At 68.3% G+C, this 57,552-nt stretch carries 52 protein-coding genes, 1 pseudogene and 1 riboswitch (2 of these 54 running past the window's edge); of the genes and pseudogenes, 26 read left to right on the plus strand and 27 right to left on the minus strand.

From position 1 onward, the window contains the following. The 3 genes in view from EJK91_RS00235 to EJK91_RS00245 are tightly spaced (at most 15 nt apart) and all read right to left on the minus strand, a layout consistent with a single transcriptional unit that may run on beyond the window. Positions 1–1,510, minus strand: the 5' portion of a protein-coding gene (locus EJK91_RS00235) for a cobyrinate a,c-diamide synthase (protein ID WP_241178590.1). 845 nt of this gene lie to the left of the window's left edge; the window shows 1,510 of its 2,355 coding nt (coding positions 1–1,510); the start codon lies at positions 1,508–1,510; the stop codon falls past the left edge of the window. Between the two features lie 15 nt (positions 1,511–1,525). Next, on the minus strand, positions 1,526–2,140 hold the full coding sequence (cobO, locus tag EJK91_RS00240) for a cob(I)yrinic acid a,c-diamide adenosyltransferase (protein WP_125077946.1): 615 nt from the start codon (positions 2,138–2,140) through the stop codon (positions 1,526–1,528). After that, positions 2,140–4,134, minus strand: a complete 1,995-nt coding sequence (locus EJK91_RS00245; RefSeq protein ID WP_046300229.1) for a magnesium chelatase subunit D family protein — start codon at positions 4,132–4,134, stop codon at positions 2,140–2,142. The genes cobO and EJK91_RS00245 overlap by 1 nt, the downstream gene beginning before the upstream one ends. A gap of 28 nt (positions 4,135–4,162) precedes the next feature. After that, positions 4,163–4,311: riboswitch (cobalamin riboswitch) on the minus strand. A gap of 23 nt (positions 4,312–4,334) precedes the next feature. Here EJK91_RS00245 and EJK91_RS00250 point away from each other — a divergent pair. Both EJK91_RS00250 and EJK91_RS00255 read left to right on the plus strand, forming a co-directional pair. After that, positions 4,335–5,132 (plus strand): dienelactone hydrolase family protein, encoded by a 798-nt coding sequence (locus EJK91_RS00250; RefSeq protein ID WP_024441957.1) that lies wholly within the window; start codon positions 4,335–4,337, stop codon positions 5,130–5,132. A gap of 14 nt (positions 5,133–5,146) precedes the next feature. After that, on the plus strand, positions 5,147–6,364 hold the full coding sequence (locus tag EJK91_RS00255) for a bifunctional cobalt-precorrin-7 (C(5))-methyltransferase/cobalt-precorrin-6B (C(15))-methyltransferase (protein ID WP_024441956.1): 1,218 nt from the start codon (positions 5,147–5,149) through the stop codon (positions 6,362–6,364). On the opposite strand, the gene cobM is transcribed toward EJK91_RS00255, so the two are convergent. The 6 genes from cobM to EJK91_RS00285 form a co-directional block, all read right to left on the minus strand. After that, entirely contained in the window at positions 6,350–7,120 is a 771-nt protein-coding gene (cobM, locus tag EJK91_RS00260; RefSeq protein ID WP_125077947.1) for a precorrin-4 C(11)-methyltransferase, read from the minus strand. The genes EJK91_RS00255 and cobM overlap by 15 nt on opposite strands. Further along, on the minus strand, positions 7,108–8,628 hold the full coding sequence (cobJ, locus tag EJK91_RS00265) for a precorrin-3B C(17)-methyltransferase (protein ID WP_125077948.1): 1,521 nt from the start codon (positions 8,626–8,628) through the stop codon (positions 7,108–7,110). The genes cobM and cobJ overlap by 13 nt, the downstream gene beginning before the upstream one ends. Beyond that, positions 8,625–9,278, minus strand: a complete 654-nt coding sequence (locus EJK91_RS00270; RefSeq protein WP_196805122.1) for a precorrin-8X methylmutase — start codon at positions 9,276–9,278, stop codon at positions 8,625–8,627. The genes cobJ and EJK91_RS00270 overlap by 4 nt, the downstream gene beginning before the upstream one ends. Before the next feature lie 8 nt (positions 9,279–9,286). Then, positions 9,287–10,129, minus strand: coding sequence for a nitrite reductase (locus tag EJK91_RS00275; protein WP_125077949.1), 843 nt, complete (start codon positions 10,127–10,129; stop codon positions 9,287–9,289). 173 nt (positions 10,130–10,302) lie between these two features. Then, positions 10,303–10,962, minus strand: a complete 660-nt coding sequence (locus EJK91_RS00280; RefSeq protein WP_125077950.1) for an enoyl-CoA hydratase-related protein — start codon at positions 10,960–10,962, stop codon at positions 10,303–10,305. Beyond that, positions 10,959–11,624: a TetR/AcrR family transcriptional regulator gene (locus tag EJK91_RS00285; RefSeq protein WP_125077951.1), complete on the minus strand. Its 666-nt coding sequence runs from the start codon at positions 11,622–11,624 to the stop codon at positions 10,959–10,961. The genes EJK91_RS00280 and EJK91_RS00285 overlap by 4 nt, the downstream gene beginning before the upstream one ends. A 78-nt stretch (positions 11,625–11,702) precedes the next feature. Between EJK91_RS00285 and trpS the strand changes: the two genes are divergently transcribed. Both trpS and yhjD read left to right on the plus strand, forming a co-directional pair. Then, complete coding sequence (gene trpS, locus EJK91_RS00290) at positions 11,703–12,722, plus strand: tryptophan--tRNA ligase (protein ID WP_024441949.1); 1,020 nt, start codon at positions 11,703–11,705, stop codon at positions 12,720–12,722. Then, positions 12,719–13,624, plus strand: a complete 906-nt coding sequence (gene yhjD, locus EJK91_RS00295; RefSeq protein WP_046300235.1) for an inner membrane protein YhjD — start codon at positions 12,719–12,721, stop codon at positions 13,622–13,624. The genes trpS and yhjD overlap by 4 nt, the downstream gene beginning before the upstream one ends. 18 nt (positions 13,625–13,642) lie before the next feature. Here the strand turns inward: yhjD and EJK91_RS00300 are convergent, their stop codons facing one another. From EJK91_RS00300 to EJK91_RS00320, 5 genes are read right to left on the minus strand one after another with little or no spacing between them, the layout of a single operon-like run. Continuing rightward, a complete protein-coding gene (locus tag EJK91_RS00300) occupies positions 13,643–14,098 on the minus strand; it encodes a carboxymuconolactone decarboxylase family protein (protein WP_024441947.1) in 456 nt (151 codons plus the stop codon). A 2-nt stretch (positions 14,099–14,100) separates the two neighbouring features. Then, entirely contained in the window at positions 14,101–14,388 is a 288-nt protein-coding gene (locus EJK91_RS00305) for a GNAT family N-acetyltransferase (protein WP_024441946.1), read from the minus strand. Between the two features lie 9 nt (positions 14,389–14,397). Further along, positions 14,398–15,522 carry an N-acetylglucosamine-6-phosphate deacetylase gene (gene nagA / locus EJK91_RS00310; protein WP_125077952.1) on the minus strand — a complete coding sequence of 375 codons (1,125 nt, stop codon included), beginning with the start codon at positions 15,520–15,522 and terminating at the stop codon, positions 14,398–14,400. Beyond that, positions 15,519–16,928 (minus strand): sugar porter family MFS transporter, encoded by a 1,410-nt coding sequence (locus tag EJK91_RS00315; protein WP_369797592.1) that lies wholly within the window; start codon positions 16,926–16,928, stop codon positions 15,519–15,521. Before EJK91_RS00315 ends, nagA begins: the two co-directional genes overlap by 4 nt. Before the next feature lie 51 nt (positions 16,929–16,979). Next, positions 16,980–18,227 (minus strand): PucR family transcriptional regulator, encoded by a 1,248-nt coding sequence (locus EJK91_RS00320; protein WP_024441943.1) that lies wholly within the window; start codon positions 18,225–18,227, stop codon positions 16,980–16,982. A 119-nt stretch (positions 18,228–18,346) separates the two neighbouring features. On the opposite strand from EJK91_RS00320, the gene EJK91_RS00325 reads away from it, so the two are divergent. From EJK91_RS00325 to EJK91_RS00340, 3 genes are all read left to right on the plus strand, one after another. Continuing rightward, the gene (locus EJK91_RS00325; protein ID WP_125077953.1) at positions 18,347–19,858 is read left to right on the plus strand and encodes a flavin-containing monooxygenase; all 1,512 of its coding nucleotides are present in this window, start codon (positions 18,347–18,349) and stop codon (positions 19,856–19,858) included. A 70-nt stretch (positions 19,859–19,928) separates the two neighbouring features. Continuing rightward, positions 19,929–21,908 carry a hypothetical protein gene (locus EJK91_RS00335; protein ID WP_164517837.1) on the plus strand — a complete coding sequence of 660 codons (1,980 nt, stop codon included), beginning with the start codon at positions 19,929–19,931 and terminating at the stop codon, positions 21,906–21,908. Beyond that, positions 21,905–23,020, plus strand: coding sequence for an NDMA-dependent alcohol dehydrogenase (locus EJK91_RS00340; RefSeq protein ID WP_125077956.1), 1,116 nt, complete (start codon positions 21,905–21,907; stop codon positions 23,018–23,020). The genes EJK91_RS00335 and EJK91_RS00340 overlap by 4 nt, the downstream gene beginning before the upstream one ends. A gap of 55 nt (positions 23,021–23,075) precedes the next feature. On the opposite strand, the gene EJK91_RS00345 is transcribed toward EJK91_RS00340, so the two are convergent. After that, on the minus strand, positions 23,076–24,308 hold the full coding sequence (locus EJK91_RS00345) for a D-alanyl-D-alanine carboxypeptidase family protein (protein WP_125077957.1): 1,233 nt from the start codon (positions 24,306–24,308) through the stop codon (positions 23,076–23,078). A gap of 81 nt (positions 24,309–24,389) precedes the next feature. Continuing rightward, positions 24,390–25,382: an SMP-30/gluconolactonase/LRE family protein gene (locus tag EJK91_RS00350; protein ID WP_125077958.1), complete on the minus strand. Its 993-nt coding sequence runs from the start codon at positions 25,380–25,382 to the stop codon at positions 24,390–24,392. A gap of 52 nt (positions 25,383–25,434) precedes the next feature. On the opposite strand from EJK91_RS00350, the gene EJK91_RS00355 reads away from it, so the two are divergent. Beyond that, positions 25,435–26,364 (plus strand): sigma-70 family RNA polymerase sigma factor, encoded by a 930-nt coding sequence (locus EJK91_RS00355; protein WP_064890920.1) that lies wholly within the window; start codon positions 25,435–25,437, stop codon positions 26,362–26,364. Positions 26,365–26,377: 13 nt separating this feature from the next. Continuing rightward, the gene (locus EJK91_RS00360) at positions 26,378–26,845 is read left to right on the plus strand and encodes a PPOX class F420-dependent oxidoreductase (protein ID WP_125077959.1); all 468 of its coding nucleotides are present in this window, start codon (positions 26,378–26,380) and stop codon (positions 26,843–26,845) included. Here EJK91_RS00360 and EJK91_RS00365 read toward each other — a convergent pair. From EJK91_RS00365 to sdhC, 6 genes and pseudogenes are all read right to left on the minus strand, one after another. Continuing rightward, positions 26,833–27,459: pseudogene (locus EJK91_RS00365) on the minus strand (carboxymuconolactone decarboxylase family protein); the annotation flags it as partial. The gene EJK91_RS00360 and the pseudogene EJK91_RS00365 overlap by 13 nt on opposite strands. Before the next feature lie 4 nt (positions 27,460–27,463). Continuing rightward, positions 27,464–28,306, minus strand: coding sequence for a 3-oxo-5-alpha-steroid 4-dehydrogenase (locus tag EJK91_RS00370; RefSeq protein WP_125077961.1), 843 nt, complete (start codon positions 28,304–28,306; stop codon positions 27,464–27,466). Positions 28,307–28,406: 100 nt separating this feature from the next. Further along, positions 28,407–29,276: a succinate dehydrogenase iron-sulfur subunit gene (locus tag EJK91_RS00375; RefSeq protein ID WP_231384114.1), complete on the minus strand. Its 870-nt coding sequence runs from the start codon at positions 29,274–29,276 to the stop codon at positions 28,407–28,409. Further along, the gene (sdhA, locus tag EJK91_RS00380; RefSeq protein ID WP_024441932.1) at positions 29,276–31,030 is read right to left on the minus strand and encodes a succinate dehydrogenase flavoprotein subunit; all 1,755 of its coding nucleotides are present in this window, start codon (positions 31,028–31,030) and stop codon (positions 29,276–29,278) included. Before sdhA ends, EJK91_RS00375 begins: the two co-directional genes overlap by 1 nt. Positions 31,031–31,063: 33 nt before the next feature. Continuing rightward, a complete protein-coding gene (locus EJK91_RS00385; RefSeq protein WP_024441931.1) occupies positions 31,064–31,531 on the minus strand; it encodes a succinate dehydrogenase hydrophobic membrane anchor subunit in 468 nt (155 codons plus the stop codon). Further along, the gene (gene sdhC / locus EJK91_RS00390) at positions 31,528–31,965 is read right to left on the minus strand and encodes a succinate dehydrogenase, cytochrome b556 subunit (RefSeq protein ID WP_164517846.1); all 438 of its coding nucleotides are present in this window, start codon (positions 31,963–31,965) and stop codon (positions 31,528–31,530) included. The genes EJK91_RS00385 and sdhC overlap by 4 nt, the downstream gene beginning before the upstream one ends. A 239-nt stretch (positions 31,966–32,204) precedes the next feature. Here sdhC and EJK91_RS00395 point away from each other — a divergent pair, with 239 nt between their 5' ends. From EJK91_RS00395 to EJK91_RS00405, 3 genes are read left to right on the plus strand one after another with little or no spacing between them, the layout of a single operon-like run. Beyond that, complete coding sequence (locus EJK91_RS00395) at positions 32,205–32,612, plus strand: cytidine deaminase (protein ID WP_164517839.1); 408 nt, start codon at positions 32,205–32,207, stop codon at positions 32,610–32,612. Continuing rightward, positions 32,609–33,907, plus strand: a complete 1,299-nt coding sequence (locus EJK91_RS00400; protein WP_125077962.1) for a thymidine phosphorylase — start codon at positions 32,609–32,611, stop codon at positions 33,905–33,907. The genes EJK91_RS00395 and EJK91_RS00400 overlap by 4 nt, the downstream gene beginning before the upstream one ends. Before the next feature lie 7 nt (positions 33,908–33,914). Further along, positions 33,915–35,012 carry an adenosine deaminase gene (locus tag EJK91_RS00405; RefSeq protein WP_125077963.1) on the plus strand — a complete coding sequence of 366 codons (1,098 nt, stop codon included), beginning with the start codon at positions 33,915–33,917 and terminating at the stop codon, positions 35,010–35,012. 66 nt (positions 35,013–35,078) lie between these two features. On the opposite strand, the gene EJK91_RS22100 is transcribed toward EJK91_RS00405, so the two are convergent. Both EJK91_RS22100 and satS read right to left on the minus strand, forming a co-directional pair. Next, the gene (locus EJK91_RS22100; RefSeq protein WP_024441926.1) at positions 35,079–35,642 is read right to left on the minus strand and encodes an LGFP repeat-containing protein; all 564 of its coding nucleotides are present in this window, start codon (positions 35,640–35,642) and stop codon (positions 35,079–35,081) included. Positions 35,643–35,843: 201 nt separating this feature from the next. After that, the gene (gene satS, locus EJK91_RS00415; RefSeq protein ID WP_125077964.1) at positions 35,844–37,121 is read right to left on the minus strand and encodes a protein export chaperone SatS; all 1,278 of its coding nucleotides are present in this window, start codon (positions 37,119–37,121) and stop codon (positions 35,844–35,846) included. A gap of 190 nt (positions 37,122–37,311) precedes the next feature. On the opposite strand from satS, the gene EJK91_RS00420 reads away from it, so the two are divergent. From EJK91_RS00420 to upp, 4 genes are all read left to right on the plus strand, one after another. Next, on the plus strand, positions 37,312–38,790 hold the full coding sequence (locus tag EJK91_RS00420) for a PE-PPE domain-containing protein (RefSeq protein WP_125077965.1): 1,479 nt from the start codon (positions 37,312–37,314) through the stop codon (positions 38,788–38,790). A gap of 165 nt (positions 38,791–38,955) precedes the next feature. After that, positions 38,956–40,371 (plus strand): PE-PPE domain-containing protein, encoded by a 1,416-nt coding sequence (locus EJK91_RS00425; protein WP_241178591.1) that lies wholly within the window; start codon positions 38,956–38,958, stop codon positions 40,369–40,371. A gap of 4 nt (positions 40,372–40,375) precedes the next feature. After that, the gene (locus EJK91_RS00430) at positions 40,376–41,770 is read left to right on the plus strand and encodes a PE-PPE domain-containing protein (RefSeq protein ID WP_046302293.1); all 1,395 of its coding nucleotides are present in this window, start codon (positions 40,376–40,378) and stop codon (positions 41,768–41,770) included. Positions 41,771–41,787: 17 nt separating this feature from the next. Next, positions 41,788–42,411 (plus strand): uracil phosphoribosyltransferase, encoded by a 624-nt coding sequence (gene upp, locus EJK91_RS00435; RefSeq protein WP_125077966.1) that lies wholly within the window; start codon positions 41,788–41,790, stop codon positions 42,409–42,411. 199 nt (positions 42,412–42,610) lie between these two features. Here the strand turns inward: upp and EJK91_RS00440 are convergent, their stop codons facing one another. Further along, a complete protein-coding gene (locus EJK91_RS00440) occupies positions 42,611–44,230 on the minus strand; it encodes a phospho-sugar mutase (RefSeq protein ID WP_046302291.1) in 1,620 nt (539 codons plus the stop codon). 172 nt (positions 44,231–44,402) lie between these two features. Here EJK91_RS00440 and EJK91_RS22880 point away from each other — a divergent pair, with 172 nt between their 5' ends. Together EJK91_RS22880 and EJK91_RS00445 are read left to right on the plus strand one after the other, a co-directional pair. Further along, positions 44,403–44,528: a hypothetical protein gene (locus EJK91_RS22880; RefSeq protein ID WP_277424708.1), complete on the plus strand. Its 126-nt coding sequence runs from the start codon at positions 44,403–44,405 to the stop codon at positions 44,526–44,528. Between the two features lie 397 nt (positions 44,529–44,925). Next, complete coding sequence (locus EJK91_RS00445; protein WP_241178592.1) at positions 44,926–46,428, plus strand: glycosyltransferase family 39 protein; 1,503 nt, start codon at positions 44,926–44,928, stop codon at positions 46,426–46,428. Here EJK91_RS00445 and EJK91_RS00450 read toward each other — a convergent pair. Further along, complete coding sequence (locus EJK91_RS00450) at positions 46,422–47,228, minus strand: purine-nucleoside phosphorylase (protein WP_024441564.1); 807 nt, start codon at positions 47,226–47,228, stop codon at positions 46,422–46,424. The genes EJK91_RS00445 and EJK91_RS00450 overlap by 7 nt on opposite strands. Before the next feature lie 43 nt (positions 47,229–47,271). On the opposite strand from EJK91_RS00450, the gene EJK91_RS00455 reads away from it, so the two are divergent. Together EJK91_RS00455 and EJK91_RS00460 are read left to right on the plus strand one after the other, a co-directional pair. Beyond that, positions 47,272–48,450, plus strand: coding sequence for an amidohydrolase (locus EJK91_RS00455; RefSeq protein WP_125077967.1), 1,179 nt, complete (start codon positions 47,272–47,274; stop codon positions 48,448–48,450). Between the two features lie 182 nt (positions 48,451–48,632). After that, a complete protein-coding gene (locus EJK91_RS00460) occupies positions 48,633–49,517 on the plus strand; it encodes a DUF559 domain-containing protein (protein WP_125077968.1) in 885 nt (294 codons plus the stop codon). An 83-nt stretch (positions 49,518–49,600) separates the two neighbouring features. Here EJK91_RS00460 and EJK91_RS00465 read toward each other — a convergent pair whose 3' ends face one another. Then, a complete protein-coding gene (locus tag EJK91_RS00465) occupies positions 49,601–50,092 on the minus strand; it encodes a gamma-glutamylcyclotransferase (protein WP_125078033.1) in 492 nt (163 codons plus the stop codon). Positions 50,093–50,134: 42 nt separating this feature from the next. On the opposite strand from EJK91_RS00465, the gene EJK91_RS00470 reads away from it, so the two are divergent. From EJK91_RS00470 to EJK91_RS21585, 6 genes are all read left to right on the plus strand, one after another. Further along, positions 50,135–51,562 (plus strand): NAD(P)H-quinone dehydrogenase, encoded by a 1,428-nt coding sequence (locus EJK91_RS00470; protein ID WP_125077969.1) that lies wholly within the window; start codon positions 50,135–50,137, stop codon positions 51,560–51,562. Positions 51,563–51,624: 62 nt separating this feature from the next. After that, entirely contained in the window at positions 51,625–53,337 is a 1,713-nt protein-coding gene (locus tag EJK91_RS00475) for a glycerol-3-phosphate dehydrogenase/oxidase (protein ID WP_024441559.1), read from the plus strand. 177 nt (positions 53,338–53,514) lie between these two features. Next, entirely contained in the window at positions 53,515–54,573 is a 1,059-nt protein-coding gene (locus EJK91_RS00480; protein WP_125077970.1) for a hypothetical protein, read from the plus strand. Between the two features lie 502 nt (positions 54,574–55,075). Then, positions 55,076–55,927 (plus strand): hypothetical protein, encoded by an 852-nt coding sequence (locus tag EJK91_RS00485; protein WP_125077971.1) that lies wholly within the window; start codon positions 55,076–55,078, stop codon positions 55,925–55,927. 315 nt (positions 55,928–56,242) lie between these two features. Further along, the gene (locus EJK91_RS00490; protein WP_125077972.1) at positions 56,243–57,115 is read left to right on the plus strand and encodes a pseudouridine synthase; all 873 of its coding nucleotides are present in this window, start codon (positions 56,243–56,245) and stop codon (positions 57,113–57,115) included. 77 nt (positions 57,116–57,192) lie between these two features. Then, positions 57,193–57,552, plus strand: partial view of a hypothetical protein gene (locus tag EJK91_RS21585; protein WP_024441555.1) — the 5' portion only. The gene runs 66 nt beyond the window's last position; only the first 360 of its 426 coding nucleotides appear in the window; it begins with the start codon at positions 57,193–57,195; its stop codon lies off the right edge, out of view.

Here is a 57,552-nt window from a genome sequence, read left to right on the forward strand (position 1 = left end):
CGGCGCGGGCCGCTGAGGTCTCGGGGTAAGCCATGGCGTCGTCGAGGGAGGCATGCAGGGTGCGCTCGAGCCAGTCCGGACGTGGCCCGGCATAGACATTGACCGCGAAATCGAGCAGGCCGGGCGCGGCCTCGACATCGCCGTGATGGTGCAGATCCGGGCCGCCGAAACGGTGCACCGCGTCGGCGAACCGCTGCGCCAGCCCGGGATATCCGGCCCAATGGGTGTGCAGGTAGGACGCATGCAGGCTGCTGGCGGCAAAGCCGTCCGGGCCGTTGGGAAGCTGCCAGGCCGCGCTGACGGCGTAGTCGAAAACAGCCTGGGTGCGGTGGAATTCGTGCCCGGTCACCCGATCTCCCGCCCGTGCCAACAGATTGTCGGCCGCCGCCGTGGCTTCCCGGTAGCCCAGCGTCAGGCGCGTTGTCATCGCCGCAGCGCCCGGCAGCGCGCCTACGCCCGCGTCCTCACCCACCCGACGGCACAGGTACGCCAGCCCGCCGCACTCGGCGACCGTCGGCACTCCTGCGGTGATCGCTGAGCGCAGCGCACCCAGTAGCGCAGTGTTGGCCCCCAGCTGCCCGGCGTAGACCTCCGGAAACCCGCCGCCCAGGTAGATCCCTGCGGTACCGGCCGGCAGGCACGTGTCGGTGAGCGGGTCGAAGCTCGCCACCTCGCAACCGGCGGCGCGCAGCAGCTCGAACGTCTCGGTATAGCCGAACGTGAATGCGCGCCCCGTGGCGACAGCCACCACCGGCCGGCGCCCCGACGCCGCGCTGACTTCGGCAGCCGGGTCCCAAGCGCTGCCGTTCAACTCCGGAGCCTGGCGCGCCACCGCCAACAGCGCTTCCACATCCACGTACTGCTCCATCAGCGCCGCAAGTCGATCGGCCATGGCAGCGGACTCGGTGCGCTCGGCCGCCGGCACCAGTCCGAGATGCCGCGACGGTGTCTGCACACCCGCGTCGCGGGGCAACACTCCGAGCACCGGAATGCCGCTGGGGCGCAACGCGGCAACGACTTCCTCGGCGTGCCGTGCGCTGCCAGCCTTGTTGAGCACCACCCCGGCGATGCGCACCGCCGGATCGAAGCCGGCCAGGCCCGCCAGCACCGCCGCATGCGTGCGGGAGGCATGTGAGACGTCGACGACCAATACGACCGGCGTTGCCGTTAACGCCGCGATGTGGGCGGTGGAGGACTCACCGTCGGTGCCCAGGCGCCCGTCGAAAAGCCCCATCACGCCTTCGATCACCGCGACATTCGCGCCTGCGGCGCCGTGCAGCAGCAACGGCACGATTCGGTCGGCGCCGACCAGATACGGATCCAGGTTGCGGGCCGGCCGGCCGGTGGCCAGCGCGTGATAGCCGGGATCGATGTAGTCCGGGCCAACCTTGTGCCCGCTGACTCCCAGGCCGCGGGCGGAAAGCGCGGCCATCACGCCGACCGCCACCGTGGTCTTGCCGTGCCCGGATGCGGGTGCGGCGATGGCCAGCCGGGGCAGGGAGACGGTCACCACGCTCACCATGCCTCACCACTCAATGCCGCGCTGGCCCTTCTGGCCGGCATCCATCGGGTGCTTGATGTTGGTCATTTCGGTGACCAGGTCGGCGACTTCGATCAGCCGCGGATCGGCGCGCCGGCCGGTGATGACCACGTGCTGGTGGCCCGGGCGGTTGGCCAAGGTCTCCACCACGTCGTCGACATCCACCCAGCCCCAACCCATCGGGTAGGTGAACTCGTCGAGGATGTACAGGTCGTGGGTCTGTGCCGCCAGGCGTTCCTTGATCTGGGCCCAGCCCTCGGCGGCGTCGCCGGCGTGATCCTCGACGCCACCGGCCTTGCGGCTCCACGACCATCCCGAGCCCATCTTGTGCCACTGCACCGGGCCGCCCTCACCCGTCTCGGCGTGCAGTGCGCCCAGCCGCTCGAGCACGCTCTGTTCGCCGACCCGCCACTTCGCGGATTTCACGAACTGGAAGACCCCGATGTCGAAGCCCTGATTCCAGCCGCGCAACGCCAATCCGAATGCGGCAGTGGACTTCCCCTTGCCGTCGCCGGTGTGCACCATCAGCAGCGGCCGGTTGCGACGCTGGCGGGTGGTCAGATTGTCGTCGGGCACTGCCAACGGTTGTCCCTGCGGCATCAGGCGGCTCCCCTTCCGGTGGCATCGCGGACGACTCCGGCCAGTGCTTCGGCACTCACCTGCGGCAGCGGAACGTACTCGGCCCGCAAGTGCTCGGCCAGCGTCCGGGCCAATCCGAGCCGCATCCGGCCGTTCTCGCAATCCACCACGACCGCCGAATATCCCTGCCCGGCAATCTGGTCGGCGGCCATCAGGGAGCGCTCGACCGGGCTCGTGCCGGCGGTGGCCCGGCCATCGGTCAAGACCACCAGCAGCGGGCGGCAGGCCGGCTCACGCAGTCGTTCCCGGCGGATCACCTCGGCGGCCTGCAGCAGGCCCTCGGCCAACGGGGTGCGGCCACCGGCGGGCAATTCGTCGAGCCGGACGGCGGCGATCTCCACCGAACCGGTCGCGGGCAACGCCAATTCCGCCGTGGTGTCCCGGAACGTCACCACCGCCACCCGGTCCCGGCGACGGTAGGCGTCCAGCAGCAACGACAAGATCGCGGTCTTGACTTGGCGCATCCGTTCGATGGCGGCCATCGATCCGGAGGTGTCCACCACGAACAGCACCAGGTTGGCTTCCTGGCCCTCTCGGACGGCGCGGCGAAGATCTCTCACCTTCAGGATCATCCGGCCGCCGATTCTGCCGCGGGCACTCTGATGCGGTGCAGCGGCACGCAGCGTCTCGAACAGGTGCAGCCCGCCGGTGTCGCCGGATGTGGTGGCGCCCACCCGGCGTCCGGAACTGGTGCGGGCCCTGCTGCGCCGGCCGGCGCGTCCCTCGCCCACGCCGTCGACGGAGAAAAGCCTTGCCCGGTAAGGGGAGTCGGCGCCCACCGTCGAGGTGAAGCCCGGCTCAGAGTGCGCGGCCGGTGTAGGCCCGCACTGTTGTTCCGGCGGCGGTGAACCACCATCCGGTGGACCGTCAGGATCGGGCCCGTCGGGTCCCGGACCATCCGGGTCGGGCTGGGGACCGGAATCCTCCGGCGGCAGCAGTTCGTCGAGCTCGGTCTCGTCAAGGCCCGGGGCATCGAACGGCTTGCGCCGACGCCGATGCGGCAGGGCCAACCGGGCGGCCACCCGAAGGTCCTCGACACTGACCGCGTCGCGCCCCTGCCACGCCGCATGAGCTACCGCGGTGCGGGCACAGACGATGTCGCCGCGCAGCCCATCGACGTCGAACGCCGCGCAGATCTCGCCGATCTTGACCAATGCGTGATCGGTCAGCGCCACCTTGGGCAGCAGTTCCTGGGCCTGACGGATCCGGGCCCGCAGCCCCTCTTCTGCCGAGGCGTAGTTCGCGGCGAAACCCTGCGGGTCGGCGTCAAACGCCAGCCGCCGCCGTACCGCCTCGGCTCGCAACGCCGGTTCGCGCGGGGCAGACACCTCGACGGTCAGACCGAACCGGTCAAGCAGTTGCGGGCGCAACTCGCCCTCTTCGGGATTCATCGTCCCGACGATCACGAACCGCGCGGCGTGGGTCACCGACACTGAATCGCGTTCCACCGTCAGCCGGCCCATTGCCGCCGCGTCGAGCAGCAGGTCCACCAGGTGGTCGGCCAGCAGGTTGACCTCGTCGACGTAGAGGATGCCGCGATTGGCGCGTGCCAACAGCCCGGGGTCGAAGTCGACGGTGCCGGCGGTGAGCGCCCGTTCCAGGTGGATGGAGCCCACCACCCGGTCTTCGGTGGCGCCGACCGGCAGTTCCACCAGGCGCACCGGTCGGGTCTCGACGGTCGCGTCGCTGGGGAACGGACCGTCGGGGGAGAGCGGGTTCGCCTCAGCGGGATCGGAAGAGAACCGGTCGCCGGCCACCACATCGATGGGCGGCAGCACCTGGGCAAGCGCGCGAACCAGCGTCGACTTGGCGGTGCCCTTCTCGCCGCGGATGAGCACGCCGCCGATGCCGGGGGAGATCGCGCTCAGGACAAGCGCCAACGCCATGTCGTCGAGGCCGCCCGGGGCGTCCGGGTCGCCGCCGAGGACAGCGGGGAACGGGTACAGCTGTTGCATTGAGGCTCCGCTCGTGTGGCCAACACCTGTGTGTTGGCGACGCGAAGCCGGTATTCGGACTGACCGTGGCGCACCGAGAATGCGCCGCGGAACACCGTAGCGGGCCTGCGTCGGACTCACACCGACTTCCCTGGCGCTTCGCGCCGATACCCTAACACTCGGGGCCGCAGACGCCGACCGAGAGAAAGGGCACACGACCAGTGAGTGCACCTGTAGCAGACCTGACCGGATGGGTTGCCGAGCCGTTTACCGGCGGCGGTTTCACCCACGACGTATACCGCAAGGGGCAGGGTCCCGGCGTGGTGCTGATCCCGGAGATCCCGGGGATTCACCCCGGGGTCCTGGCGCTGGGAAATCACCTGGTGGACAACGGTTTCACCGTGGCGATTCCGTCGCTGTTCGGCGAGCCGGGCAAGGCGATCACGCCCGGCTACGCCGCGACCACGATCGCCCGGGCCTGCGTGACCCGGGAGTTCGCCGCGTTCGCCACCGACAAGCAGCGCCCGGTCACCCAGTTCTTGCGGGCGCTGGCCCGTGACCTCAACGAGAAGACTCCCGGCAAGGGTGTCGGGGTGATCGGCCAGTGCTTCACCGGAGGCTTCGCGCTGGCAGCGGCCGTCGACGACGCCGTGCTGGCGCCGGTGCTCAGCCAACCGTCCGTGCCGATTCCACTGACGCTGAAGCAGCGGCGTGACCCGGGGCTCTCGGAGGTCGAGTTGGGCGTCGTCGCCGACCGGGCAGCCAACGACGGACTGTGCGCTCTGGGCCTGCGGTTCAGCGAAGACAAGATGGCCCCCGGTGACCGCTTCACGACGCTCAAAGCACGGCTCGGGGACGCTTTCGAGGTGATCGAGATCGATTCCTCGTCCGGCAACCCGCACGGTCTGTCCCGGATGGCGCACTCGGTGCTCACCGACCAGGTCCGCGAGGTCGACGGCCACCCCGCTTACGAAGCGCGCAAGCGGGTGGTGGAATTCCTCACGCAGCGATTGACCTAGCTACCATCGCCGCTGTGCCAGCTCAGCCCAGCCCTGCCGAACGCATCGCCGTAGTGGGCATCGGCGCCGACGGCTGGACCGGGTTGGGTGACTCGGCCCGAGACATGGTGCTGGCGGCCGACGCCGTGATCGGCGCACCGCGTCAACTGGACCTGTTACCGCAGATCGAAGGTCAGCAGCGGCACCGGTGGCCGTCTCCGCTGCACGCCGGGCTGCCCGCGCTGTTCGAGGAGCTGGCGGGACTGCGGACCGTGGCGCTGGCGTCGGGTGATCCGCTGTTCAGCGGTATCGGCACCACGCTGATCGGACTGTTCGGTGCCGATCAGGTGAGGGTGCTGCCGGCGGTTTCGTCGGTCACGCTGGCCCGGGCCCGGCTGGGCTGGCCCGCGGAGTCCACCGCGGTGGTCAGCGTGGTCGGCCGTGACGTGCACGCGGTCCTGCGGGAGCTGGCGCCTGGCCGGCGGGTGCTGGTGCTGTCATCCGATGAGACCACCCCGGGGCAGCTGGCCGCCTTGCTGACCGAGCGCGGCTACGGAGCGAGCCGGATGGTGGTGCTCGGCGACCTCGGCGCAGCGGCTGAAACCAGGTTGGAGACCACCGCCGCCACCTTCACCGGTTCGTCCCCGCGGCTCAATATCGTCGCCCTGGAACTGGTCGGTCCATTGATGTCCGGCTGGGCGCCCGGTCTGCCCGATGATGCCTACCGCCATGACGGGCAGCTCACCAAACGTGACCTACGGGCCGCGGCGTTGGCGCGACTGGCCCCGGTCCCCGGGCAGCTGTTGTGGGACATCGGTGCGGGTGCCGGTTCAGTGGGCATCGAATGGATGCGTTCGCATCCGAGTTGTCGTGCCATCGCGGTCGAGGTGAACGACGTTAGGGTGCAACGTATCTCGGATAATGCTCGGAACCTCGGTGTGCCCGGGTTGCAGGTGGTCCAAGGCGCGGCACCGCAGGTGCTGGCGGACCTGCCCGGCCCGGATGCGGTGTTCATCGGCGGCGGGCTGAGCCGGGACGGGGTGCTGGCGGCCTGTCTGGCAGCGCTGGCGCCGGGCGGCCGGGTGGTCGCCCACGGGGTCACGCTGCAGGCCGAGGCGCTGCTGGCGGCGGCCTACCGCGAACATGGCGGCGAGCTGACCCGCATCCAGGTCGAGCACGCCGCACCGCTGGGCTCCTTCACCGGCTGGACACCGGGCCGGGCGATCACCCAGTGGGCGCTAGTCCGGCCCTGAGCGGTCGCGTGCCGGGTCATAGAGATGGCTCTCCCCGCCGCACGGATCGGGCAGGTCGGCTACCGCCCGGCCGACCAGGATGACCGCGGCTGACCGCAACCCGGCCTCTTCGACCGCGTCGGCGATGTCGGTGATCGTTCCGCGCAGCACCAGTTGCTCGGGCTGCGACGCGCGATAGACCACCGCGACCGGGCAGTCGGCGCCGTACTCGGGCGCCAGTTCGGCCATCAGCGCTCGGACGCGGGTGATCGCCAGATGCAACACCAGCGTCGCTTGCGTGGCGGCGAAGGCGGAGAGCGTTTCGCGTTGCGGCATGGCGGTGGAGGCGACTTGCGTACGGGTCAACACCACCGACTGCGTCACCAGAGGCACCGTGAGCTCTCTGCCGAGCACCGCTGCGGCCGCCGCGTACGCCGGCACTCCGGGCGTCACCTCCCACGGCACTCTGGCGGCATCGAGACGGCGAGTCTGCTCGAAGACCGCGCTGTACAGCGACGGATCCCCGGACACCAGTCGCACCACCGCGCGACCCGCCCGATGCGCGGTGACCAGTCGGTCGGTGATGGCATCCAGATCCAGATCGGCGGTATCGACAAGGTCGGCCGCCTGCGAGCAGTGCGCGAGTACCTGCGGGTCCAGATAGCTGCCGGGGTAGAGCACCACGTCGGCGTCGGCCAGCAGCCGTGCCGCCCGCACCGTCAGCAGATCTGCCGCGCCCGGGCCGGCCCCGACGAACTGGACCGCTAACGCACCCATCGCGGCGTCCATACCCGCCCCGCCGTCACCCGCGTCGACGAGGCCCCCACTAGGACAAGACATTTCATATCGATGGTGTCGGTGTCCAGCTCGCCCAGGGTGGTCACGCTGAGCTCCTCTGTCGCCCGGCCGATGTCGCGACCGATGACCACCACCGTGTGCGCATCCCGGTGTTCCAGTAGCACTTTGCGTGCGATCGCGATCTGGTCGGGCCGGGCACGAGACGCCGGGTTGTAGATCGCCAGCACCAGGTCGGCTTCGGCGATCGCCCGCAGCCGCGACTCGATCACCGCCCAGGGCTTGAGCCGATCCGACAGGCTCAGCACCGCGAAGTCGGCACCGATCGGGGCGCCGGCCGCCGCGGCCACCGCCTGCACCGCCGACACTCCGGGCAGCACCCGCACCGAAACGTGTTGATACTGAACATCCGTACCGGTTTCCGAGGCCGCCTCGAACACCGCCGATGCCATCCCGAAAACCCCGGCATCTCCGCCGGAGACCACCGCCACCTTCTCGCCGCGGGCGGCCAGATCCAGCGCGAACCGAGCCCGGTCGAGCTCCACGGTGTTGCCGGAGGTGTGCCGCTGCAAGCCCTCGCGCTGCGGAACCCGCGCGACGTAGGGGCCGTAGCCCACCACGTGGTCGACGGTGGCCAGCGCTTCGGTGGCCTCGCGGGTGAGCCAGCCCTCGGGTCCCGGTCCCAGCCCGATCACCAGCAGCTCGGCTGCGGCGCGCACCGGCTCAACGACCGCCGGCGCCGGGGCCGTCGACGTCCGTGAGCGCTGCCCGTTGCGGGAGTCCCCGTCCACCACGATCAGCGACAGGTAGGGGACGCTCGCCTCCTCGACATCGGCGACCCGCAGCCAGCGCTGTTGCGGATGGCTGGCCCGCTCGACGTAGTAGGCGTGCTCGAGGCGGCCCGCCGCTACCAGGGCGCGGCGCACGGCCGGGAAGGTGCGGCCCAGCTTCATGATGATGGCGCCGTCGGTGTCGGCCAGTCGCATCGCCAGTTCGTGCTCCGGCAGCGTTCCCGGCAGCACGGTCAGCACGTCGGTCTGGCGCACCAGCGGCATCCCGAGCGCGGCGGTAGCGGCGCTGAACGCCGGCACACCGGGGATGATCTCGGTGTCGAAGCGCATCGCCAGCCGGTCGTGCATGTACATGAACGAGCCGTAGAACAGCGGATCGCCCTCGGTCAACAGCGCCACCGTGCGACCGGCATCCAGGTGGGCGGCCAGCCTCGATGCCGATGCCTCGTAGAAGTCGGCGAGCGCTCCGGCGTAGCCGCCGGGGTGATCGGTAACGCCGGTGGTGACCGGATAGCGCAGCTCTTCTTCGCGGACTCCGGGCCGGATCAGGTCGGCGGCGATGGTGCGCGCATACGACGACTTGTTGACCCCGGCGTGGTAGGCCACCACGTCGGCATCGGCGATGATCCGGGCCGCTTTGCGGGTGATCAGCTCAGGGTCACCGGGTCCTAGGCCCACCCCGTAGAACTTGCCGGTCATTCGGCATCCGAGGCGAGTGCGTTCAACGCCGACGAGGTGATTGCCGACCCGCCGCGCCGGCCGCGCACCGTCACGAACGGGATGTCGATGCCGTGGTCGCGGTGCAGCGTGGCCAACGCCTCCTTGGACTCCGCGGCGCCGATGAACCCCACCGGGCAACCGACGATCACCGCCGGGCGCGGCCCGCCGTCGATGATCGTCTCCAGCAGGTGGAACAGTGCGGTCGGCGCGTTGCCGATCGCCACGACGGCGCCGGCCAGCTCGGGTTCCCACAACGAGACGGCCGCCGCCGAACGGGTGGTTCCCCATTCCTTCGCCAGATCCGGGACCCGCTCGTCGCGCAGGTAACAGCGCACCTCGTTGCCGGCGGGCAGCCGCCCGGCGGTCACGCCGACCGCCACCATCCGGGCATCGCAGAGGATCGGCGCGCCGCCGTCGAGTGCGGCCCGCCCGGCCGGCACCGCGTCCGGGTGGATCAGCAAGTCCTTGGCGACGTCGGTCTGCCCGGCGCCGTGGATCATGCGCACCGCGAGCCGCTCGGCGGCCGCCGGGATGTGGGACAGGTCGGACTCGCGGCGGATCGTCGCGAACGATTCGACGTAGATGGCCGGACCGTCGGCAATGTAGTCGTAATGCCGAGACGGGCGCATGGGCCTGCTCACGGGTTCGCCTCCTGGGCTTGGGGGATGAAGACACCCTGCCACGGCGTCACCACGAGCTCGGTGTGCTCTGCCAGCGATCGCCCCTGGTCCGGCGTGAGCACGCCGTCGGGGACGTGCACGTGGGTGCCGCCGAGCACGCTGCCAAACGGTAACGGACCCGACGGGGCCGGGACGCGCGGGTCGGCGGCGAGGGCGGGTTGCAGCGGCCGACCGAGTTCGCGGACATGCCACGGCGCGTCCGGCTGCTCGCCGCGCGCTTCCTGGAATGCCGCCGCCAGCTCGGCGAGCCGGGCGGCGGCGTCGTCGAGACCGATCACCGCACCCCAGTCGTCACCGACTCGCAGCTGGGCCTCGGTGGCACTGAGCGCCACCAGGCCCGCGTCGCTTTGCCGATCGATCAGGTCGCCGCGGCCGTCATCGAGCACGAACAGGAAGCGACCGGGCAGCCGGGCGAGTCGCGGATCGGCACACAGCAGCGCGTCCAGCCCAGTCGCCACCGGGCGCAGGTCCGCCCGCCCGCCGGCATGGCCGGTCTGCGGCGAGACCAGGATGTTGCGGACCAGCTCGTGACTGGGCGACGGCAACAGCCCGGTCGACTCCACGGCGGCCACCGCGTCGGGGGCCAGCGCACCGGCGTGGTCGGCCAACCCGCGCAGCTGCAGATTGGCCCGCTTGGTCAGGTAGACCGAACCGTCGGCGAACTCGGCGCTGACCTGCAGCAGCCGGGCCAGTGAGGCGGCTGGCAGCCGGCCGCCGACCAGACGCAGCCGCACCAGCAGTCCGTCGTCGGCCACCCAGGGGCGTAGCACGCCTGGGCATCGGTCGGCCCTCGTCCTCATCGGTCACACCCGCCACGTGGGGGAGCCCATGGAAGTGTTGCCCGCCTTTGCGCGACAACACCCGTTAAGTCAGCCGTGTCGGTTGCGGGTTTGGCGTGCACGGACTGAATTGTCGCTCAAAGGCGGGCAATAGACATGCCGCCGCACTCCGGTGACGGGTGGGACGGGTGGGCTCAACCGCCCAGTGCCGCCACCGCCGGGCCGAACATGGTGTCCTTGATCGCGCCCAGAGTTCCCGAATCCTTGCCGGCCAGCGGCCGCAGAAACTCGGTCGCGGCCGGAGTCACCGCGCCCTCGGCGGCGGTGCTGTCCACGATGCCGAAGGTCGCGGCGTCCACCCCGCCGAACCGGCGGCCGGTGGTCATCGACGCCACCTGGGCCTGCGGGGTGAGCTTGGCCTGGATCAGCGCCGCCATCCCCGACGTGAACGGAATCCGGATGTCGACCTCGGGCAGGCAGAAGAAGCCGCGGTCGGCGCGCATCACCCGGAAGTCGTGGGCCAGTGCCAGCATCGCGCCGGCCCCGAACGCGTGGCCGACGACGGCCGCCGCGGTGGGGATCGGCAAGGTCAGCACCCGCGCGAGCAGTGCATGCACCCGGCCGACGTACCAGTCGGTGCGGTCGCCGTTGGCCATCAGCCAGTCCAGGTCCAAGCCGTTGGTGTAGAACTTGCCGCCCGCGGTGGTCACCAGGCCCTGCGCCTTGCCCTCGGCGTTGGCGGCCAGCACGTCGTCGAGCACCCCGTTGATCTCGTCGAGAAAGTCGGGGGAGAAACGGTTTTCGTCGTCGCCGAGGTCCAGCACGGCGATCGTGTCGTCATAGGTCAGGTTCATGGGGTGGATCCTTTCTGATTCATGCGGCGGTCCCAGCTTCGGCTCTCCTCCGTCGAGCCTCGCTGAACCGCCAGGGGTGGCCCGACCGACAGCACGGCGCGGACCGCCGCGCGCAGGTGGGCGTGGGCGCGTGCGCTGCCCAACCGATTCCGGCTGAGCACGATCGCGGTGGGTAGATCGACGACGCAGGTGGTGATGGTGTCGACGGCGGCGGCGTCGCGGCGGTGCCACAGGCCGTCCGCAAGCCGAATGAGTAGGCCGACCAGCTCGGCATCGGTGCCGCGGAGCTGCTCGGCCAGTTCCGGAGACAGGTCGTCGTCGGCCATCTGGTTGCGCTGGATCGCGAACAGCAGCTTGCAGGCGTCGGGATGACGCTGCGCGAACGCCACCGGAGCGTCGGCGGCAGCAACCACGGCCTCGACTGGGTCGGTGACCGCGTCCACCAGGTCGCCCTGCACCGCCAGAAAGCGCCGGGCGGCCCGCAGCCAGGCGGCGGCAACCAGCCCGGCCCGCGAGCCGAACCCGTGGTAGACCGCTCCGTTGGAGGCGCCGGTGGCCTCCCCGATCGCGCGAATGGTCACCGCGGCCGGGCCGGACCGTGCGGCAAGCGTCTCGACGGCGTCGAGCACCTGCTCGTGGTCGTACACGCGCGGGCGGGGCATGGCCGTCACCGTAACAGAGCAAGCGCTCTGTTACCAGGTGCGGTCACCGGGACGCTGGCGTGACAGGATCGGACCATCATGAGCACTCCCGCAACCCGTCCCGTCGTATTCTCCGGCGCCCAGCCGACCTCCGACTCGCTTCACCTCGGAAACGCCCTCGGCGCGGTCGCGCAGTGGACCAGCCTGCAGGACGATCACGAGGCGTTCTTCTGCGTCGTCGACCTGCACGCGATCACCGTGCCGCAGGACCCGGCGACGCTGCGCCGCCGCACGCTGGTGACCGCCGCCCAGTACCTCGCGCTGGGGATCGACCCGGCCCGCAGCACGGTGTTCGTGCAGAGCCATGTGCCGGCCCACGCCGAACTCGCCTGGCTGCTCGGCTGTTTCACCGGTTTCGGCCAGGCGTCGCGGATGACGCAGTTCAAAGACAAGTCGCAGAAGCAGGGGGCCGACTCCACCACCGTCGGTCTGTTCACCTATCCGGTGCTGATGGCCGCCGACGTGCTGCTCTACGACACCGCGGTGGTCCCGGTCGGGGAAGACCAGCGCCAGCACCTGGAGCTGGCGCGCGACCTCGCGCAGCGCATCAACGCGCGCTTCCCGGAGACCTTCGTCGTCCCCGAGCCGATGATCCCGAAGGCCACCGCCAAGATCTATGACCTGCAGGACCCGACCGCCAAGATGAGCAAGTCGGCGGCCACCGACGCCGGCCTGATCAGCCTGCTCGACGACCCGGCGAAAAGCGCCAAGAAGATCCGCTCGGCGGTCACCGACTCCGAGCGCGAGATCCGCTACGAGCCGGACACCAAGCCGGGCATCTCGAATCTGCTGACCATTCAGGCCGCGGTCACCGGTACGGATGTCGAGTCCCTGGTGAACGGCTATGCGGGGCGCGGCTACGGCGATCTGAAGAAGGAGACCGCCGAGGCCGTCGCCGAGTTCGTCACCCCGATCAAGGCCCGGGTGGACGAGCTGCTCGCCGACCCGGCCGAGCTGGAGGCGGTGCTGGCCGCCGGTGCGAGCCGGGCCCGCGAGGCGGCCGCTGCCACGCTCGCGCGGGTGTACGACCGGGTGGGATTGCTTCCAGCGCAGGCATGAGCAAAGCCGTGACCGACCAGTCCAACGGGTCTAAGCCGGGCGTCATCGACCGGCTGCGGTCGCGCTACGGCTGGTTCGATCACGTGGTGCGCGCCCAAGAGCGCTACGACGACCGCCAGGGCAACTTCTTTGCCGCGGGGATGAGCTACTACACCATCTTCGCGCTGTTCCCGCTGGCCATGGTCGGGTTCTCCGTCGGCGGCTTCCTGCTGTCGCGCCGGCCCGAGGTGCTCGACGAGATCGAGCGCCGGATCAAGCATTCGATCCCCGGCGAGTTCGGCAACGAGCTCGTCACGCTGATGGACAGCGCAATCTCCTCACGAGCCTCCGTCGGTGTGATCGGCCTGGCGACCGCTGCCTGGGTGGGGTTGACCTGGATGGCCAACCTGCGCGAGGCGCTGTCGGAGATGTGGGAAACCCGTTCGGACAAGCAGGGTTTCGTCTCTTCCAAGCTTTCGGACCTGCTCGCGATGGCGTGGGCGTTCGGTGCCATGCTGGTCACCGTCGCGCTGACCGCCCTGGCTGATCCGAAGTTGATGCGAAGCGTGCTGCGGTGGCTGGGCGTTCCTGACTTCACCCTGCTGGGTGGCCTGCTGCGGGTCGCGTCATTGACCATGGCCGCCGGGGTGTCGTGGCTGTTGTTCACCTGGATGATTGCCCGGTTGCCCCGCGAATCGGTGAGCTTCAACAGCGCGATGGAGGCCGGTGCTATCGCCGCCGTCGGCTACGAACTTTTCAAGCAGGCCGGCTCGGTGTATCTGCAGTCGGTGATCAACGGCCCGGCCGGGGCGGTGTTCGGACCAGTCCTGGGCCTGCTGGTGTTCGCCTATGTCACCGCTCGGCTCATTCTGTTCGCCACCGCATGGGCGGCGACGTCGGCGGACAACCTGCGTGTCGACTGAGCCCCGACCCTAGGAGAGTTATGTGTCGGCCGGCACCGGGTAGCGGCTCATGATCGATACCCGGTTGAACGAGTTGATCGTGATGGCCGACCAGATCAGCAGCGAGACCTGATCGTCGGTGAGGTGCTCGCGCAGCAACGTGTACTCGTCGTCGTCCAGGTGCGCCTCGGAGATCCACGTGACCGCCTCGGCGATCTCCAGGGCAGCCCGTTCGGTGTCGGAGAACAGCTGAGTGTCTCGCCAGGCCGGCAGCACCGCGATCCGCTGCACGGTGTCGCCGGTGGCCAGCAGCGCCTTGCTGTGCATGTTCAGGCAGAACGCGCACCCATTGATCTGGGAAACCCGCAGGTTCACCAGTTCCAGGACGGTCGGCGGCAATCCGGCGTCTTCGGCACGTGCCCGCACCTCTGCGGCGGCGTCCAGGTAGGCCCGGTAGACCGAGGCGGACTGCTTGTTGACGGCGATCCGCGTCATGATCAGTCGCCGGACGGGTCGACGAGGTCGGCGAACTCCGGGTGCTTGGTGATGTAGGCCTCGACGAACGAGCAGGTCGGTACGACGCGTTTGCCGGCCGCACGGGTGTCGGTCAGGGCGGCGCCGATCAGCGTGCTGGCCAGGCCGCGCCCGCCGAACGCCTTGTCGATCACCGTGTGGTGGAAGATCCGCTGATCGCCACGTTCGATGTAGTCGGCGAACCCGGCCTGTTCGCCGTCGACGGTGATCTTGTACTGCCCGTTGTCGTGGGTGACGGTCGGTTCGCTCATCTTTGCAGCCTATCCGAGCCAGGCGCCGCGCCGCATGACCCGCGCGACCCGCCAATCTCGATCCAGCACAACCAGGTCGGCGTCACGCCCGGCTGCCAGAACACCGGCCCGGTGCAGTCCCAGGACGTGCGCCGGCGTGGACGAGGTCATGCGCACGGCGGCGGCCAGGGCCGCATCGTCTGCCCCGAGCAGTCGTACCGCGGTCGCGAACAACCGGTCCATGGTGGCGGTGCTGCCGGCGATCGTCGCCGTACCGCGCAGCCGGGCCACCCCGTCGGCGACGTCGACGTCGAGCCCGCCGAGACGGAACGCGCCGTCGCCGACTCCGGCGGCGGCCATCGCATCGGTGACCAGTGCGACCCGGCCCGGGCCGGCGGTGGCCACCACGTGGCGGATCGCCCCCGGGTGCAGGTGCACGCCGTCGGCGATCAGCTCGACGGTCACCCGGGGGTCGGACAGCAGCGCCGGGACCGGCCCCGGCTGGCGATGATGCAATGCCCGCATCGCGTTGAACAGGTGGGTGCCGACCCTCGCCCCGGCATCGATCGCCTCCTGCGTCAGTTCGTAGCTCGCGTCGGTATGTCCCACGGCCACAACGATTCCCGCATCCACCAAGTGCCGGATGGTCGCGATGGCACCGGGCAGCTCGGGGGCCAGCGTCACCATTCGGATCGTGCCACCGCCGGCAACCAGCAGCGCCTCGACCTCGGCATCAGAGGGCGCACGCAGCTGACCGCTGTCGTGTGCACCGCAGTGCAGCCGGCTCAGCCACGGCCCCTCTAGGTGGATGCCGTCCACCACGCCGCGCCGGGCCGCGGCAGCCAGTGTGTGCACCTGCGCCAGGAGGGTTTCCGGCGACGCGGTCACCAAGCTGGCCAGGCCGCCGGTGGTGCCGTGCGCAGCGTGCAGGGCCGCCGCGTGGTCCGGATCGTCAGCGTAGGAGACGCCGGCGCCACCGTGGGAATGCATGTCGACGAAGCCGGGAACCAGTACGCAGTCACGGAAGTCATGGTCTGGCCGAATCGGGGCCGGCCCAGCCCCGCAATCGGCAATGCGCCCCTCGGCCACCGACACCCAGCCGGGCCGAAGCACCGCACCGTCGATCACGGCGGCGCCGGCGGCGATGACGGTCATGCCGAGGCCTCGCTGTCAGCAACCAGGGCTTCGCCGCCCTCGGAGGGCCAGCGTCCGCCGTTCTCCCAGAAGTGCCGGATGTCTTCCAACTGGCGGCCCTTGGTCTCGGGGGCGTAGCGGTATACGAAGCCCAGGCTCAGCACCGCCAGCACACCGAACACCGCGAACGTCCCGGCCCCGCCCAGCGAGGTGAGCATGGTCAGGAACACCGCGGCGACGATCGCATTGGCCACCAGGTCGGAGGTCAGCATCGCCGAGGACCCCATGGCTCTCATCCTGGCCGGCAGGCTCTCGCCGGCGTACACCCACACCAGAGAGCCGAACCCGAAGGTATAGCCGACGGTGAACAGCAGCACCCCACCGAACTTGACCGCCGCCAGGGCGTCACCGAACGTCTCGCCGGCGGCGAACACCGCAACCAGCAGCAGGTTGGCCGCGACCATCGCGGCGATCCCCGACAGCAGGATCGGCCGCCGGCCGACGCGGTCGATGATCACCAGTGAGACGACCATTGCGGCCAGGGCGGCGACCTGCACCAGTGCCGGCAGAACCAGCAACGCGAAATCGCCTTCGAAGCCCATCTTCTCGAACAGTCGGGGGCTGTAGTAGACGATCGCGTTGATCCCGGTGATCTGGATGAAGAAGCCCAGTGTCACCACGAACAGCGTCGCCCGCAGGTAAGGCGGCCGCAGCATCTCGCGCAGCACGCCGACTCCGCCGGCCTGCTCCTCGGTCAGGGTGCGGCCGATCTCGGCCAGCTCGCGCTGCGCGTCGGCGCCGGGTTCGATCCGCCGCAGGGTGCGTTCCGCATCGTCGACGCGGCCCTTGAGCAGATACCAGCGCGCGGTGTCGGGGACGCGTGCCAGCAGCAGAGCAACCAGCACCGCCGGGACCGCGGCCAGACCCAGCATCGCCCGCCAATTGCCGGTGCCGGCCAGCAAGTAGGCGAACAGATAGCCGGCGATGATCCCGATCACCGTGGCCACCCCGTAGGTGACCAGCAGTGCGCCCCGGGCGTGAGCCGGCGCGGACTCGGCCACGAACACCGGAACCACCACTACCGATACGCCGATGGTGATGCCCAGCAGCAGCCGCGCCACGGTCAGCGTCGACACCGACGTCGCCGCCGCCCCCAGCACCGCGAATACCGCGTAGCCCAGCGCCACCGACACCATCGAGCGTTTCCGGCCGATCGCGTTGGCCAGCCACCCGCCGGCCATGGCGCCGGCGATCTCGCCGATCACCGTCGCGGTGGCGATCATCTCCTGTTGGGTATCGGTCAGCCCGAAGTCACGCTCGATGAACAGCAGCGCGCCGGCGATGTTGGACAGGTCGTAGCCGTAGATGACGCCGACACTGGCGGCGGCCACTCCCACCAGCAGCGCCAGCGGCGAGGAGCGGCGCAGTTCGGCGAATCGGCCCATCTGGCTCACCGTAGGGGATATGAATCCAGCCGATCAGGCTCGGGTGAGAACCCGGGGGCCGATCTGGTGGGCGAGTTCGAGCGCGAGCTCAACCGCCAGCCGCCGCGTGCTGGGCGGGTGACCCAGCAGCTCGGTGGCGCGCGCCACTCGCTGCAGCACCGTGTTCCGATGAGCATGGAGGCGGGCCGCGGCCCGCGGCGCGTTCTCGGCCTCGTCGAGGAACACTCGCAGCGTCTCGCGCAGGCGCTCCGCGCTGGGGTCATCGGCAGCCAACGGACCGAGTGTGGTGGCCACGAATTCGGCTGCGCGGTCCAGGTTCTGGGCCGCCAGTTCGGTGACCTCCAGCTCGTCGTAGAGCCCGACCCGGGTCCCGGCAGGATGCGCGACAAGCACACGCTGGACAGCCAGTGCCGCGGTGTGGGTGCGGCGGAAGCCGCCGATTCCGTGCCGGGCAGGGCCCACCGCGACGCGGATAGTGGGATGGATGCGATTGATCGACTCCCGCAGTGCATCCAGCGCCGGGGCGGCCTCGCTGCCCAGCCAGGCCCACAACGTGGACGTTCCGGCCGGCAACGTCAGGGGCCGCCGCGCACCGGCGGCCTGCGCCAGCACCCCGGCGGCCGATTCCAACGCGCCCTGGATCTCGCCGAGCGGGGGAGCCCACAGCACCAGCGCGGTGTGGTGCCGGCCCAACTCGTAGCCCAGCTGGCCGCTGGCCCGACGGCTGTCGATCGGGGCATCGTCGAGGATCAGCCGGATGGTCTCTGCGCGGCGCGCCAGCGCACCTCCGAGCACCTCCTCGCGTTCCCGCTGGGCCTCGGCGATGACCTGGCTGACCACGTGGTCGACGTACTCGAACATGCGTTGCGAAGAGGCGTTCAGTAGCTGGATGAGCAGCGGACCCGGCGGCACGATCTGGGCGGCGTGCGCCATATAGCGCTGCCAGCCGACGTTCTGGCCGCGGCGGTAGGACTGGAATAGCACGTCGAGGCCGATGCCGCGCCGCGCAATGGTGCGGGCGACGTCCAGGGCCTCGGGGGGAACGTCGAAGGAGGCGGGCCGGTCGTCGCGGCGGGCGAACATGGTCATCACCCGGGCGAGATTGGCGCGGTTGCTCGCCGACATCTCCGCGGTCAGCGCCGCGTCGGCGCCCAGGAACGGCGACAGTTCGATCTCGGCGGCGTCCATCTCGGCGACCAGGTCATCGATTTCGGTCAGCATCAGTTCGGCCACGTCGCCCATCAGCGCGACGACGTCGGAGGGCGGCGGCGGGGCATCCATGCGATGAGTGTGCCATCGCACACATATCCGCAAAAGATCTGAGCGAACGGACATACCGCACCCGGCCGTTGCGACTTTAACGTGAACCACGCCACACCAGGTGCTCAGAGGAGATATGCGTGACAATCACGACCGCCAGCCAGAAGCAGACCGCGGACTTCGACGTCCTCGTCGTCGGCGCCGGCATCTCCGGGATCGGCGCCGCCTACCATCTCAAGACTCACCGGCCGGGCACGTCGTTCGCGGTCCTGGATGGCCGGGAGTCCATCGGCGGCACGTGGGACCTGTTCCGGTATCCCGGGATTCGCTCGGACTCGGATATGGCCACCTTCGGCTTCGGCTTTGCGCCGTGGACGCACCGCAAGGCGATCGCCGACGGGCCGATCATCATGGACTACCTGCGTCAGGTGGTCGCCGACAACGACCTGTCCGAACACATCCGGTTCGGCTACCGGGTGCTGACCGCGGACTTCTCCCGGGAACTGGGCCGCTGGAGCGTCACCGCCGAGCACACCGGCAGTGGTGCGACAGCGCGGTTCACCGCACGATTCCTCTTCCTGGGCACCGGCTACTACGACTACGACGCGGGCTTCACGCCCGAGTTCGCCGGAGTCGACGAGTTCGCCGGCCAGGTCATCCACCCGCAGCACTGGCCGCAAGACTTGGACTACACCGATAAGCGGGTGGTCGTGATCGGCAGCGGCGCAACGGCGGTCACGCTGATCCCCGCGATGGCCCCCAAGGCCGGTCACATCACCATGCTGCAGCGCTCCCCGAGCTACGTGTTCTCGACCCCGGCCGAGGACCCCGTTGCCAACATCTTGAACAAGGTGCTGGGCCCGCAGCGCGCCAACCCGATCATCCGGCGCAAGAACATCGTGCTCAACCGCGGGATCTTCAAGGCCTGCAAACGCGCGCCGGGGCTGATGCGTCGGCTGCTCATCGCCAATGTGCGTCGCCAGCTGCCGAAGAACTTCGACGTCGCCACCCACTTCACCCCGCGTTACGACCCGTGGGACCAGCGGCTGTGCATGGTGCCAGATGGTGACCTGTTCAAGGCGATCTCATCCGGGCGGGCCAGCGTGGTCACCGATGTGATCGAGCGGTTCACCCCGACCGGCATCCGGCTGGCCTCGGGCCGGGAGCTGGCAGCCGACCTTGTGGTGACCGCCACCGGACTCACCATGTCGGCCTTCGGCAAGATCACGCTCAGCATCGACGGTGCGCCGGTGAATCCTGCGGACACCACGGTCTACAAGTCGATGATGCTGTCCGGGGTGCCCAACCTGGTGTTCGCCTTCGGCTACACCAACATCTCCTGGACCCTCAAGGTCGACCTGGTCTGCGAGCACTTCTGCCGGTTGCTCGACCACCTGGATGTGCACGGACACCAGGGTTTCGAGCCGGTTCTCGACGACGAGGGCATGCCGCGGGTGCCACTGCTCGATCTGGGGTCGGGCTATGTGCAACGCGGCGTCGCACAGTTCCCGCGCGCCGGCACAACCGGGCCGTGGACGGCCGAGATGGCCTACGAAAAAGACGTCGAACGGCTACGCACGGCGCCGGTCGAAGACGGTGCGCTGCACTTCAGCGCCGACCGGCCGGCCGTGCGGGCATCGGTAGCGAGGTAGTCCTATCGCCACATCACAGACCCCAGACACCCACTCAGAACAGACCTTTCATCCCCTTTTGGAGAATCACATGGCACACGTCGCAGTCACCAACCGTCCTACCTTCACCCCCGCCAACCGGGCGGAGCGCCGTCAGCGCTCCCGCCGGCTGGTCCGCGTCGCCGGCGTGGCCGGCAGCATGGCCGCCGGCGGGCTGGCCATGGCGCTGGCCGCGCCGCACGCGGCCGCCGAGGCCGCCGCCCTGCAGGGTGCGGTCGCTGCCCTGGAGCAGGCCCAGGCCCAGATCGCGGACTTCGACGCCAACAGCCCGCTGTTCGACTTCATCAATCACGGAGCGTCGGATGGCATGCTGCCGCAGTACGTACAGAACATGTCGGCGACCACCCTGTCGATCATCCTGTCCCAGTTCAACGCGGGCACGCTGAAATTCCCCGGCTTGCCGGACTTCCCGCAGATCAACGGGACTGCCTACACGGCGGCCCCGTTCATGTGGAACGCTTCGGGCACCGACCCGCAGTCGTACCTGATCTACGGCAACCCGGACAACCAGTACGGCCTGATGCCGCTGGACCCGAACGGCAGCTACACCATCACGGTGCACCCCGGTGACGGGTCCATCGGCGGCGGGCTGGCCACCTACTCCGGCAGCGTCGTGCAATCGAATTTCGCGCCGATGGCAAGCTTCAGCTTCGCCGACGCGACCCCTAACGCGGACGGCAGCTACACCATCATCGTCAGCGCCACAGACCCCGGTAACGGGGCCAACTGGTTCAGCAGCGCCGGCGCGACCTCGCTGCTGGTGCGAGACACCGTAGGGGACTGGGGCCAGATCCACAACGACGTCCATATCGTCAAAGACGGTGCAGAGCAGAGCGTTCCGTGGCTCAACGATGACCAGATCGGCACCATTCTGGGTATCACCGGCAAGGTGCTGCCCTTGGTGAACATGTCCGACACCTACTACCACCAGATCCAGTACCCGCTGTTGAACGACCCGAACGAGTTCAGCAAGCTCGGCGACACCGCCGCCAACATCCCGGGACTGACCCTGCCGGGTCAGGTCAGCAGCATGGGCAACTTTGCGCTGGAGCCGGGCCAGGCGCTGGTGCTCAAGGTGCCCGAGCTCGAGGCCGGCTACCACGGCCTGCAGGTCACCAACGAATGGGGACAATACGTTCCGTTCGCCAGCGTGACGGGCAGCCTGAACAGCACCCAGATCTTCCAGGGCAACGACGGCTACACCTACTACATCCTCAGCGGCGAGAACCCCGGTTACGCGAACTGGGTGAACATCGGCGACCTGACCAATGGTGGTGTCCTGCTGCGCTGGCAGGACGTGTCCGGAACGATCACCAACCCCAACATCGAGACCACCGTGGTGCCGATCTCCGACGTCAAGGACTACCTGCCGGCGGACATGCCGACGGTCACCCCGGAGGAGTACGCGGCGCTGGCCCAGGAGCGGCTGCTCGAGTACGGCTACTCCTTCCACCAGTCGTCGAACATCAACTGGCTCTGGGACAACCTGCAGATCGGCCAGATCAAGGCAGCGATCGGCGCGGACACCTTTGCCCAGCTGTTCGGCGGGCAGGACACGGTGCCGTCGGTCTTCGACCGGATGGTGTCGCCGGAACTCGGGCCCAACTGGGCAGGCGTGTTCAACAACGTGTTGGCCAACCCCGAAGGCAGCTTCAACGCGCTGATCAACAACCTGCCGCTGATGATCAAGGATGTCGAGTTGCCGAGCGTGCTGGCCGGGCTGCAACTACAGCACCTCACCGAGCAGACCTTCGCGGCGATGCAGACCGGCGAGTACTGGTCGGACTCGTCGAACCTGCTGTCCAGCTTCAACGCGTTTGGCTCCGTCATCAACGACGCACTGTTCGACCCGGCCACCAGCATCACCGCCGGCTTCCTCAACGCGCGCGATGACTTGTCGGTGGGGCTGCTGAACGCGACCGACGACACCGAGCTGACCAACACCCTGTGGGCGCAGCTGTCGGAGCTCAACGACACGCTGGCGCAGGCACTCACGGGAATGACGCTGTGAAAACCACTGCGGCGGTACTGCTGGAGCCGGGCAAGCCGTTCGAGATCATGGAACTCGATCTCGACGGCCCCGGCCCCGGGGAGGTATTGATCCGGTATGTCGCTGCCGGCCTGTGTCATTCGGATCTGCACCTGACCGACGGAGATCTGCCACCGCGGTATCCGATCGTCGGCGGGCATGAGGGCGCGGGGATCATCGAGGACGTCGGTCCCGGGGTGACGAAGGTAGCCCCCGGTGATCACGTGGTGTGCTCGTTCATCCCCAGCTGCGGAAAATGCCGCTACTGTGCCACCGGCCGCCAAAGCCTTTGCGACATGGGCGCTACCATCCTGGACGGCTGCATGCCGGACGGGACATTCCGATTCCGCGGTGCCGGCAAGGAATTCGGCGCCATGTGCATGCTGGGCACGTTCTCCGAACGTGCGGTCATCTCCGAGCATTCGGTGGTCAAGATCGATAACTGGCTGCCGCTGGAGACCGCTGTGCTGGTCGGTTGCGGAGTCCCCACCGGATGGGGTGCGGCCGCCTACGCCGGCAACGTCCGGCCCGGGGACATCACGGTCGTCTACGGCGTCGGCGGTATCGGTATCAACACCGTGCAGGGCGCGCTGCACTCGGGCGCCAAGTACGTGATCGTGGTCGACCCGGTGGAGTTCAAGCGCGAGACGGCACTGAAATTCGGTGCCAGCCATGCATTCTCATCGGCGAGCGAGGCCGCCGAGAAGGTCCACGAACTGTCTTGGGGGCAGGGTGCGGACCAGGCGATCGTTACTGTCGGCACCGTCGAGGAGGAAGTGATCTCGGCGGCGTTCGACGTCGTCGGCAAGGGCGGGACCGTGATCGTGGTCGGCCTAGCCAGCCCGGAGAAGCTGACGGTCCATGTCTCGGGCATGATGCTGACGCTGATGGAGAAGACCATCAAGGGATCACTGTTCGGCTCGGCCAACCCGCAGTACGACATCGTGCGGCTGCTGCGGCTCTACGACGCCGGTCAACTCAACCTCGACGAGCTGGTCACCGCTCGGTACCGGCTCGAAGACGTGAACCAGGGGTATCAGGATCTGCGGGACGGCAAGAACATTCGCGGAATCGTGCTGCACTCCGGAGCATGATCGGTCAGCGCAGCAGGGGGTGCGCAGCGAATGGCGCGTACCAATTGGCGTCGGATCACCATGCCGAGCCCCTACCGGGGCGGCGGTTCACCGCCCGGGCGCCCATGATGAGTCCGAAAACCACGATCGTTCCGAAGATGGCCACCCCGACGCGTACCGGCACCGTGTCGTCGGACGGCGGCAACAGCATGGCCTGCGGGTTCGGGGCGTCGGCCGGGCCTCGGGCCGCCACCAGCGACGGGTCGGGCTCGATCAGCGTCCCGACTCGGGTGCCGGCCGGGACGGAGAAGCCGTAGTCGAGCAGCTGCGCGGCCTGCTGCCAGGGCGGGATCGGCTGCCGGGTGCCGCGCAGCAGTACTGCCACCAGCCGGCGCCCGTCCCGGGTCGCGGCCCCGACGAACGTCTGCCCGGCGTCATCGGTGTAGCCGGTCTTGCCGCCCAGCGCGCCTGGGTAGTTGTAGAGCAGCTGGTTGTCGTTCTCCAGCTGGTAGCCGGGTGTGTCGCCGTAGCCCGGGAAGTCGAAGGTGCGGGTCGCGACGATGTTGGTGAACGCCGGGTTGTTCCAGGCGTAGCGGTAGAACAGTCCGATGTCGTAGGCCGAGGTGCTCATGCCGGGCCCGTCCAGCCCGGACGGGGTGGCGGCACGGGTGTCGCGGCCGCCTAGCCGCGCGGCCAGGGTATTGATCTTGTGCAGCGCCACATCCCAGCCGCCGAGTTGCATGGCCAGGGCGTGCGCGGCGTCGTTGCCCGATCCCATCAGCAGGCCGTGCAGCAATTGGTCGACGGTGAAGCGGCCGCCGGGGCCGACGCCGACGCGGGTGCCCTCGGCGTTGGCGTCTTCCTGGGTGCCGAGAACCACCATGTTGGGGTCCAGCTCGTTCAGTGCCGCCATCGCGGTCAGCACCTTGATCACACTGGCGGGCCGGTGCCGGCCGTGCGGATCGCGGGCCGCGATTACCGCGCCGCTGTCCAGGTCTGCCACCAGCCAGGATTCGGCGGAGACCTCGCTGGGCACTGGCGGGGTGTCGGGTGCGGCCACGATCCCGCAGCCGGCCAGGGCCTCGCCGCCGACCGGGGTGGCCGGCACGGGCAACGGCAGCGGGGGCGCGCCGGCTTGGGGCACTTCGGAGGCGTCTACCGCGGGCGGGGTGTTGACCTGATACGGGCAGCCGACCGTTCCCGCGTTCAGGCCGGGGGTGGGATCCGCCCCGGCGGCAGGGGCGACCAGGGGAGCCGTGGCGAGAAAACCCACCGCCACCAGGGCTGACACCGAGCGCAGAGAAGTCATCGTGTGTGCAGGGTAGGGCAAGGGCAGGGCAAATATGGGGAGCCACGCTGTGGCTGGTGGGACGGAAGTTACAGCTGGAGGCTATAGCTGGAAATACGCCAGGCCCGGCCCGGCGATCCGGCCCATCCACAGCCGGCCGTCGGCCTCCACCACTCCGGTGGCCAGCCCGAAGTCGGGGTGTTCGGTGCGGTACTGGGCCAGCACCCGCCCGTCGTCGGCGTCGAAGCCGACCACCCACACCACCGATTTCGGGTCGGGCAGCCAGCGATAGGGCAGTAGCCGCCACAACAGCCGACGCAGGACCGGCGCACGAGGGCTCAGCCAGTCCGACAGGGCGTTGCGATCGGAGACCATCGCGACCCAGATCCGTCCGTCGGTCCCGGTCGAGATGTTGTCGGGATGGCCGGGCAGCTCCTCTACCAGCGGCGTGATCGAACCGCGGTGCGGGCCGGTCAGCCAGTACTTGGACAGTCGCCGGCCGGTGCTTTCGGCGAACACCACGGCCGATTCGTCGGCGGTCAGCGTCACACCGTTGGCGAAATGCAACCCGGCCGCCAGCACGCGCACCGCGCCGTCGGGACTGCGTTGCAGCAGCGATCCGCTGCCGCGGGCCTCGACTACCGAGCCCTTGTAGTGCTCGTAGCGGAACCGGCTGGTGGATTCGGTGAAATAGATTGTGCCGTCGGCTGATTCGACGGCGTTGGAGCAGAATGTCAGCGGCCGGCCACCTACCTCGCTGACCAGGGTCTCCAGCTGTTGGGTCTGCGGGTCATAACGCAGCAGGCCGCGGTGGCTGTCACAGATCAGCAGTCGGTGATCGCGGGTGAAGGCCAGGCCCAGCGGGCGCCCGCCGGTGTCGGTCACCACCCGTGGTGCGCCGCCTGCCGAGTCGACGGCGATGATGCGGCCGTCCTCGACCCCGGTCCAGATGCTGCCGTCGGCCGCGGCGACTACGTCCTCGGGCGCGATACCGGGTATATCGATGAGGGTCAGTGTCGGGGTGGAATCCGGCGGGGGCAACGGCCGCGATCCAGGCGGCTGCCAGCGGACGGGGTCGATGCGCGGCTTGGACACTCCTGCATTGTGTCGCAACGCCCTTAGTCGAGGCAGGCCTAGGCTGGTGGCGATGACCGCATCGGTGGAGGATTTCGAGGCGCTGCGGCCTCACCTGTTGGCGGTGGCCTACCGGCTCACCGGCATGTTCGCCGATGCCGAGGACATCGTGCAGGACGCCTGGCTGCGGTTCGACGCCGCCGAACGTGACCACATCGTCGACCCGCGGGCGTGGCTGACCACGGTGGTGAGTCGCCTCGGCCTGGACCGGCTGCGTTCGGCGGCGCGGCGTCGTGAGTCCTATGTCGGCGAGTGGCTGCCCGAACCGGTGGTGACCACCATCGACGACGACGCCGATCCGTTGTCGTCTGTGGTGGCCGGTGAAGACGCCCGGTTCGCCGCCATGGTGGTGCTGGAGCGGCTGACTCCCGATCAGCGAGTGGCGTTTGTGCTACACGACGGGTTCGCGGTGCCGTTCGGCGAGGTGGCCGGGGTGCTCAACACCACCGAAGCCGCAGCCCGCCAGCTGGCATCGCGTGCCCGCAAGGCCGTCACCGCTGATCCGCCGCCGCGGCCCGATCCGCGCCACGAGGAGGCGGTCGGCTCACTGATGGCCGCGATGGCGTCCGGCGATCTGGCGGCCGTGGTGGCGCTGCTGCACCCCGACGTGACGTTCACCGGCGACGCGAACCGCCGGGCGCCGACCGCCCCGCGGGTCATTCGGGGGCATAAGAAGGTGGCGCGGTTCCTGCTCGGCCTGGCCCGCCGCTACGGCCCGACCCTGATCACCGCGAACCAGCTGGCCCTGGTCAACGGCGAACTCGGCGCCTACACCCCGGGGGCCCCCGGCGCGGACGGGTTCCCCGAGCTGATGCCGCGCGTCACCGCGATGACGGTGCGCGACGGGCGAGTGGTGGCGATCTGGGATATCGCCAACCCGGACAAGTTCACCGGGTCCCCGCTGCGCCCCGCCAACCGATCGGAGGAAGAACGTGGCCAATAGCATCTCAAAGAAAATGGGCGCGTTGATGTTTCGCGCCATGGACAAGATGCGCCACCGCGATGCCTTTGACATCGCCGACGCCACCGGAACGGACTTCACCGGCTTCGACAAGTCCCGGCAGATCCTGCTGGTCACGTTCAAACGGTCGGGGGAGGCGGTGCCGAGCCCGATCAATCACGGTCTCGCAGCCGGAAAGCTCTACGTCCGCACCGACGCGTCCACCGGCAAGGTCAAGCGAATCCGCAACAACCCCAACGTCGTTGTGGTTCCCAGTAGCCTGCGCGGCAAACCCGCAGGGCAACCGGTGGCCGCGATCGCCCGGATTCTGCCCGGGTCCGGCGATGCGCTCGCCGAACACGCTATCGCCGCCAACTGGAGTCCGGTGATGCGGATCTTCGAGTGCGGTCTGGACAAGGGCAGCGCGGCAGCAGGCATCCCGATCGCCTACATCGAGATTACTCCGGCGAGTCAGCCTCGTTGATCCTCGGTGGCCCACGGCACCCGGCAGGCGTCGCCGGAGTTGAAGCCCTGCTCGGTGATGCCCAGCGCTGCGTACATCCGTGCCCGCATGTTCTCCACCCCGATCTGGTAGGTCAGCTCGATCACCCCGGCGTCACCGAACCGGTGCTGCAGGTCAGCGAATTGCTCGTCGGTGACCGAATGCGGATCGGTGGTCATCGCGTCGGCGTAGGCGATCGCGGCCCGCTCGTCGTCGCTGTAGAGCGGGGAGGTCGCGTAGTCATCGATGTGCTTCAGCCGGTCGGTGTCGATGCCTTCCAGGCGTTGCAGCATGGACCCGAAGTCCACGCACCACGAGCAACCGACGGTGCGGGCGGTCCAGAACACCGCCAGATCCCGCGGGCCGGCCGGCAGCTTGCGCGACGCGGACTGCAGCAGGACTTCGTGCACCGCGTTGGCCACCAGCAGTCGCGGATGATGCGCGGCGACGGCGAAGGGCTCAGGAACTTCACCGAAGCGCCGCTTGGCGTAGCGATACATGGCGCGCACCAGCATGTTGGTGCGCATCGGCGGCAGTGGGTCGATGCGAGGTTTGGTAGTCATACCCCTTAGACGGGGTGGCCCGCCGAAGTGTGACGGCTCAGATCAGGAAGGGAACCAGCGCCTTGCGGTCGGTCGGATAGTCGACGAACTTCTCCTGGTACCACCGATGGGTCTGCAGGGCGCGCGGGATGAGGTTGCCGGCGGTGATCAGCAGGATGGCGACGCCGGGCAGCGCCCAGGTCAAGATCGCGAAACCGGCCCACGCCATCATCTCGCCCAGGTAGGCCGGGCTGGTGACGAAGCGGAAGCCGCCGCCGAACGGAATCCGGTACTCCGCGCCGCCGGGCGCGGCGGTCGCAAACTCGGCGGAGCCGGGTGCAGCGGGCCGCCGCCGGACCGTGTTCTTGTCGCGCAGGTTGCGCACGATCGACTCGGAGTTGACCAGCAGCGCGAACCCGCACAGGTAGACCGCCAGGCCCACCAGGAAGCGCGGGTCGGTCAGCCAGCCGGTGCCGTACTGGTGAAGGTAGTCGTGGCTGAACAGCGCGCCGTTGAGGTAGCCGTGCATGGACGTGACGAGCATGCCCATCACCACCACCGAGATATTGAAGGTGCTGCGCTTGCCGGGCATCTGGCGGATCGCCAGCGGGAAGAACCAGCCCCGGTTGGCGTAGTGCAGCGCCCAGATGCCGGCCAGCACCAGCGACGCCGGTTCGAAGCGGGCCGGCCCGCTCAGGTAGGCGGCCAAGAACACCACGGTCGCCGGGATCTCCATCAGCCACCAGCCGAACTTGGGGTTCAGGTTCAAGCCGAGCTTGGTCGTCGAGAACCGGCCGTAGGAGCTCTGGCCGAAGTAGCCGCCGACGATCACGAATGCCGCGAAGGCGAACGCTGCGGTCAGGACGGTGTCGTAGACGGTGTTGCCGGTGTACCAGTGCATGGTCAGTGTCCTATCACGGTGGTCGGCCAAGCCTCCGACCAGACGTGAAAGCCCCCAATTCGTGTCGGAAAGGGGGCTTCACGTCGGTCGCGGGAAAACGTCAGCGAGCGAACATCAGCGCTCGCTTGACCTCCTGGATCGCCTTGGTGATCTCGATACCGCGAGGGCAGGCATCCGTGCAGTTGAACGTGGTGCGGCAGCGCCACACCCCGTCGACCTCGTTGAGGATGTCCAGGCGCTCGGCGGCAGCCTCGTCGCGGCTGTCGAAGATGAACCGGTGGGCGTTGACGATCGCGGCCGGCCCGAAGTAGGCCCCCTCGCTCCAGTACACCGGGCAACTCGTGGTGCAGATGGCGCACAGGATGCACTTGGTGGTGTCGTCGTAGCGTGCACGGTCGGTCTGGCTCTGGATGTGCTCGCGGGTGGGGTGGTTGCCCGAGGTGATCAGGTAGGGCTTGACCGCCTTGTAGGCATCCATGAACGGTTCCATGTTGACCACGAGGTCTTTTTCCACCGGCAGCCCGCGCAGCGGCTCGATGGTCAGCGTCAGTTCCTTGCCCGGCTTTTTGGGCAGAATGTCGCGCATCAGCAGCTTGCAGGCCAGCTTGTTGTTGCCGTTGACCCGCACCCCGTCCGAGCCGCACACGCCGTGCGCGCAGGACCGGCGGAAGGTCAGCGTGCCGTCCAGGTAGCTCTTCACGTAGATCAGCAGGTTGAGCAGCCGGTCGGTCGGCAGTGCCGGAACCCGGAAGCTCTGCCAGCCGCCGGTGGCGGCGTAGGCGTCCGGGTTCTCCGGGTTGTAGCGGGCGATCTTGAGCGTGACCATCTGCGCGCCCTCGGGGACCGGGGGCAGCGGCGGGTCACCGGCGGGGGCAGAGTCGACCAACGCCGCCGGTGCAGCGCTCGACGGCCCGGGGGAGCAGCAACCGCCCTCGGACGAGCAGCAACCGGAGTCAGCTGAGGAGGACATCAGTACTTCCGTTCCTTCGGTTCGTAGCGGGTCTGCACCACCGGCTTGTAGTCCAGCCGGATGTCGGCGATCAGTTCGGAGCCCTGCTTGTAGGCCATGGTGTGACGCATGTAGTTGACGTCGTCCCGGTTGGGGTAGTCCTCGCGCGCGTGTCCGCCGCGAGACTCCTGGCGGTTCAACGCACCCAGCACGGTGACCTCGGCCAGCTCCAGCAGGAAGCCCAGCTCGATTGCCTCCAACAGGTCGGAGTTGAAGCGCTTGCCCTTGTCGTGCACGGTGATCCGGGCGTAGCGCTCCTTGAGCGCGTGGATGTCGCTCAGTGCCTGCTTGAGGGTCTTCTCGGTGCGGAACACCGCGGCGTTGTTGTCCATCGACTGCTGCAGCGCGCCACGGATGTCGGCCACCCGCTCGTTGCCGTGCTCGGAGAGGATGTCGGACACCCAGCCGACCACCATGTCGGCGGGGTTCTTCGGCAATTCGACGAACTCGTGCGCGTTGGCGTACTCGGCGGCGGCGATACCCGCACGGCGGCCGAACACGTTGATGTCCAGCAGCGAGTTGGTGCCCAACCGGTTGGCGCCGTGCACCGAGACGCAGGCGCATTCGCCGGCGGCGAAGAGACCCGGCACGGTGTTGGTGTTGTCGCGCAGCACCTGGCCGGTGACGGTGGTCGGGATGCCGCCCATCACGTAGTGGCAGGTCGGGTAGACCGGCACCAACTCCTTGACCGGGTCCACGCCCAGGTAGGTGCGGGCGAACTCGGTGATGTCGGGCAGCTTCTCCTCGAGCACCTCTTCGCCGAGGTGACGCACGTCGATGTAGACGTAGTCCTTGTTCGGTCCGGCGCCGCGGCCCTCGAGCACCTCGAGCACCATCGAGCGGGCCACGATGTCGCGCGGCGCCAGGTCGACGATCGTCGGGGCGTAGCGCTCCATGAACCGCTCACCGTCGGCGTTGAGCAACCGGCCACCCTCGCCGCGCACCGCCTCGGAGATCAGGATGCCCAGTCCGGCCAGACCGGTCGGGTGGAACTGGTGAAACTCCATGTCTTCGAGCGGGAGACCCTTGCGGAACACGATGCCCAGGCCGTCACCGGTCAGGGTGTGCGCGTTCGAGGTGGTCTTGTACATCCGGCCCGAGCCGCCGGTGGCGAACACGATGGCCTTGGCGTGGAAGACGTGGATGTCGCCGGTCGCGAGCTCGTAGGCAACGATGCCGGTGGCCACCGGGCCCGACGGCGTCTCGGTGAGCACCAGGTCCAGCGCGTAGAACTCGTTGAAGAACTCCACGCCGTGCTTGACGCAGTTTTGGTACAGCGTCTGCAGGATCATGTGGCCGGTCCGGTCGGCGGCGTAACAGGCGCGGCGCACCGGGGCTTTGCCGTGATCGCGGGTGTGCCCGCCGAACCGGCGCTGGTCGATGCGGCCCTCCGGGGTCCGGGAGAACGGCATGCCCATGTTCTCCAGGTCCAGCACGGCGTCGATGGCCTCCTTGGCCATGATCTCCACCGCGTCCTGGTCGGCCAGGTAATCCCCGCCCTTGACGGTATCGAAGGCGTGCCACTCCCAGTTGTCGTCCTCGACGTTGGCCAGCGCGGCGCACATGCCGCCCTGGGCCGCGCCGGTGTGGCTGCGCGTGGGGTAGAGCTTGGTCAGCACCGCGGTGCGGGCCCGCGGGGCGGCCTCGACGGCCGCGCGCATCCCGGCGCCGCCGGCACCGACGATCACCACGTCGTATCGATGTTCTTGAATCACCGCGATATCACCCGTTCGCTACCGAATCTGCCGTCAAGAAATGTTCGCGTCGAAGCTCAGCAGCACGTAGCTGCCCAGTGCCAGCGTGAAGACGATCGACACCGCCAGCAGCGTCATCAGCCAGAACCGGCTGCGAGAGCTGCGGGTGTAGTCGCCGATGATCGTGCGCAGGCCGTTGCCGCCGTGCAGTTCCGCCAGCCACAACAGGACCAGGTCCCAGACCTGCCAGAACGGTGAGTGCCAGCGCTCCGCCACGTAGTTGAAGTCGATGCGGTACACGCCGTTCTGCCACATCAGCATGACGAACAGGTGCCCGAGCACCAGGAAGATCAGCACGGCTCCGGAGAACCGCATGAACAGCCAGGTGTACTTCTCGAAGTTGGGCATCCCGCTGTGCCGCTGCGGCGCGCGCGGGTCGCCGAGACTGGCCGGGCGGTCGCGGTCCAGGCCGCGAACAGGGGCTACCGGGCCCCGGCTGCCTTGCACGTCAGTTGTGCTCATAGGAACCGCTCCACCATGTGCATGCCGATCCGAACCACGACCGGGACCATTACCACCAGCCAGATGGCGCCGACGGCCACCAGCATCTGGCGGTGCCAGCGGGTGCCCTGCCACCAGAAGTCGATCAGGATCAGCCGGACCCCGTTGAGACCGTGGAACAGCACCGCGGCCACCAGGCCCAGCTCCATCAGGCCGACCAGCGGGGTCTTGTAGGTCGAGATCACCGCGTTGTAGGCCTCCGGGCTTACCCGCACCAGGGCCGTGTCGAGCACGTGGACGAACAGGAAGAAGAAGATCGTCGCACCGGTGATCCGGTGCAGCGCGAACGCCCACATTCCCGGGTCGCCCTTGTACAGACTCTGCCGCCGGAATCGCGTCGCATCCGACCGCGCCCCCGGCAGCGCAGTCGCATCGGCGGATGTCGCCGTCATCAGCGCCTCCAAATTTTCTGCAGCGACCCGCTGCGCCCGGCTATACCTTGCGTACGGTCGCTCCGCAACGCCATCGCTGTCAATAAACCTCGGCAAGGACTCTAAACCCATCTCCAGGTCCGAAACGACCACGAAGAAGTTACTGACGAGTAGTCAAGGTCTGCGGCTACGCTCAAATTTGATCGTTGCTGACTGACGGACGAGGTGATGTGGTGCGCTCAGGCGAAGCGGAGATCTGTTGAATGTCGCACGATATTGACTGGGATGGGTTGCGGCGCAATGCAATCAATGTTGCGGCTAATGCCTACGCGCCGTACTCGGGACTGCGCGTGGGCGCGGCCGGGCTGACCGACGACGGCAGCGTCGTCACCGGCTGCAATGTGGAAAATGTCTCATATGGGCTAGGCCTGTGTGCCGAGTGCGCAGTGGTCTGCGGCCTCTACGCCGCCGGCGGCGGACGGCTGGTGGGGCTGTCGTGCAGCAACGCCGACGGAAACCTGCTGATGCCGTGCGGCCGATGCCGCCAGATCCTGCTCGAACACGGCGGTCCCGAGCTGCTTATCGACCACCCGGCGGGGCCGCGGCCGTTGGCCGAGCTGCTGCCGGACGCCTTCGGGCCCGACTTCCTGCCGAGAACCGCGCTGCCATGACCGCGCTGACCTCCTTCGACGCCCCGACGCTGATCGCCCTCAAGCGTGACGGCCACCGGCTGCCCGACGCCGGGATCGACTGGCTGATTGACGGCTACACCGCGGGTCTGGTCGCCGAAGAGCAGATGGCGGCGTTGCTGATGGCCATCTACCTGCGTGGGATGGACGCGGCTGAAACGGTGCGCTGGACCTCGGCGATGATCGCCTCGGGGGAGCGGATGGACTTCACCGGCCTGACCCGCGACGGCAAGCCCCTGAAAACGGTGGACAAGCACTCCACCGGCGGAGTCGGCGACAAGATCACCCTGCCGCTGGTCGCCGTCGTTGCCGCCTGCGGAGCTGCGGTGCCCAGCGCGTCGGGGCGCGGCCTGGGCCACACCGGCGGCACCCTGGACAAGCTGGAATCGATCGCGGGTTTCGAGGTGGCGCTGCCCACGGCACGGCTGCGCGAGCAGGTGGCCGGCGTCGGCGCGGCGGTCTTCGCCGCCGGAACTCTGGCGCCGGCCGACGCCAAGCTCTACGCGTTGCGCGACGTCACCGCCACCGTGGAATCCCTACCGCTGATCGCCAGTTCGGTGATGAGCAAGAAGCTCGCCGAGGGCACCGCAGCCCTGCTCTTGGACGTCAAAGTCGGGTCGGGCGCGTTCATGCGCTCCGTCGAGCAGGCCCGGGAACTGGCCCGGATGATGGTCGGGCTGGGCGCGGCGCACGGGGTCGCCACCCGAGCCCTGCTCACCGAGATGAGCACGCCACTGGGGTGCGCGGTCGGCAACGCCATCGAGGTGGCCGAAGCCCTCGACGTACTGGCCGGTGGCGGTCCGGCCGATGTGGTGGCACTGACAGTGCGGCTGGCGAGCGAGATGCTGGCACTGGCCGGGATCGACGGCGCCGACCCGGAGCAGGCCCTGCGTGACGGCACGGCGATGGACCGATTCGCTGCGATGGTCGCCGCCCAGGGCGGGGATCTGGGCGTGCCGTTGCCGCTGGGAGCGTGCACCGAGACCGTGACCGCGCGGCGTGGCGGCTTCATGGGTGACATCGATGCGATGGCGGTGGCCCTGGCCGCATGGCGCCTCGGCGCGGGCCGGTCCCGGCCGGGCGAGCGGGTGCAACATGGGGCAGGGGTGCGGATTCACCGCCGTCCCGGCGACCCGGTGGCGGCCGGCGACACGCTGTTCACGCTGTACACCGAGACCCCCGAGCGGATCGTCCCGGCGTTGGCCGAACTCGGCGACTACCGCGTCGGCGACACACCGCCGCTGCCGCGTCCCCTGATCATCGAGGCGAACCCATGATGAAGCCATGAGCACACCAGTGAGCCTGGAGACCATCGGGCGGGTCCCCAAGGCGCTGCTGCACGATCACCTGGACGGCGGCCTGCGCCCGGCCACCGTCGTCGACATCGCCGGCCAAGTCGGCTACGACGACCTTCCCGAGACCGATCCCGAGGCGCTGGCGACCTGGTTCCGCACCCGATCGCACAGCGGCTCGCTGGAGCGCTATCTCGAACCGTTCAGCCACACCGTGGCCGTGATGCAGACCGCCGACGCACTGCACCGGGTTGCCCGCGAATGCGTCGAGGATCTGGCCGCCGACGCCGTCGTCTACGCCGAGGTGCGATTCGCGCCCGAACTGCACATCGAGGGCGGGTTGTCGTTCGACGAGGTCACCGATGCGGTGCTGGCCGGGTTTGCCGACGGCGAGCGCGATGCGGCGGCCGCCGGCCGGGAGATCACGGTGCGCTGCCTGGTCACCGCCATGCGCCACGCCGCGCTGTCCCGCGAGATCGCCGAGTTGGCCATCCGGTTCCGCGACAAGGGCGTGGTCGGCTTCGATATCGCCGGCGCCGAGGCCGGCTATCCGCCGAGCCGGCATCTGGACGCGTTCGAGTACATGCGTGACCACAACGCGCGCTTCACCATTCACGCCGGCGAGGCCTTCGGGCTGCCCTCCATTCACGAGGCAATCGCATTCTGCGGGGCCGACCGGCTGGGGCACGGGGTGCGCATCACCGACGACATCACCGTCGACCCGGAAGATCCAGCCGGGACGGTGCGGCTGGGCCGGCTGGCGGCGATCCTGCGTGACAAGCGGGTCCCGCTGGAGTTGTGCCCGAGCTCCAATGTGCAGACCGGGGCGGTAGACAGCATCGCCGAGCATCCTTTCGATCTGCTGGCCCGGGCTCGGCTGCGGGTGACGATCAACACCGACAACCGGCTGATGAGCGACACCACGATGAGCAAGGAGATGCTGGTGCTGGCCGAGACCTTTGGGTACGGCTGGACCGATCTGCAGCGCTTCACGGTGAACGCGATGAAGTCGGCGTTCATCCCGTTCGATCAGCGGGTGCAGATCATCGAAGAAGTGATCAAGCCGCAATATGCCGCAATAGTCGACTGATTCACCGGCGAAACCGGCGAAGGCCGGGCAATCGCGATGGCGATTGCCCGGCCTTCGATCCAGGTATCAGTGCTCGGTGACAGTGGCTTCGGGGTCGCCCTCTTTCCACGTGATGATGCCGTGCTCGAAGGTGGTCTGCTTGGACCCGTCAGCGTTGGTGGTCTCGTCGCTGGTCGGGTAGCCGAGCTTGCCCTGCGAACCGCCCAGCTCGTTCCACTTGTCGCGGATCTTGCCCCACACCACGTAAGAACGGGTGGTGTGAACGATCACGCCGCCGTCGAACTGCTGGTAGATGCCGCCGTCGGGGTTCTTCTGCTCGGCACCGGTGGGCTCGCCCAGATCCTGCTTGGCGGTCGCGTCCAGGGAATCGAGCTTGGCCAGAATCGGCCCGGAGACGGTGTATTCCTTGCCGTCGGCCCCGGTGATCACGGTCGAGCTGGCGGCACTCTCCTCTGACGGCGAGTTGACCGCGGACGAGATCACCGAGCTGGCCGAGGACGCAACCGAGCTGGCCGAGCTCAGGGCTTCGCTGGTCTTCTCCTTGGCGGTGCCGTTGCAACCCGTGCCGATCAGCGCGACTCCCAAAACTGCTGCGGATACTGCTGCGGCCCGCTGTGTCGCCTTGCGCATGTGTAGTCCTTTCGAATTGGAAGGCCCCCGCAAACCGCACGGCTCGGCCCGAGTGTTATCGGGCCAGATGTTAGTCGTGAATATGACCGCTCGGCAATGAATTGGAGCAATTGATTGCCCTAATTCGAGGTGAATTCCGCAGTAGTGTGCACGTCTTCCTGCGTGCGGCTTCCGCCCGTTCAACCGACCGGGCGCGCAGCCTTATTCGCGCCGCAGTCGCGACTGCACGAACTGTTCGAGCTGCTCCCATTCTTTGACGGCGGGCGCGTACGGGCGCTGCGGCTCGTTGACCGATTCGCGGTCGAGGACGTAGCTGACCATGCGGCCCAGCGGACGGTCGGGCTGCAGGGTGTCGGCGACGACGCCGTCCTCGGCGTAGGTGCCCACGTCCTGCAGGAACTCGACGGCCAGATCGAGCTGCTCACGGTCCACCGCGTCCGGCCCGTCGGTGAGGTCGTCAGTCATCCCGGAGAGCACGTAGACGTTGTCATCGGTGATGTCGATCGAGAGCGAACCGTCGGTGGCGGCGGTCCGGATGTCGTCGTAGGTGCTCAGATCCGACAGGTCGTGGTCGTGCTCGTCGGCCAGGTAGCGGGCCAGGGCGCGTTCGGAACCGAACACGCTGATCCGGCCGTTGCGGCCCAGGAACACGGGCTGGTCGCCGAGGTAACAGCGCAGCGTGAAGAAGGTCCCGTTGTCGGTGATGATCCGAATCGGATCGATGCCCACCTTGGTCCAGAAGTTGGCGTCGCCGCCAAGCACCACCCGGTCGCCCGAGGCCCGCTCGGCCGGCGCGGCGGCCGCCTCGTCCGCACCGCTCTCGTCGTCGGTAGTCCCGGTGTCCTCGACGTCCTCGTCGGCCGGCTCCGGCTCGGCCGGGGCTTCTGCGGCCAGCTCCTCGGCCGCCTGCGACACCGCGCCGGCGTCGACGTCGGGCGTGGTGATGATCTCTTCGATCGCGGTCAGCACACCGCCCCAGTTGCGGCCGATGATCTCGGCAATCAGCTCCCAGCGCTTGCGCCCGGCCCGGCCGGTGAAGTTGTCGACGCCGCCGGCTAGCCAGCCCAGGTTGGGGTTGCCGTTGAAGAACTTCGTCACCGCGGTCAGGTCACATACCGAGCCGATCGCCGAGACGATCTCCAGTGCATTGGCCAGTGCCTGGACGGACTGCTTGGTCGGCTTCTCGGTCAGCAGTTCTTCGACCGCGATCAGGTCGTACTGCCGATTGCGGCCCGGGTTCAGCTTGTGGGCGTTGGCCTGAACAAGCTGCGGCCAGGCCGGGTGGTCGACCAGGTCGTTGTTGGCGTTGACTCGTACGAACGCGATCAGGTCGGCGGCGGTGGCGAAACCGTAGAGGTCCTCGTCCCTGCCCAGGAACGCCTGCCACTCGTCACCGGAGTCACGCCAGCTCGGCGCCCACAGGGTGTAGCGGTCACCATCGGTCACCGTGAGGCGGATCGGTACAAGGTCAGCTGCCATGGCGCACAGAATAACGATGTAGCCCGCGCGGCCCGAAGGCGGGATTGCGCCAGGTTTAGCGTCGTGATTGGCAGCGGGGCGTTTCGCATCGCGAATTAAAGAATCCTGAATTTTGCGGTGATCGGGTCGGCGGCACGCGCCGGGTGGCTAGCGTCGCTGCTGTCGTAATGCCGGGCCGGGGGAGGTCGCGATGACGACTGGTCGGTTGCGCCCGGCGGGCGCGATGCTGCTGGCGCTGCTGTGTGGCATGGTGTTGGGCCTGACGTCGGCGCTGTCCTCGGCGGCGGCCTACCGCGTGGACCAGCTGGCGATTCGGCTGCGGCTGCTGGCCGATGCGGGCTGGATCATGAGCGGCACCGGCGTGCCCGATCCCGGTGTCGGGCCCTACCTGGGCCAGATCCTCGCCGGTTACCTGCAACCGTCATCGCCGCTCTTCACTGACCAGCCGACGTTCCCCGGCTACAACTTCCAGGGGTTGGCCACGCCGGAGCAGTTCTGCCCGTTCGTGTGCATCCCGGACCAATCGCCGATGGACTTCGGCACCTCGCTGAACACCGGGGTGGGCTTGCTCAACCAGGCGATCCTGGCGCAGCTGCTGGCCGGCGACAACGTGACGGTGTTCGGGTACTCGCAAAGCGCTGCCATCGCGACCATCGAGATGAACAACCTGATCACCAACGCCGGGACCGTCGGCTACCCGACGCTGGATCAGCTGGGCAACATGCACGTCGTCCTGATCGGTGACCCGAACAATCCGATCGGCGGCATCCTCGATCGCTTCCAATTCGCGGGCGACCAGCACCTGCCGTTCGTCGACATTCCGCTGAGCCTGAACCCCACCCCGACCGAGCACATCGCCTCGGACATCTACACCGGTGAATACGACGGCTGGGCCAACTTCCCGCAGGACCCGACCAACATCCTGGCCGTCGTCAACGCGCTCATCGGCATCCTGACCGTGCACCCGTACTACCCGGACTACACGGCAGAGCAGCTGGCCAGCGCCATCAACGTCGGGACGATCGGCGACGCGAGCCTCTACATGATTCCGCAGAATCTGCCGATCCTGCAGTTCATGTTCAACGGGGGGACCGCGGGGCAGTTCTTCGGCGACTTCTTCTCACCGTGGGCCAGGCTGGTCATCGACTGGGGCTACGGCAATGCCGGCGACCCGGACGTCAACGGCCTCTACCGGATCCCGGCCGGCGACTTCATCAGCGGCAGCGCCTACCAGCAGGCGTTCGGAGTGGCCGGCGGCCCGTGGGCCATGACGCCGACAGGCGAGCTCTATGACGGATCCAGCGTGATGGGCCTGTTCGAGCGGATGGACCCGTTGCAGATGCTGGCCGGTGTCCAGAACGCGCTGATCCAGAGCCTCGTCGGCCCGTGGGCCGACGTCGCGGCCGCGGCGAGCGGCGGTGCCCTCACCGCCGGTGACATCAGCACCATCGCCGGGGTCACCGATTTGCTGCAGACCATCACCGGCTACGACCTGATCAACTCCATCGACCAGTTGCTGATCGACGGCTGGCGCGACCTGGCTACCGCACTGAACCTGGGCGATGTGCTGGGCCCGGACGCCCTGATGAGCGGGGCCGGGGTGCCCGGCGACGGGCTGCTGGATCTCATCGGAGCGGGCTTCAGCCTGTTCAACTTCTTCGGTGCTTAACGCGGCACCACTGAGCGAAAGCCAGGCCGGTTGTCATCGATTTGACAACACGCGTTTTCTCAATGAAGGTCAACACTGAAAGCCGCCTAATAGATTAATGTGATCTTGCCAGGTGGGCGTAATTGATCGCCGATGACATATTCGAACCGTTCTGGGAGGTCTGCGATGACGGCTAAGCGCGTGTATCCGCTGGGGACGACGGTGCTGGCCGCGCTGTGTGCCGTCGTCCTCGGAATGGCGTCGCTGCTGAGTCCTGGGTTGGCAGCCCGGGTCGAGAAGATGATCGCCGATGTCGCGCTGCTGGCCGGCCAGGCATGGATCATGACCGGCACCGGTCAGGCCGACCCGACCATCGGCAACTACATGGATCTGGTGCGGATTTTCTACCTCCAACCGGTCACCCCGTGGTTCGACGGGCAGACGACGTACGGCGATTACGCGCTCAACGGCCTGACCACCCCCGAACAGTTCTGCCCGATCGTCTGCCAGTCGCTGCCCGTCCCGCAGTTGAACTTCGGCGACTCGCTGACCGAAGGCGTGGCCAACCTCGAGGCTGCGATCCGCCCACAGCTCGAAGCCGGTGACGAAGTCACGGTGTTCGGCTTCTCGCAGAGCTCGGTCGTAGCCACCCTGGCGATGCACAACCTGCTGGCCGACGCGCCCGGCGGCGACTACGACCCGTTGAACCTGCACTTCGTGCTGATCGGTGCCCCGAACAACCCCATCAGCGGCATGCTGACCCGGCTGTCCTTCCCGGACGGGTTCGACGGGAACATGCAGCACATTCCGTTCCTGAACATCCCGCTCGGCATCGAACCGACTCCGACCATCCCGTTCGCGACCGACGTCTACAGCACCGAATACGACGGCTGGGCCGTCTTCCCGCAGGACCCCACCAACCTGCTGGCCGTGATCAACGCGATCATGGGCATCGGGGCGGTGCACAACGCGTACTTCGATGAGAACCTCAGCAACGCCATCGACCTGGGCACGATCGGCAACACCAACTACTACATGCTGCCCACCGCCGAATTGCCGATCCTTGCGCCGCTCTACGGCCTCGGCGACATCGGCAGGTTCGCCGCTGACGCGCTGTCGCCGATCCTGAAGACGGTCATCGACTGGTCCTACGGCAACCCGGGTGCCCCGGACGCCGGGATCACCGTGAACGGCGTCGACCCGCTTGGCGCGGCGGGCGCCTGGGCGGTCACCGCGACGGGCCAGCTGTCCGAGGACACCGGCGCCGGGTTCCTGCTGAGAATGGACCCGCTGCAGATGCTCGCCGGCCTGCAGTACGCCGGCGTGCAGAGCCTGACCAACACCATCAACAACCTGCTGGACTTCGCCGGACTGGGCCCGCTGTCGGACTCGTTCGTCGACACTCTGCTGTCGGGCTACAACCTGACGCTCGGCCTGGACCAGGCGCTGCTCACCGGATGGCACGATCTGGCCACCCAGTGGGACGTCCTCGACGTGCTGGGGCCCGACGCCATCTTCAACGGCGCGCCGCTGATCTCGGCCCAGCCGCTGCTGGACCTGCTCGGGGTGGGCTTCAGCCTGGTCAACCTGCTCGACGCTTAAGCCGATGCAGCACCGGCGCTCGCTGGGGGCCGCCCTGCTCGTGGCGGCGTCGGTGCTCTCCTCGGCCTGCGGGCCGGCGGTGCTGAGCCTCGGCGCGGCAGATCGGCACGACGTTGCGCTGATGGGCAACGAGGGCTGGATCATGGGGCCGACCAGCATTCCCGACCCCACGGTCGGCGGCTACCTGGACGCCGTGTTGGACCTGTTCCTGCAGCCGGGGGCGCCGTGGTTTCCCGGGCAGCCGACCTTTCCCGGCTATCAGTTCGAAGGCCTGGTCACTCCGGAGCAGTTCTGCCCGCTGGTGTGCCTGCCGCCCCCGAATCCGTATCTGACGTTCGCCGAGTCGGTAGCCAGCGGTGTGCAGATCTTGCATGCCGCGATGGCGCCGCAGCTCGCCGACGGCTCAAGCGTCACGGTGTTCGGCTACTCGCAGAGCGCCACCATCTCCACCCAGGAGATGATCAACCTGCTCGCGGCAGCACCCGGCGAGGTCGGTGCCGGGTATGACCCGGCCAACCTGCACTTCGTCCTGATCGGCAACCCCAACAACCCGCTCGGCGGCGTCCTGACCCGCTTCCCCGCATATCCACTGCTGGGTGACCAGCCGGTGCACCTGCCGTTCCTGGGCATTCCGTTGAGCATCGGACCCACCCCGACCAGTGGGTTCGACACGGATATCTACACCGGCGAGTACGACGGCCTGGCCAACTTCCCGCAGGACCCGGCCAACCTGCTGGCCATGGTCAACGCGCTGATCGGCACGGCGACCGTGCATTTCTCCTACGTCGACCTCGACAACCTGGCCGACACCGTCGACCTCGGCCGGATCGGGGACACCGACTTCTACCTGATTCCCCAGCAGTTGCCGATCCTGTGGCCCCTCTACCAGCTCGGGGATTTCGGCAAAGTCATCGGGGACGCATTGGCGCCCATGCTGAAGCTGATCATCGACTGGGGCTACGGCAATCCGGGTAATCCGTTCGTCGGCGTCAATGGCACCGATGCCGTGGGGCCTTGGGCGGTGACCGCCGGCGGCCAGCTGGCGGACGGCTCCGATGTCGCCGGTTTCCTGCTTCGGATGGATCCGCTGCAGATGCTTGCCGGCCTGCAGTACGCCGCGGTGCACAGCTTCATCGACCCGGTCAATGCGCTGTTGGGTTTCGCCGGGCAGTCGCCGCTGCCGGATTCGTTAGTCGATGCGTTGTTGACCGGCTACCACCTCACCAACGCCGTGGACGCCCATCTGCTCGACGCATGGAACGAGCTGGCGGTGTCGTTGAACGTCGCTGATTGGCTGGGCCCCGACGCCGTGTTCAACGGCGAACCATTGATCTCGCTTGCGCCGATGCTCGAGATGGGCGCGGTGGTCTTCGAGATACTCAACTTCCTCGGCGCATGACCCGTAGGGTCGCGGGCGTGGATGTGTGCGTTGTCGACCACCCGCTGGCCGCAGCGTGGCTGACCGCGCTGCGCGACGAGCGCAGCGACAACGCAGCGTTCCGGTCGGCTCTGCGCGAGCTGACCTGGATGCTGGTCTACGAGGCAACCCGCGACGCGCTCTGCCAGGACATCGTCGTGCGCACCCCGCTGGCAGACACCCGCGGGGCGCGGCTGGCGCGGCCACCGCTGCTGGTGCCGGTGCTTCGCGCCGGACTGGGCATGGTCGAAGCCGCACAGGCCCTGATCCCCGAGGCCGACGTCGGTTTCGTCGGGGTGGCGCGCGACGAGGCCACCCATCAACCGGTGCCCTACCTGGCATCGCTGCCGGCGGATCTGAGCGCTAGCCCGGTCATGGTCCTCGACCCGATGCTGGCCACCGGCGGCTCGCTGGTGCACACGCTGGGACTGCTGGTCGATCGCGGTGCTACCGACATCACGGTGCTGTGTGTGGTTGCGGCGCCGGAAGGCGTTGCGGCACTGACACGAGCGGCACCGGGCGTGCGGTTGTTCACCGCCACCGTTGACGACGGACTGAACGAGGAGGCGTATATCGTTCCGGGTCTGGGCGATGCCGGTGATCGTCAGTTCGGGCCGCGCTGAGATTCCCACCGTCACGCCCGTAACAGGCGGGCAAGTATGTGATTGTTGCCCGCCTTTGAGCGACAAATGTTGGTGCGTTGGCGGAGTCAACCCTCTCGCAATCCGTTGTCGCTCAAAGGCGGCCAAACATCACACCCCCTCGAGCTGGTTGCAGGTGAGCCGGGTGTGGCGGCTGGTGACGAATGGAGTGAATGAGGCGCTACCAGGAGCGGGCCGCGAGGGCGACGGCCTCACACACCCGCTGCGCCTCCGCGCGATCCCCGGCAAGGTCATCCGACGGCGGCCGGGCGACCTCGAGATAGCACTTGAGTTTCGGTTCAGTGCCCGACGGTCGCACCACCACGCGTACCGAGCTGCCGTCGCTCTCGCCGGTGAACTCCAGCGCGTCGGTGACCGGTCCACTGCGGTGCAGCAGATCGGTTGAGGTGAGGGCGAGTCCAGCCAGCGTGGCCGGTGGATCAGCGCGTAGCCTGGCCATCACGGCGACCGCCTCGGCGGGACTGGTGACCCGGCGCGACACCGCATCGGTGACGTGCACACCGTGCCGTCGTGCCAGTTCGTCGAGCGCTTCGGGAACTGAGCTACCCCGCCCCGCCAGTGCCGCGACCAGATCGCAGACCAAGACCGCGGCGCTGATGCCGTCTTTGTCGCGCACAGCATCTGGGTCGACGCAGTAGCCGATCGCCTCCTCGTAGGCGTAGGCCAAGGTGACGCCGGGCGGGCCGTCTGGTGGCAGGTCGGCCCGTGCCAGCCACTTGAACCCGGTCAGCGTCTCCGCGTGGTGGGCGCCGTAGCGCTGTGCGATGCGCACCAGCATGCGCGACGACACCACGCTGCTGGCGACCAGCACACCGGCCGCCGGGCCCGCGGGCAGTCGCGACAGTAGGTAATCGCCCAACAACCAACCGGTTTCGTTGCCGGTCAGCATCCGCCAGCCGTCCGGGCCAGGGATGCCGACCGCGCATCGGTCAGCGTCGGGGTCCAGGGCGATCGCGATGTCGGCGTCGACCTCTTCGGCCAGTGCCAGCAGCGCGTCCGTGGCGCCGGGTTCTTCGGGGTTGGGGAAAGCCACGGTGGGAAAGTCTGGATCGGGGTCGAATTGGCTCTTCACCGGGTGAATATCGGCGAACCCCGCGGCACGTAAAGCCTCGACCGCGACCTTGCCACCCACGCCGTGCAGCGGCGTCAGCGCCACCCTTATCCGGCCGCCGTGCCGCCGCACCGCCGCGGCTCGCCCGATATAGCGCTCGATGAGTTCGTCTCCGGCCGGCGTAACAGGGCGGCGGGCGATCGTGTCAGCGGGGGGAGCGGCGGCCATCGCCGCCTCGATCTCGGTGTCGGTCGGCGACACGATCTGTAGGCCGCCGTCGAAGTACACCTTGTAGCCGTTGTCGGTAGCCGGGTTGTGTGAGGCGGTGATCTGGATTCCGGCCGCCGCGCCGGTGTGGCGTACCGCGAATGCCACCACCGGCGTCGGGCAGGGCTGGGGTAGCAGCACTACCGAGAATCCGGCGCCGGCAAGCACTTCGGCTGTCGCAGTAGTGAATTCCGCCGAGCCGTGCCGCGCGTCGCCGCCCACCACCACCGTCGAGCCCGTGCGTCGCTGCGCGCCGAGCACCTGCGCCACCGCCCAGCTGGCGCGCAGCACCACGGCGAGATTCATCGCGTCGGGTCCACCCCGTACCGGGCCACGCAGCCCGGCGGTGCCGAAGCGCAGCGGTGCCGCGAATCGGGTGGCCAACTCGCCTGGACTGCACGCGCGCAGTTCCGTAGCGGTCGCGGGGTCGGGGTCGTGGGCGATCCAGTCTTCGGGGGTCACCCGTTGATTGTGACAAGCGGTCGGTCGACAGGAGATAACTAATAAACTGGCTAATTAATTGCTGCGCTCCCCTGGTTTGCCATCACTTGACAATGGGGGGGGGGGACGGTGGCCGAATCAGCGCCCGTGCTGGCGAGAAGTTCAACCTCGGCATACCGGCGAGTTCTACTACGTGATCTGCGGTCAGTACCCGGCGTGGGGATACTTCGACCACCCGCCGCTGGTGCCGCTGATGGCCCGGGTGGCTGCCCTGGGCGGCTTGCTGGGGCTTCGGCTGTTGGCCATCGCGATCCGGTAGTCAGCGGCGACAGCAATTACGCCCTATGGGGGCCCGCCGGCCGGCGACGCAGCCACGGCGCTGTGTGTCGGGCGATTCCCGGTCCGCAAGCTCACGCAGTATTGGGAGCACGTCACTACCTGGCGTCGATCACGATCCCCGGTGGTGTGCACAACGGGTTGCACGGAGCCCACATCTACCTGTGTGAGCAACCGCGGGGCAGCTGAGCCAAGATGTGGCCGCGGATGCGCCACAGCTCCGATGTTCCGTCCTGATCCGCCGGGGAGGCACTCGGCCGGCCACCTCGAAAGAAAGCCCATGTGTGCGGTCCTGTTGGTTCTGGCGAGCTAAAAGTAGACAGGTGTCAACTACTTGTTACGATGCTCCGGTTTGAGTCCAACATGACAATGGAGTGCCGGTGACTGGTACGACGTCTTCGCTGGTGGGCGGATCGCCTGCCCCGTCGGTGAATCGACGAACCCTCATGCCGGTAGCCGTGGTGGTCGCCGTGGCCGCGGTCGTCCAGGGGGCCTTCGCCATGAACTACGGCTGGCACCCCGATGAGTTCTACTACGTGATCTGCGGTCAGTACCCGGCGTGGGGATACTTCGACCACCCGCCGCTGGTGCCGCTGATGGCCCGGGTGGCTGCCCTGGGCGGCTTGCTGGGGCTTCGGCTGTTGGCCATCGCGATACACCTGGGCTGCATCGTGCTGGCGGCGCTGTTGGCCGCCGAACTGGGCGGGCGGCGCGTTGCCCAGGTCATCAGCGCGGCCGCGGTGGCGGCCAGCCCATTGTTCATGGGTGCCGCGATGTTCTTCGGGACCACCCTGGTGGACCAGCTGATCTGGATCGCGGTGCTGCTGCTGGTGGCGCGGGCGCTGCGGATCGGAACGGTGCTGGCCTGGCTGCCGGCCGGCGTGGTGGCCGGTATCGGGCTGGAGGCCAAGCAGACCGTCGCGTTGCTGCTGATCGGCATCGGGGTCGGCTTCGTCATGTTCCGGCGTGATGCGCTGCGCTCGCCGGGGCCCTGGCTGGGCGCTGCCGCGGCGATCACGCTGGCGGTCCCCAATCTGATCTGGAACGCCGCACATGGCTGGCCGAGTCGGACGTTCGCGCAAGCGATGTCGGTACGGATGGGCGGCCCGGCGGGATCGCTGACCCAGGTTCCACTGCTGCTCCTCTTGTACGCCGGCCCGTTGCTGGTGCTGCTATGGGTGATCGGAGCACGGTGGCTAGCGTCCGATGATGCCCGCGAGCACCGCTGGATGCTGGCCGTGCCGGTGGTCGCGTTGGTGCTGTGCGTCGTCACCGGCGGTCGCTGTTATTACGCGGGCCCGGCGCTGGTCGCGTTGTTCGCCGCCGGGGCGGTTTGGATCGAGCGCGAGAATCCCGACCGGCCGCCGCGAGGCTGGGCGATTGCGCTGGTCGCGCTGTTTGCCGGCGCGGTGGTGTTCTGTCTGCCAGTACTGCCGCCGGCGAACCAGACCATGCTGCGCCGGTTCAATCCCATTCCGATGGAGACCTATGGTTGGCCACAGTTCGTCGAGGGGGTCGCGGCTGCCGCTGAGTCGCTGCCCGACGACGCGCCGATCTTCACCAGCAACTACGGCGAAGCCTCGGCGCTGCGGATCCTCGGGCCGGCGGCCGGCATCAACCGTCCGGTGGTCAGCGGCGACAGCAGCTACGCCCAGTGGGGCCCGCCGGCCGGCAACGCCGACACCGTGCTGTGCGTCGGGCGGTTCCCGGTCGTGAAGTTGACCCAATACTGGCGGCATGTGACCTACCTGGACTCGATCCGGTTCCCCGCCGGCGTGCGCAACGGGGAGAGTGCCGCCAAGATCTATCTGTGCGAGCAGCCGGTGGGCAGCTGGGCATCGATGTGGCCGCGGATGCGGCACAGCTCGGGAGTGAGCTACTGACCTGAGGGCGCCGGCAGCCGCGCGATGACGTCGGCCAGCAGTGCGCCCATGCGGGCCGCCGATTCCCGGCCTGCGGCCAGCACCTCGGTATGGCTGAGCGGCTCACCGGTGATCCCGGCCGCCAGGTTGGTCACCAGGGACAGGCCCAAGACCTGGGCGCCGGCTGCCCGGGCGGCGATCGCTTCGTGCACGGTCGACATGCCGACCAGGTCGGCGCCCAGGGTGCGCAGCATCCGGATTTCGGCGGGGGTCTCGTACTGTGGGCCGGCCATCCCGGCATAGACGCCCTCGGCGAGGCTGGGGTCGACCTGGTGAGCCAGCGCCCGCAGCGACGGCGTGTAGGCATCGACCATGTCGACGAAGTGCGCCCCCTCAAGGGGAGAGCGCCCGGTCATGTTCAGATGATCGCTGATCAGCACCGGTTGACCGACGTGGTAGCTGGCCCGCAGGCCGCCGGCCGCGTTGGTCAGCACCACGGTGTTGGCCCCGGCCGCGACGGCGGTGCGTACCGGGCGGACGACGTCGACGAGCTGATGGCCCTCATAGGCGTGGATCCGGCCGACCAGCACCAGCACCCGGTGGGCGCCGATCTGCATGGACACCAGCTCGCCGGTGTGGCCCGCCGCCGTCGGCGTGCTGAACCCGGGCAAGTCGGCCATCGGCAGGCTCGCGGTCGCGGTGCCGAGGGCCGCCACCGCGGGCGCCCAACCGGAACCGAGCACGACCGCCACGTCATGCGTCTGGACGCCGGTGCGCCGGGCTACGACCGCGGCCGCCTGAGTTGCCAGCGGTACCGTCACAGGCACTGAGTTTAGTAGTGCGCCGCGATGGGATACTGCCTGAATGTCTCCAACTCCCGTGTCGCACGCCGTCGAGGCGTGGCTGGCGGCCCATGCCGAGGAATTGGTGGCGTGGCGACGGCATCTGCACCGCCACCCGGAGTTGAGCCGGCAGGAATTCGCCACCACCCAATTCATCGCCGAGCGCCTCGCCAGCGCCGGGCTCAATCCCAAGGCCTTGCCCAGCGGAACCGGTCTGACCTGCGATTTCGGTCCCGAGGATGGGCCGCGTATCGCGTTGCGGGCCGATATCGATGCCTTGCCGATGACCGAACAGACCGGGGCGCCGTACGCGTCGCTGGTGCCGGGGGTGACGCACGCGTGCGGTCACGACGCGCATACCGCGATCCTGTTGGGTGCGGCGCTGGCGCTGGCATCCGCGCCGGAGTTGCCGGTCGGTGTGCGGCTGGTGTTCCAGGCCGCTGAAGAACTGATGCCGGGTGGCGCGATCGACGCGATCGCCGCGGGGGTGTTGAGCGGGGTCAGCCGGATCTTCGCCCTGCACTGCGATCCCCGGCTTGAGGTCGGCCGGGTGGCCACCATTGCGGGACCGATCACCTCGGCGGCCGACACCATCGAGATCACGGTCAGCGGTCCGGGCGGACACACCTCGCGGCCGCACCTGACCGCCGACCTGGTCTATGGGCTGGGCACGCTGATCACCGGGCTGCCCGGGGTGCTGTCCCGCCGCATCGATCCGCGCAACAGCACCGTGATGGTCTGGGGCGCAGTGAATTCCGGTGTTGCGGCCAACGCCATACCACAGTCGGGGCGGCTGGCCGGCACGGTGCGCACCGCCAGCCGGGACACCTGGGTGGCGATGGAAAGCATCGTCGAGGAGGCGGTGGCGTCCCTGCTGGAGCCGCTGAACATCGAACACACGCTGAACTACCACCGCGGAGTGCCGCCGGTGGTCAACGAAGCGGTGTCGACGCGGATGCTGACCCACGCGATCGAGGCCATCGGCCCCGAGGTGCTGGCCGAGACCCGGCAGTCCGGCGGCGGGGAGGACTTCTCCTGGTACCTGGAGCAGGTGCCGGGTGCCATGGGCCGGCTCGGGGTGTGGCCGGGCAGCGGGCCGCAGTTGGACCTGCACCAGCCGACGTTCGATCTCGACGAACGGGCGCTGGCCGTCGGGGTGCGGGTGATGGCCGGCGTCGTTGACCAGACCGATCTGCTCTGACCCCGTCTGGCGCGAGCGTGCGCGTTTGCACGCCGACACGCCGCAGATTCCGTACAACGATGCACCCTCGCGGCTCCCTCGCGGCTCCGGGGCCATTCACAATCCGGCCGTTGTCCACAGTTGGGGCCGGTCGGGCCGGATGAGGGAATCGGCTTTCATCGCCGACGTCGACGATCGGGCGCATGGATCAACGACTGCAGCGGCTACTCGATCGCCAAGGCGGCGTGGTTACGTCCGCCCAGGTGCTGACCTACCTGACCCGCCGCGGACTTGAAGCAGAGCTGAAACATGGACCACTGCAGAAGATCTGGTACGGAATCTACGGCTACGGACGAATCACGACCGAGCTGCGGCTGCGCGGGCTGGACCTGGCGACAGGAACCTCCGTCGCGGTCTGTCTGGTGACCGCGGCCGCGGCATACGGCTTTGACACCGAGGAGCCTGTCGATCTGCACGTACTCAACCCACCGGACCAGCAACTGCGGTCGGCCGACGGACTGGTGGTGCACCGGCGCGAGGGCGCACCACTGAGCGAAGTCGCGGGCCGACCGGCGACCACGCCGGAGTGGACTGCGATCGAGGTGGCCCGCACGCTTCGTCGCCCACGGGCGTTGGCGACACTGGATGCCGCGCTGCGCAGCGGGACCTGTACCCGCCGCACGCTGCAACGCGCCGCGATCCGCCAGGCGGGCCGGCGCGGCATCGTGGCCGTGCGCGAGCTGCTACAGCTTGCCGACCCGCTGGCCGAATCAGCGATGGAGAGCGAGTCCCGGCTGATGATGGTCGACGGTGGCGTGCCGACCCCGGTCCTGCAGCATCAGATTGTGGACCGCGACAACCGGATCTGGCGCGTCGATTTCGCCTGGCCGGAGCAGCGGGTCGCGGTCGAATACGACGGCGTCATCTGGCATGAGGGGCCGGACGCGTTCGTCTACGAGCGTCAGCGGCGCGCCGCGTTGCAGGAGATGGGCTGGGTGGTGATCTCGATCATCGCCGATGATGTGCGGCGCCGGCCGTGGGAGACCCTCCGCCGGATCGAAACTCAGCTAGGACGTGCGGCCGCCTGACCGTGCCACCCTGCGCGAGGGTGCGCAGTTGTACATCCACGCTGGCGTGTCGCCGTTCAAACACGCACCCTCGCGCAAAAAAGCTAGCTGCCGGGGCCGATGTTGCGGGCCGGGCGGGTCCGCAGGTTGCGCACGTATTCTTCTGGGGCACCGGCGATCTGGGCTGCCTCGGCCACCACACCCAGGTATCTCGCCGACGGCAGCCCGCGCTCCCAGGCGTCGACGACGTACAGCCACGCCAACACTGGCACGGGATCGCTGTCGGTCGGGCCCGAGGTGATTCCGTCTACCCGGTCCACCCGCAGCCGGATCTTCTTGTGGATGCCGAATTCCGAGCCTTCCCAGCTGTCCATGTTCTTCTCGTCCTCGGGAGTCACGTCGTAGAGAACGACGAAAACACTCGAGTCCGGGTCCTCGACGACGGTCGCCAGGGCGCCCTCCCAGCCGATGTCCTCGCCCGCGAACGTCAACCGCCAGCCGCGCAACCAGCCGGTGCCGGTCATCGGGGAATGCGGCGCTCGTTGCAGCATCTGTTCTGGATGCATGTTCGACCCGTAGGCGGCGTAGAGCGGCACGGCAGAAATCTTAAACGCCACGCTCCGGATAGGTTAGTCGCTGTGACTTCTCCCTCGACGCGCATCGTGATCGTCGGCGGCGGCCCGGCCGGCTATGAGGCGGCGCTGGTCGCGGCGGCCAAGGGTCCCGAAGCGGTATCGGTGACGGTGGTCGACGCCGACGGTCTCGGTGGTGCCTGCGTGTTGTGGGACTGCGTGCCGTCCAAGACCTTCATCGCCTCGTCGGGGGTGCGCACCGAGCTACGGCGTGCCCCGCACCTGGGTTTCGACATCCACTTCACCGACGCCCAGATCGAGCTGAATCAGATCCATGAGCGGGTGAAGTCCCTGGCCGCGGCGCAGTCCGATGACATCCGCACGCAGCTGATCAACTCCGGAGTGGAGGTCATCGCCGGCCGCGGGGAACTGATCGACGCCGAATCCGGCCTGGCTCATCATCGGATTCTGGTCGCCGAGCACGACGGAGGAGGGCAGCGTGTGCTCGACGCCGATGTGGTGTTGATCGCCACCGGGGCCAGCCCGCGCACCTTGCCCAGCGCCGAGCCGGACGGCGAACGCATCCTGACCTGGCGCCAGCTTTATGACCTGCACACGTTGCCCGAGCACCTCGTCGTGGTGGGTTCGGGGGTCACCGGCGCGGAGTTCGCCAACGCCTACACCGAACTCGGCGTCAAGGTGACGGTGGTGGCCAGCCGTGACCGGGTGCTGCCGCACGAGGATCCCGACGCCGCTCGGGTGCTCGAGACTGTTTTCGCCGAACGCGGCGTGACCCTGGTCAAGAACGCCCGGGCCGCCTCCGTGACCCGCGAGGGCGACGGGGTGCTGGTCACCATGACCGATGGCCGCACCGTGGCGGGCAGCCATGCGCTGATGACGGTCGGCTCCGTGCCCAACACGTCCGGACTGGGCCTGGAGCGGGTCGGGATCAAGCTCGCGCCGGGCAACTACCTGCAGGTGGACCGGGTATCGCGGACGTCGGTACCCGGGATCTACGCGGCCGGTGACTGCACCGGCCTGCTGCCGTTGGCGTCGGTCGCGGCCATGCAGGGCCGGATCGCGATGTATCACGCGCTGGGCGACGCGGTGGCTCCGATCCGGCTGCGTACGGTGGCGGCCGCGGTGTTCACCCGGCCAGAGATCGCCGCGGTCGGGGTGCCGCAGTCCCAGATCGACGACGGCACGGTTCCGGCCCGGACCGTCATGCTGCCGTTGCAGACCAACGCTCGGGCGAAGATGAGCCGGATGCGCTACGGCTTCCTCAAGCTGTTCTGCCGGCCGGCCACCGGCACGGTGATCGGCGGGGTGGTGGTGGCCCCGATCGCCTCCGAGCTGATCCTGCCGATCGCGCTGGCGGTGCAGAACCGGATCACGGTGGCCGACCTGGCCCAGACGCTGGCGGTCTATCCGTCGCTGTCGGGCTCGCTCACCGAAGCGGCCCGCCGGCTGATGACGCACGACGACCTCGACTGAGCAGCAGTGCTGAACCGAGCGTCACAGCGTGTCGGGGCGGGCGGCCACGTAGCCTGGCACACGTGAGCACGCTGGGACCGGACCAACGAGCACGAGCCTGGGAACGACTGGGCAGTGAGCAGTTCGACGTAGTGGTGATCGGCGCCGGGGTGGTGGGCGCCGGCTGCGCACTCGACGCCGCCACCCGTGGCCTCAAGGTGGCACTGGTCGAGGCGCGTGACTTCGCCGCCGGGACGTCGAGCCGAAGTTCGAAGATGTTCCACGGTGGACTGCGCTACCTCGAGCAGTTGGAGTTCGGGCTGGTGCGCGAGGCACTGCACGAACGCGAGCTGTCGCTGACCACGCTGGCGCCGCACCTGGTCAAGCCACTGCCGTTTCTGTACCCCCTGACCCGGCGGTGGTGGGAACGCCCGTATGTGGCCAGCGGGATCTTCCTCTACGACCAACTGGGTGGGGCGAAATCTGTTCCCGCGCAACGGCATCTGACGCGCGCGGGCGCACTGCGCCTGTGCCCGGGACTGAAGCGCAGCGCGTTGATCGGCGGGATTCGCTACTACGACACGGTCGTCGACGACGCCCGCCACACCCTCACCGTCGCGCGCACCGCGGGGCACTACGGGGCGGTGATCCGTACCTCCAGCCAGGTCGTCGCGCTACTGCGCGAAGGTGACCGGGTGACCGGCGTGCGGGTCCGCGACTCCGAGGACGGTGCAGTTACCGAAGTCCACGGCCACGTCGTGGTCAACGCCACCGGGGTGTGGACCGATGAGATCCAGGCGCTGTCGCGCCAGCGCGGTCGGTTCCACGTCCGGGCTTCCAAGGGCGTGCACATCGTGGTGCCGCGGGACCGGATCGTTTCGGAAGCGGCGATCATCCTGCGGACCGAGAAGTCGGTGCTGTTCGTCATCCCGTGGGGCACCCACTGGATCATCGGCACCACCGACACCGACTGGAACCTGGATCTGGCCCATCCGGCGGCCACCAAGGCCGACATCGACTACATCCTGACCCACGTCAACACCGCCCTGGCCACGCCGTTGACCCACGCCGACATCGAAGGTGTGTACGCCGGGCTGCGGCCGCTGCTGGCGGGGGAGAACGACGACACCTCGAAGCTGTCGCGCGAGCACGCGGTCGCGGTTCCGGCGCCGGGCCTGGTGGCGATCGCCGGCGGCAAGTACACCACCTACCGGGTGATGGCCGCTGATGCGATCGACGCCGCCGCCGAGTACATCCCGACGCGGGTGGCGCCCTCGATCACCGAGAAGGTGCCGCTGCTGGGCGCCGACGGCTATTTCGCGCTGGTCAACCAGGCCGAACACGTGGGTGCCCACCAGGGCCTGCACCCCTACCGGGTGCGGCATCTGCTGGATCGCTACGGCTCGCTGATCCATGACGTGCTGGCGTTGGCCGACGGACAACCGGATCTGCTGGACCCGATCGCCGAGGCGCCCACCTACCTGAAGGTGGAAGTCGCTTACGCGGTCGCCGCCGAGGGTGCCTTGCATCTGGAAGACGTGTTGGCCCGGCGGACCCGGATCTCCATCGAGTACGCCCACCGTGGGGTGAACTGTGCGCGCGAGGTCGCCGAAGTGATGGCGGCGGTGCTCGGCTGGGACGATGCGGCCGTCGAGCGGGAGGTGGCCAACTACACCGCGCGGGTGGAGGCCGAGATCCTGTCGCAGGAACAGCCCGACGACGCGTCGGCGGATGCGCTGCGCGTCAGCGCCCCCGAGGCGCGGGCCGAAATTCTGGAGCCGATTCCGCTTACCTGAACAGGATGTCATTACTGTGGGTACGATTCTAGGAATTATTCCGGCCTTTTAGGCTGATATCAGCGTTCACATCTGTTTGGCACACATTTCGGACAGGGCTACTTTCTGCCATGAGCTGGATCACTTGCGGGATCCGGGCGCGGGGAAGGGGCGGGTCATGGCGGGTGGAATCGGGGTGTGGCGCTCTCGCCGCTGTCCGTACTGGGGGGCGCGCTATCCGTCGCCGTGGTCGCCGGGACCGGCCTGCTCGGTGCCGGTGCGGGCGGCCCGCAGCTCCCCGGCCCGTCGACCGCCTCGACGCAGCACCAAGTGGTGCTGACGGCGTACCCGACATTCACGCAGAGCCTGCAGGCCCTGCTGGACACCATGTCGCTGGGGGATCTCAATCAGGTGCTGGCCGCCCTGGGCAATGTCCCGGGGACCAGCACGCCGCTGAGTGTCAGCTCGGATGTATCGGCCCTGCTGGCCTCGTTCAATCCCGACTCCACCACCCTGGCCGGCATCGCCGACCTCTTCGGATTCTCGCTCACAGAGCCGCTCTACAGCTCGAACGCCGCGGTGCAGTCGCTGCTGGGCACCGGCAGTCTGTTCTTGGTGGACGGCGTGCCGATCGGCAGCGTGGACCTCGGTGAGCTGGTGGATGTCGTTCTGGGCGACGGTGCCGGTGCGCATTCGCTGACCGACCTGGCCAACGCGGTGGGCTTGGGAACTCTGCTCGGTCAGTTCGCCGGCATGATCAACGCGCTGGGTCTGGAGAACCTGAACGTCGACGACTGCACCCTGACCTGCGGCGCCTTGCTGAATATCACCAGCCATCCCGATCTGACCGTAAACAGCTCGCTGGTCGACTGGTTGAGCGCGATACTGACCGTTCCTACCGCCGACATCACCCAACACGCGTACTCGGGCCTCGGCGCCACCACCGTTCTGGCCGGCAGCGCCTACACGCTGGGGGAGTACCTGCACATCCTGCCGGTCAGCTCCACCAACAGCACCACCATGGACAACGCGACGCTGGCGCTGTTGTTCAGCTTGAATCCCGCGCAGACCTGGGACAAGTACCTCGACGGCCTCCCGTTCGGCGGGACGCTGCTCGATCCCTCCGGCGAAACCTGGGGTGAGCAGAGCCTGGGCACCTTCCTGGCCAGCTTTCTGCCCGACGGCAGCACCCTGGCGATCACCGGCGACACACTGGTCACCGACTTGTTGGAAGCCTTCGGCCTGCTGACCCCCTAGCGGCTCGACCCCTCTCGCCACGCCCGGTCTGTCCCCGCAGGCCGGGCGTGGCTTTTGTCTGTACTGAATGCGCGATAAACGCACTGTGAATTTGCTGTCTATAAAATAGGGCGCGTTGTGCAGGAATTTCGTTCCATGTCGCAAAATAGCTCAAGTATTTTTGCCCTGTAAATTCCATACCGATTGACTGTTATGAAGCTATGTTAAGCGCCATTCGCCATCGATCTGACGTAGGGCGTGACCGGCTGGGATGAAAAGGCTGAGAAAACGCTGAGCTTCTTGCTGCTCGCGGGCGGCCTTACGCCCTGCCGGGCATCGTCAAAGGTCGTTGCCCAGTTTTCACAGTTGTTGGGATGAACTGGAAGTTTGCTGTGGGTAGGCGTTGCTGGATCCGGAAGAACGGCCCATAAAACCGTTGATACAAGACTGAGCTCATAATAAGTTAATGCCGATGTGGTAATCGCATCGTCTTAATGCTCGATCCCAGAAGGGGCGCGGCTTTGTGGCTAAAGCCGGCGCGCTCGCGGTTGGAACCGCATTAGCTGGTGCGGCTCTATTCGGCGGCGCCGCCGCGGCGCCGACGATTACCGCCGGCCTCACCGCTTCCGTGCAACACGACTACGTGCTCACCGCCGACACCTTCCCGACGTTCACCGAGAGCCTGCAGAGCCTGCTGAACGCCATCGACTTCGGCAACATGGGCCAGGTGCTGGGGATCTTCGGCGACGGCATCTCCACCACCTCGAGCCTCGCCACCCTGCTGGCTGCGCTGAACCCGGACGGCATGACGCTGGACGACGCCACCTTGGGCCTGCTCTCCACCGACCTCACCGCGCTGCTCAACGATGTGGAGTTCGGTGGGCACCCCCTGGGCTCGATTCCGATCGACAGCTTGATCGGTGGCTTCATCGGTGGTGACGGGGCTGCCACGGAAATCGGCACGCTGCTGGGCTACTTCGGTCTCGGCCAATACGCCGGCCTGCTGGACCTACCGTTCCTTAACCTGTCGCCGACCGACACCCTGGCAAGCCTGCTCGACAGCATGTTGGGGATCGACGCCACGACCTCGATCAACGACATGCTCGACGCCAACGGGATGACCGACGCCACCATCGCGAGCCTGCTGGGTATTACCTCCACCCAGCTCGGCGCCGGTTGGGATCAGTTCATCGACAGCATGGTGGTCGGCGGGACACTCGCCGACCCGGACGGCAGCGGAGTTCTGGGCGACCAGACGCTGGGAGCCCTGCTGACCGCCCTGCTAGGCACCGGGGCGACCGCGGTGACCGATGCCACCACGCTGACGGACTTCCTGGGTGACCTGGGCCTCTTCAGCATGCTCGGCCTCAGCTGAGCCGGAGTAGTCCGCGCCGAATTAGACACATCGGCCACAACCCCCGACGGTTGTGGCCGATGTGCCGTTCTGCACCCGGGCCCGCTGACTTGGCGGAATGGCTGTCGGCCCCGGTACGGTGGGCAGGTCGGCTGCCCGCCGGCGTACCGCTGAACGAGACCGTCATTCAGCGTCGAGGCCCGTGCCCCTGGCTCTCCGTCACCGAATCAAAGGTTCTCCCTTGACGTCTGGTCGCCCCCCGCTCTTCGGCCGCGGATCGTCGGCCGGCGCGAGTCGACTCGCCGACAGCGCGCCGTCCTTCGATCTGCAACGGCGATGACGCGTCGCCGGGCCGCCCCGCTGCCGGTACGCGACGGCTTGGGGCCGGCACGTCTGCGCCTGCTCGGCGGCCCGGTCGCCGCCGAGCTGCATTCCCGGTTCGGTGCAGCTGCGGCGGCGAAAGTGGCTGCGGGCGAAGTGGTTACCGCAGATGGGGTAGTGATCGACGACACGACGGCACTGCCGGCCGGGTCGCACGTGTACCTGTATCGCGACTTGCCGGACGAGGTGCCGGTACCGTTCGACCTTCCGGTGCTGCACCGCGACGCCGACCTGGTGGTGGTCGACAAGCCGCACTTCCTGGCCACCATGCCGCGTGGCCGCCATGTGGCCCAGACCGCGCTGGTACGGCTGCGGCGCGAACTGGACCTTCCGGAGCTGAGCCCGGCGCACCGGCTGGATCGACTCACCGCCGGGGTGCTCCTGTTCACCACCCGCCGAGAGCTGCGCGGGCCCTACCAGACCCTGTTCGCCCGCGGCGCGGTACGCAAGCAATACCTGGCGCGGTCCTCCGCCGAGCCGACCGTCGCGTTCCCGCAGCTGGTGCGCAGTCGGATCATCAAGGAACGCGGTCGGCTGCAGGCGCGTGAGGAACCCGGTGAGCCGAACGCCGAGACTTGGGTCGAGTCGGTGGGTGATGGCCGCTACCGGCTTACCCCGCGCACCGGGCGCACCCACCAGTTGCGCGTTCACCTGGCCTCACTCGGTCTCCCGATCGACGGCGATCCGCTGTATCCGCAGTTCATCGATGTTGCACCGGACGACTTCTCGCAGCCTTTGCGGCTGCTGGCCCACCGGCTGGAGTTCGACGATCCATTCAGCGGCCGGCCCCGCGCCTTCGTGAGCGAACGAGACCTCGACACGAACTGACGCTGGGCGCCGGGTTTCGGCGGCGGCAGTCCTGGGTACAGGAAGGCACGACCGGAGCAGAGGGGAGTCCAATTCTGATGAAGGCACACAGCAAGATGACGATCGCGGTGCTCGGCAGTGCAGTCGCGCTGGTCGCAGCCGGCTGCAGCGGCACCAACGAAGAAGGACCCAGCACCACCACGACCACGACCAGCACCACAACGACCACCACGACTGAGACCCCACCTGAGCCGGTACCCGGCGGGCCGGGCCCCGAAAACCCGGGCGAGCCCGGTGGCCCGACCGGTGGTGGCGGACCCGGTGGCGGTGGCGGCCAGATTCCGGGTGGCCCCACCGGCGGCGGTGGCCCCGGCGGAGGTGGCGGCGAGATTCCCGGCGGCCCGACCGGTAGCGGCGGTCCTGGCGGTGGCGGCGGCCAGATCCCGGGCGGCCCCACC

This window comes from Mycobacterium sp. P7213 (assembly GCF_900604305.1).
GTDB lineage: Bacteria > Actinomycetota > Actinomycetes > Mycobacteriales > Mycobacteriaceae > Mycobacterium.

What these genes read in the sequence shown, in the direction of transcription:
- cobO (WP_125077946.1), bottom strand. Translation starts at nt 2,140, where the DNA reads ATGCCGCAGGGACAACCGTTGGCAGTGCCCGACGACAATCTGACCACC.
- EJK91_RS00245 (WP_046300229.1), bottom strand. Translation starts at nt 4,134, where the DNA reads ATGCAACAGCTGTACCCGTTCCCCGCTGTCCTCGGCGGCGACCCGGAC.
- cobM (WP_125077947.1), bottom strand. Translation starts at nt 7,120, where the DNA reads ATGGGTGCGTTAGCGGTCCAGTTCGTCGGGGCCGGCCCGGGCGCGGCA.
- cobJ (WP_125077948.1), bottom strand. Translation starts at nt 8,628, where the DNA reads ATGACCGGCAAGTTCTACGGGGTGGGCCTAGGACCCGGTGACCCTGAG.
- EJK91_RS00270 (WP_196805122.1), bottom strand. Translation starts at nt 9,278, where the DNA reads ATGCGCCCGTCTCGGCATTACGACTACATTGCCGACGGTCCGGCCATC.
- EJK91_RS00275 (WP_125077949.1), bottom strand. Translation starts at nt 10,129, where the DNA reads ATGAGGACGAGGGCCGACCGATGCCCAGGCGTGCTACGCCCCTGGGTG.
- EJK91_RS00280 (WP_125077950.1), bottom strand. Translation starts at nt 10,962, where the DNA reads ATGAACCTGACCTATGACGACACGATCGCCGTGCTGGACCTCGGCGAC.
- EJK91_RS00285 (WP_125077951.1), bottom strand. Translation starts at nt 11,624, where the DNA reads ATGCCCCGCCCGCGCGTGTACGACCACGAGCAGGTGCTCGACGCCGTC.
- trpS (WP_024441949.1), top strand. Translation starts at nt 11,703, where the DNA reads ATGAGCACTCCCGCAACCCGTCCCGTCGTATTCTCCGGCGCCCAGCCG.
- yhjD (WP_046300235.1), top strand. Translation starts at nt 12,719, where the DNA reads ATGAGCAAAGCCGTGACCGACCAGTCCAACGGGTCTAAGCCGGGCGTC.
- EJK91_RS00300 (WP_024441947.1), bottom strand. Translation starts at nt 14,098, where the DNA reads ATGACGCGGATCGCCGTCAACAAGCAGTCCGCCTCGGTCTACCGGGCC.
- EJK91_RS00305 (WP_024441946.1), bottom strand. Translation starts at nt 14,388, where the DNA reads ATGAGCGAACCGACCGTCACCCACGACAACGGGCAGTACAAGATCACC.
- nagA (WP_125077952.1), bottom strand. Translation starts at nt 15,522, where the DNA reads ATGACCGTCATCGCCGCCGGCGCCGCCGTGATCGACGGTGCGGTGCTT.
- EJK91_RS00320 (WP_024441943.1), bottom strand. Translation starts at nt 18,227, where the DNA reads ATGGATGCCCCGCCGCCGCCCTCCGACGTCGTCGCGCTGATGGGCGAC.
- EJK91_RS00335 (WP_164517837.1), top strand. Translation starts at nt 19,929, where the DNA reads ATGGCACACGTCGCAGTCACCAACCGTCCTACCTTCACCCCCGCCAAC.
- EJK91_RS00345 (WP_125077957.1), bottom strand. Translation starts at nt 24,308, where the DNA reads ATGACTTCTCTGCGCTCGGTGTCAGCCCTGGTGGCGGTGGGTTTTCTC.
- EJK91_RS00355 (WP_064890920.1), top strand. Translation starts at nt 25,435, where the DNA reads ATGACCGCATCGGTGGAGGATTTCGAGGCGCTGCGGCCTCACCTGTTG.
- EJK91_RS00360 (WP_125077959.1), top strand. Translation starts at nt 26,378, where the DNA reads ATGGGCGCGTTGATGTTTCGCGCCATGGACAAGATGCGCCACCGCGAT.
- EJK91_RS00370 (WP_125077961.1), bottom strand. Translation starts at nt 28,306, where the DNA reads ATGCACTGGTACACCGGCAACACCGTCTACGACACCGTCCTGACCGCA.
- EJK91_RS00375 (WP_231384114.1), bottom strand. Translation starts at nt 29,276, where the DNA reads ATGTCCTCCTCAGCTGACTCCGGTTGCTGCTCGTCCGAGGGCGGTTGC.
- EJK91_RS00385 (WP_024441931.1), bottom strand. Translation starts at nt 31,531, where the DNA reads ATGAGCACAACTGACGTGCAAGGCAGCCGGGGCCCGGTAGCCCCTGTT.
- EJK91_RS00395 (WP_164517839.1), top strand. Translation starts at nt 32,205, where the DNA reads ATGTCGCACGATATTGACTGGGATGGGTTGCGGCGCAATGCAATCAAT.
- EJK91_RS00400 (WP_125077962.1), top strand. Translation starts at nt 32,609, where the DNA reads ATGACCGCGCTGACCTCCTTCGACGCCCCGACGCTGATCGCCCTCAAG.
- EJK91_RS00405 (WP_125077963.1), top strand. Translation starts at nt 33,915, where the DNA reads ATGAGCACACCAGTGAGCCTGGAGACCATCGGGCGGGTCCCCAAGGCG.
- EJK91_RS22100 (WP_024441926.1), bottom strand. Translation starts at nt 35,642, where the DNA reads ATGCGCAAGGCGACACAGCGGGCCGCAGCAGTATCCGCAGCAGTTTTG.
- satS (WP_125077964.1), bottom strand. Translation starts at nt 37,121, where the DNA reads ATGGCAGCTGACCTTGTACCGATCCGCCTCACGGTGACCGATGGTGAC.
- EJK91_RS00420 (WP_125077965.1), top strand. Translation starts at nt 37,312, where the DNA reads ATGACGACTGGTCGGTTGCGCCCGGCGGGCGCGATGCTGCTGGCGCTG.
- EJK91_RS00425 (WP_241178591.1), top strand. Translation starts at nt 38,956, where the DNA reads ATGACGGCTAAGCGCGTGTATCCGCTGGGGACGACGGTGCTGGCCGCG.
- EJK91_RS00430 (WP_046302293.1), top strand. Translation starts at nt 40,376, where the DNA reads ATGCAGCACCGGCGCTCGCTGGGGGCCGCCCTGCTCGTGGCGGCGTCG.
- EJK91_RS00455 (WP_125077967.1), top strand. Translation starts at nt 47,272, where the DNA reads ATGTCTCCAACTCCCGTGTCGCACGCCGTCGAGGCGTGGCTGGCGGCC.
- EJK91_RS00460 (WP_125077968.1), top strand. Translation starts at nt 48,633, where the DNA reads ATGGATCAACGACTGCAGCGGCTACTCGATCGCCAAGGCGGCGTGGTT.
- EJK91_RS00490 (WP_125077972.1), top strand. Translation starts at nt 56,243, where the DNA reads ATGACGCGTCGCCGGGCCGCCCCGCTGCCGGTACGCGACGGCTTGGGG.